A 57,331-nucleotide genomic window follows, 5' to 3' on the forward strand; every position below is an offset into this window, starting at 1 on the left:
TATCACGCGGTTCCAGCGCAGGGCGGCGGTGCGGTTGCCCCAGCCCAGGGCGCTGGTTTGCTTGTAGTATTGGCCCTGTTCGCGCTTGGTTTCGTCGTCGGCATAAAATTCATCGTAGCCGCTGTAGCCGCTCAGGTAGAGGCGGTCGCGGGCACTCACCTTCCAGTTCAGCTTGCCGTTGAGGTCGTAGAAATAGTAGCCGGCAGTTAATCCATCTGTCTGCGCCAGTATGAAAGGCCGGGCTAGAATGTCGATGTAGGTGCGGCGAGCCGAGAAGATGAACGAGGCCGTGTCCTTCTTGATGGGACCTTCCAGCGTGAGGCGCGACGCAATGATGCCAATGGCGCCCTCCCCGTGAAACTTCTGCATGTTGCCCTCCTTCATCGTGATGTCGACCACCGACGACAGCCGCCCGCCATACCGCGCCGGAAAGCCACCCTTAATCAGCTCCACATTCTTGATGGCGTCGGCGTTGAACACCGAGAAAAAGCCGAACAGGTGCGAGGCGTTGTATACCGGCGTGCCGTCGAGCAGCAGCAGGTTCTGGTCGGGCGAGCCGCCGCGCACATACAGGCCGCTTTGCCCCTCCCCGCCGGCTTGCACACCGGGCAGCAGCTGAAGCACCTTCAGCACATCGGTTTCGCCAAACAGCGCGGGCAGCAGCTTTATCTGAGCCACCGGTACGTTGATAGTGCCCATGCGGGTGCTTTCGGCCAGCTTTTCCTCGCGGGTTCCCACCACTTCCACGCCCGCCAGCTCGGCCGACGAGGCCTTCAGGCGGAAGTCGTGCGTGAAGCTGCGCTCGGCTTTTTGGGCCAGGCGCTGCCGCTCGTAGCCCAGCGACGACACCAGCAGGCGCACCGAGTCGGTGCTTACGGGCAGCGTGAGAGAATAAAACCCGAAAGGGTTGGTGGTGGTGCCCTGTCCACTGGCTGGGTGCACCACGGCCACGCCAGGCAGGCTTTCGCCGGTGGCACCATCGCGCACGTACCCGCTGATGGTGAAGCGACCGGTCGGCTGGGCTTGGGCAGCAGCAGGCTGTGCCAGCCACACGCAGCTGAGCAGGGCTATTCGTAAAGGTATTTTCATGCAGAAAGGATAGGCAGTAAAGCCACCGAAGCCGGATAGGCACAGGCATCGCCCCAACGTCAGAAGGGGATTTTATGGAAGAGGTAATTCCCTGGCGTATGGTTGTATGGACAGCATAAAAAAAGAACGTCATGCCGAGTAAAACACAGCATGACGTTCTTTAGACCTGACGTCTTTCTTACCTGGCGCTCAGCGCATCGAGCCCGTTATGGCTGCAAAAACTCCACAGGAGGCTTTGCTAACGGCTACTTCTTATACTCCGAATTCAGGTACGCCAGCACGGGCGTGGTAATATCGAGGTCCTTCTGGCCGTAGGCAATGGTGCCGCTGGGGGCAGCAATCAGAATCAGCTTGTAGCCCTTGGCTTTGCCATAGGCCTCCACCTTCTTGTTCACGCTTTCCAGCACTTTTTGGGTCAGCTTGGCTTCTTCCTCCTGGGCCTGGGCCTGGAGCTGCTGCTGCTTCTGGCCTACCTGCTGCTGCTGCTCCTGCAGCTTCTGCTCGGAGGCAGCGCGCTGCTCCGCCGACAGGGTCGGGGCTTGCTTCTGGTAGGCTTCCACGGCAGATTTGAAGCTGGTCAGCATAGCTTGGTTCTCGCGCTCCCAGCCACGGGCTTTGCTTTCAAACGCCTTGCGGGCGTCCTTCATGCCCTGGTAGCCGTCGAGCATCTTGCTCGACTCCACGTAGGCAATTTTGCCCTCCATGCTGGCCGCGGGGGCAGTGGCAACGGGCGCAGGGCTGGCCGCGGGGGAGGTGGTTACAGTCTCCTCGGTGGGGGCGGCAGTTTCGGCCGTGTTCAGGTCGGGCGAAGCCATAACGGCCATCGATTTATCAGTAGCAATGGCTGGCGCTACGGGCCGGTTGCTGAAATGCAGGAAGTACAGCACAGCCACAGCCAGCAGCAGCACAACATTAAAGGTTAACTGAACGGGGTTTTTCATTGACAAGTGAAGATGAGGAAAGGACAAAAGTAGGGAACGGCGCCGGGCCATGGATAGTACCTGCCATTTACCCTCGCGCAATTATTTATATTAACTACGGGAAGTCCGTCGCAGCCCCCACCTACTCTGGCACCGCAATATGCAGCAGCGCGTCGCCCTGGTTCACCACGGGCATGTGGTTGAGCCCAATAACGTAGCCGCTCACCGGCGACTCCAGCCGCACCGACTGCTGCCCGTAAGGGTCAGCCACTGAGCCGTAGATGTCGCCTTTCTTTAGGTACTGCCCGTTTTCGACCTGGGCCCGGAAGATGCCCGCAAAGCGCGCCCGCAGCCACGTGTGCCGCCGGCACACAATGCCCGGCCGCGACGGCACCGGCGCGGGCGGCCCCATGCCCAGGTGGTGCAGCACCCGCAGCGTGCCAGCCAGCGCGCCCTCTATTCCGGGCTCGTCGAGCCGCAAGCTTTCCCCGGTTTCGTATACAATGATGCGCTTGCCCAAGCTCTGCGCCGCCTCCCGCAGCGAACCCAGCCGCAGGGCCGCATGCAGCGTGAAAGGCGCTGCGAAGGCTTCGGCCATGGCGTCCACTTCCGGGTCCACGCCCAGCAGGCAGCGCACCTGCGGGAAGTTGGCCCGCGCCGCGCCGCCGGTATGAAAATCAATGCCGTAATCAATCAGGGGCATAATTTCGCGCATGAAACGGTGCGCTACCCGGCTGGCCAACGACCCGCGCGGAAACCCCGGAAACGAGCGGTTCACGTCCTTGCCATCGGGCACGTCGCGGCTGAAATTCAGAAATCCGTAAATATTAAGAATGGGAATGGCTATGATGCTGCCCCGCAGCGGCTGCAGCAGCTCGCGCCGTACCAGTCGCCGAATGGTTTCGATGCCGTTCACTTCGTCGCCATGCATACCGCCCATTAGCAGCAGCGTAGGGCCGGGCTCATTAGAGCGCATCACGTGCACCGGCACATCAATCACCGTGCCCGAGGGCAGCCGGGAAATCACAAGCCGCGTAAGCACTTGCTCGCCAGGCTGAATGGTGAGGCCGTTGAGATGAAACGGAGGAATAACTGGCGGCATGGGCCGGCAATGTTACGGGATAGTTATGAAACCGAAGTGGTATCGCCGTGCTCCGCTCAACGAACCATTCCCCTCCTCAGATGAGGAGGGGACGCTGGCGCGAAGCGTCAGCTGGGGTGGTTGAAGTCGTTGAACAATGCCTGAACGATTCTGCTGCGAGTCGTTCGGGTGTCGTGCACGAGTTCAACCACCCCCGTTCGAGCCAATGGCTCGAACATCCCCTCCTCTTCTGAGGAGGGGGAGTTTATCAAGCAGATATTTACTGCACGCCGGGCATATCCGACTGCACGTCGACTTGCTCGTGCTCCTTCTTGGCCTTGGGCTTTCTTTCTTTTTTGACTGCCAAGTGCGCCGTGTACTCGATGATGCGGCCGGCGATGTCCTGTTTGGTGGCTTTTTCGATGCCTTCCAGGCCAGGCGAGGAGTTTACTTCGAGCACCAGCGGGCCGCGCTTGCTTTGCAGCATGTCGACCCCCGCTATGCCCAGGCCCAGGGCTTTGGTGGCCAGCAGGGCCGCGGCTTTTTCGGCGCGGGTGAGCTTCACAAGGGTGCCGCTGCCGCCGCGGTGCAGGTTCGAGCGGAATTCGCCTTCCTTGCCCTGCCGCTTCATGGCGCCCACCACTTCGCCGTCGACCACGAAGGCACGGAGGTCGGCGCCCTTGCTTTCGGCAATAAATTCCTGCACAATGATGCGGGCCTTGAGGTTGTGGAACGCTTCAATCACCGACTGCGCCGCTTTGGCCGACTCGGCCAGTACCACGCCCAGGCCCTGCGTGCCTTCCAGCAGCTTGATGATGACGGGCGCGCCGCCCACCTGGTTTATCATGGCCGGCACGTCTTCGGAGTAGTTGGTGAAGGCAGTTTTGGGCATGCCCACACCGGCGCGGCTCAGAATCTGCATCGAGCGGAGCTTGTCGCGGGAGCGCACAATGGCCTGGCTTTCCACGGCGGTGCGCACCTTCATCATCTCAAACTGCCGCACCACGGCCGTGCCGTAGAAGGTGACCGAAGCCCCGATGCGCGGAATGATGGCGTCGAAGTCCTCAAGCCGTTGGCCCTTGTAAATGATGCCCGGCTTGCCTTTCTCCAGCACTAGGTTGCAGTGCAAATGGTCGACAACCATGGCTTCGTGGCCCCGCGCGGAGGCAGCTTCCACCAGCCGCTGGGTGGAGTACGATTTCGGCTCACGCGAAAGAATGGCCAGTTTCATCTGGTGGAGTAATGGAATGATGGGTAAAGCGGGGAGCGGGGTGTACGAGGATAGGCGGAGATAAGCCGAAGCGACGCGGTATTAAGCGAAAATGGCGGGCGCCCGGGGCACTCACCCTTTGCCTCGTCCCTGTAGCCGCGCCCTCAAAGCACCAAATTTAGTTAGCGGCGCGCACGGCGGGCAGCGGCACGAGCCAAAGTTTTATAAGAAAGATTACGTTTCGCTACGTCTACCACAAAGCGGCCTTGCCGCAACAGGCTGCGCCCCAGCAGCACAGGATACTTCATATCGGACCGGTCGGACAAGGAAAATTCAGCTTCAAAATCTTCCCCGTACAACTGCACCACCGTCCGGATGACGTACCGCTCCTGCACCTCGCCGTTGGACGAACGGATGTCGCGCAGCACAAAATCGGTAAACGTCAGGGGTTGGCCGTCGGTGCCTGCGTGGCCGGGGTCGAGTAGATGAACCACCAGCTTGGGCGGTTGTTCGGCGTTCTGTTGAATGTGGATGTTGCTGCAGTGAATGGCGCTGGTATAAGCCCCGGTGTCCACCTTGGCTTCCACGCTGCCCAGCGCGAAGGCGGGGAAGTCGACTAGTTCGCGGCGTCCGAGCACGCGCTTGGGCAGACGGGGTATGGGCATAGAGCGAAGTAGAGCAGAGCTTGGCCTGAGAAACAAATGTACCCCAAACCGCCGGTTACCTTTGCCCGCCCGATTTGCGCTTATTTTCATGACCCTGACCACTTCTCTGTTTACCGGGCGCCTACCCCGCTGGTTCTGGCCCGTGCTGCTGGGCCTCAACCTGGCCCTGCACGTGCCCTTCTTCCGGCTGCCGCCTAACAGCGCCCACGTGTGGCGGCAGTGCAACACCATGGCCGTGGCCCGCAACCTGTACGAAGAAGGCATGAACCCCCTGCGCCCCAGCGTAGACCGCCGTCTCGACACCAACGGCGTGACCGGCGCCAACTTCCCGTCGTACGAATGGCTGGTGGCCGGCAGCTACCGCCTGCTGGGCTTCGACGAAAGCCTGCCCCGAATAATCAACTGGTTCATTTACATGCTGGGCGTGTGGGCCTTTTATGCGCTGGTGCGGCGCATCAGCGGGGCCGACTGGCTGGGCGGCATTGCCGCTTGGTGCCTGGCCTGGAGCCCCGAAATGTACTTCCACGGCATCAATGCCTTGCCTGATGTGTTGGCCCTCACCGCCTCGCTGCTGGGGCTGTGGGCATTTGTGCGCTGGCGAGACACCCGCCGCCCCCTCCTGCTGGCCCTGAGCATGGTGGCCACGGCCCTGGGCGGCCTCACCAAGCTGCAGTTCCTGATTGTGGGCTTTCCAATGGCCGTGCTGGTGCTGCGCGATGCGCTGGAGCGGCGGCTTAGCCTGCGCGACTGGCTGCTGCTGGCGGGCTACGCCGCCGTCACGGTCACGCTGCCACTAGCTTGGTACGTCTATGCCGATTACCTCATCAAAACCAGCGGGCTCGCCGATTTTGGGCTGCTCATCCGCCCCGAAACCGACCCTGCCGTAGCCTTCCCCATCATCAAGCGCAACCTGATATCGGACTGGCCCGAGGTGCTGCTTGGCTACGGGGCGCTGGTGCTGCTGGTGGTGGGCCTGGTGCGCCTGGTGCGGCAGGCCCCCACCCGCCACCCCTGGTTTTTGCCGGGGCTGGCGTGGGCCGGGGCGCTGCTGGCCTACTACCTGCTGGAACTGCACCAAATGCAGTTTCACCTCTACTATCAGATTCCGCTGCTGCCGGTGCTGCTGCTACTGGCCACCTGGGGCGCCGCCTGGCTGGCCCGGCACCCCAAGGGCCGGCCGTGGCTGCTGCTGTTCCTGCTGGTGCAGCCGGTGTGGGCGTTTGTGCGCATCGGCTGGCTGCGCTGGGCCACCGGCGACCCGGACATCCCCACCGAGTTGTATGCGCCCGCCACCCGGGCGGCCCTCACAGCGGCCACGCCCGCCGGGGCCCTGTGCGTGGTGGGCCCCGATGAGTCAGGGTGCAAGATGTTTTACTTCCTCCACAAAAAAGGCTTTGGCTTTGATACTCCCCAGCAGCTGGCCGGCCCGGCGTCGGACAGTAGCACCCGCCCCTACCTCGACGCCTGCGTGGCCCGCGGCGCCCGCTTTCTCTACACCAACGACACCACCACGCTGAGCAGCCCCACGGTGCGGCCCTACCTCGGGCGGCAGGTAGCCCGCGTGGGCCAGTTCCAGGTGTGGGCGCTGCAGCCCGCCCAGCTGGATTAGCTAGCGGACACGGCGGGCGGGGTGATGTTGGTATCGGCCACGAGGTAGAGCGGCCGCTGGCGCACGTTGGCCGACAAGCGGGCTATGTACTCGCCTATGATGCCCACGGCAATGAGCTGCACGCCTCCCAAAAACAGAATGCTCACCATGAGCGAGGCCCAGCCCGGCTCGTAGTCATGCGACACAAAGCGCGAGTACAGCGTGTATAGCATCACCAAAAAGGCCACGCCCGACACCACAAAGCCACTTAGGGTAGCCGCTTTCAGGGGCGCGTCGGAAAAGCCGGTGATGCCGTCCAGGGCCAAGCGAATCATCTTGCGGTAGGTGTAGCCGGTTTCGCCGCCGGCCCGCTCGGCCCGGTCGTACTCCACGTAGGTCTGCCGGTAGCCTATCCAAGAAATCTGGCCTCGCAAAAACTTGTTTTGCTCCGGCATCATTTTCAATCCCTCCACCACTTTGCGCGAAATGATGCGAAAGTCGCCAGTATCCACCGGAATGGAGATATTGGTGATGCTGGCCAGGATGCGGTAGAACAGCCGGGCCGTAAATTTCTTGGCCGCGCTTTCGCCCTGCCGCGAGCGGCGCTTGGCATACACCACCTCGTAGCCGGTCAGCAGCTTGGCATGCAGGTCGTGAATAAGCTCGGGCGGGTCCTGCAGGTCGGCGTCGATGATGACTACGGCGTCGCCAGTGGCCGCGTCCAGGCCGGCCGTCACGGCAATTTGGTGGCCGAAGTTGCGGCTCAGGTCAATGTAGCGCACGTGCTGGTCGCGGTCGGCCAGGGCCAGCAGCAGGGCCAGCGACTGGTCGCGCGAGCCGTCGTTCACAAAAATCAACTCGTAGCTCACCGGCCGGGGCATGGTTTCCAGCACGTGGCGCAGGCGCTGGTGCAAGGCCCCGATGTTGGCTTCTTCGTTGTAGATGGGAATGACAACCGATATATCCACGGGCGAGACGGGTAGGTAAGAACTCAAAACCAACCGGCTTTGACTAAGCAAAAGTAGGGCGAACCATTCAACGCCAGGGCAGCACACCTACCTTTGCAGCCTCATTTTACTGCCCCTTCTGTGCCCAACTTTGCCCTCCGTCTCCGGACGTACCTGCTCAATCCTTACGTGCTGGGCGCGGTCTATGCCGTGCTCACCGTCATCATCTCGGTGCAGCACTACCTCAAAGGCCCGGGCTCCTACAACAACTACCTGATTTTCGTTAAGCCCTTCTTCAACCTGCTGGCCGAGAAAAACCTCTACCTCGAGTACCCCGATTACTATTACGACACCTACAAATACAGCCCCACCTTTGCCCTGTTCATGGGCCCGCTGGCGCTAATTCCGGCTTGGCTGGGTCTCATGATTTGGAACGTGGTGAACAGCGCGGTGTTCTACTTCGCCGCCCGCCGAATGTTTCCGGACACTCGCCGCCAAGCCATTTTCCTGCTGCTTGTATTCTTCGACGTGCTCACGGCCCTGCACAACTCGCAAGCCAACTGCCTGCTCGCCGGCCTGATGATGTGGACCTACGTGCACCTTAAAGACCAGCGCGCGGCACTGGCGGGCCTGTGCTTAGCTCTGGCGGCGTTCATCAAGGTATACGGCATTGCCGTGGGACTGCTGTTTCTGTTTTACCCTGGCTTTTGGCGCAACACGTTGTGGGCCGCTGCCTGGATGGTGGTGCTGGCCTTCATGCCGCTGCTGGTGGTTTCCTGGCCGGCCTTCCTCATGATTTACAAGGGCTGGTACGACATTGTGCGGGAATCGGCCACGGGCATTCAGCTCTCGGTTATCGGCATTCTGCAGAGCTGGTTTGGTTTCCCGCTGCAGTACAAAGGCATTGTGCAGGCGCTTGGCATGGGCCTGCTGCTGCTGCCTCTTGTGCGGTGGCGCTCCTGGTCCAAGCCCGACTACCAGCGTCTCTACTTGTGCTCGCTGCTCATCTTCGTGGTCATATTCAACCAGATGGCTGAGTCGCCCACGTTCATCATTGCCGTCACGGGCTTTATGCTCTGGTTTATATACTACGGTCGCTACATGCGGCTGGGCTGGCCGCTGTTCTGGTTTGCCTTCATCTTTACCTCAATCTCGTCAACCGACCTGATGCCTTCCTACATCCGGGAAACCTACCTGGACGTGTACAAGATGAAAGCGGTGCCGATGGTGGTGGCCTGGTTGGTTATTCAGGTCCAGTTGCTGCTGCTTGCCTGGCACCGGTCCCAGGTTAGCGAGGAGCTGACGGCATCGGACACGTCTTACTTGGCCAGCGAAGGCACGATGACGCGCTAGTAGCAGCCGCGTTTTGGGCAGTGCTTAAGTACGAGGCTCACTGGCCCCGCCTGCCTGCCCACGCAGCAGCCGCTCGTATTCCCGCTGAGTGCGTTGCTCGTAGTTGAAGCCTCCATAGGCCGCAACTCCGCGTCCTACCAACCCCATTCCCCAGAAAAACGACACAAATACCGGCCAGGGAAAGAACCGGTCGTAATGCGAAGAAATCAGGGCCCAGACGGTCCACAGTCCAGCATTCACCAAGTTGTACGTGAGCAAAGCGGCTTTGAATTTGGTGCGGGATTTTGCTTTCTGCCAAAGGAAGGGGTTGCGGTTCAGGGGTTCTATGAGCGTGGGGGTTAGTGGTTGTTTGAAGTTGATGGTCAAAACTACCTTCCTACCCAGGCGACCACAATTTGCTACTGCCGAAGCGTCATTTGACCAAGCCCGGGCAGCAATTGAGGCCGCTGAAACGTAAGTCTCGGGGCTCGCTTTTCTAGCTAAGCCCGTTCATAGGGGTATTTGCGACCATTTTTGTGGTCGTATCCTTCCCACCTCACACCTGCCATGCACCTTGCTATATCCTCCCGCATTCAAGTCGTTCAAGGCGATATCACCAAGCAGCAGGCCGACGCCATTGTCAACGCAGCCAACTCCAGCCTGCTCGGCGGTGGCGGAGTAGACGGGGCCATTCACCGCGCGGGTGGCCCCGCCATTTTGGAAGACTGCCAAAAAATCCGGGCCCGCCAAGGCGGGTGCAAAACGGGCGAGGCTGTCATCACCACCGGCGGGCGCCTGCTGGCAACCCACGTCATCCACACCGTTGGGCCCGTGTGGAACGGCGGCAACAAGGGCGAGCCCGAACTCTTAGCCGGTTGCTACCGCAATTGCCTAGCCTTAGCGTCCGAGCATCGGTTAGCTACGGTAGCTTTTCCGGGCATCAGCACCGGGATTTATGGCTACCCTAAAAAAAAGAAGCAGCAACTATTGCCATCCGCGAAGTGCAGCAATGGCTTGCGGAGCACGAGTTTCCTAAAAAAGCAGTTTTTGTGGCGTTTGATGGCGAAAGCCAGCGGCTGTACGAGCAGGAATTGTATTCGGAACCGCCGCGGTGACCTGTCAGGGTTTGGCTGTGGCGTTGGCCTGGCCCTCGTTGTAGGCCATCACCAAGGCTACCATGTCGCGGTAGCGAAGCTCCTGGTTGGTTAGGGCCGCCACTACCGCCGGCTCGTCCTTAAAATATTCTGTCAGCTGAGGGATGAAATTATTGCGCGACACCTCCACTAGTTCTCCTTGTCGGCGCAGGTACCAGTGCCGTTTCGGATACACGGTGTAACTGTTAGTGTACATGTTGGGGCCACTTTCCGAAATGCGTTTGGTTTTAGTGTAATTGAACAACTCCACGGGCCCGTTGACCAGCCGGGCGCCCAGAATGTGCTGCCGCTTGCCCTTCAACATCAGGTGTTCAAAGTAATAACCATTGGCTTGAATGGTCTGCACCTTGTCCACGCTGATGTTGAGCGGCACGCTTCCAAACTTATCGATGTCCTCCTTACGTCTAAAAAAGGGCAGCAAATCGGCAAATCCGGGCGAACTCAACGGAACATACACCTCGTGCGTTTTGCCGTCGGGGCCGGTGACGGTGGCTTTCGTAAACTCGAAGGTTTGCGTGAAATCATACCCCACGTTGAAGTCAACATCTTCCCAAACACCCGCTAAGCCGTGTTTGGCTGGTGACACCGTTTGAGCAGCTGCTGGCAGCCAATTACTGCCCAAAACTATCACAATACAAATGCTAATAAAGGTAACTTGGCGCATCTTTTCTGGCTAAATTTTCCAGCAAGATACCGCCTCTAATGACCTACTTAAAAAGGCCTTATTAGGCCACTACCCCCTGCACCCGCTCCGCTACCTGCTGCATCAGCCACAGCGGAGTGCTGGTGGCACCGCAAATCCCCACTGTTTCGGCCCCTACCAACCATTCATCGTCTATCTCTGATTCGTTTTCGATGAAATAGCTGCGCGGATTCACCGCATTTACGACCGAAAACAACGCCTTGCCATTCGAGCTCTTGCGGCCGCTCACAAACAGCACCACGTCGTACTCGGCGGCAAATTTATTGAGGGCCGGCTCGCGGTTGCTTACCTGCCGGCAAATGCTGTCGTTGGCATCGAAGCTGTCAAGCTCGCCGCCGGCCGCCGCGATGCGGGCTTCCATCAGGGCCTTCATCTTGTAAAAGCCGGCCGTGCTTTTGGTGGTTTGGCTAAAAAGCGTGACTGGGCGGGCAAAGTCAATCTGGTCCAGGTCGGCCTCGTTCATCACAATGATGGCGCGGTTGCCGGTCTGCCCGGTGAGGCCGGCTACTTCGGCGTGCCCGGGCTGGCCGTAAATCACAATTTGGCCGTTCTGGCGCTGGCTCAGGTCGAAGGCGTGCTTCACGCGGTTTTGCAGCTTCAGCACCACCGGGCAGCTGGCGTCAATCAGCTCCAGGTTGTTTTGCAAGGCTAGCTGATAAGTTTCCGGCGGCTCGCCGTGAGCCCGAATAAGCACCTTGCAGTCGTGCAGATTGGCCAGCTGTTCCCGGTCAATAATGCGCAGGCCCTGCTGATGCAGGCGCTCAACCTCCATGCGGTTGTGCACGATATCGCCCAGGCAGTAGAGTTGCTGACCCTGGGCCAATTCGTCTTCGGCCATCTGAATGGCGAATTCTACGCCGAAACAGTAGCCGGAATTTTTATCTATCGTGACGTTCATGCTGAGAGTATAACACGGCGCGGCGCCATGGGGTTCGCCGGGACAAAGGTACGGCCTTGCCGCAGCGCACTCAGCAAAAGGAAAGCCAATGTTCCTCTTTTTCGCTTCACGGCAGCAGGACTTTACAAGTCCTCTCCGCTGCCCGAAGTACATTTGCTACTTCGCTTAACTACTTATGAAAACTAAGCACGCGCTTATGCTATTGGCCGCCGGCACCGTGTTTGGTATGGTGGCATTAGTATTTAAAATAGCCCGCTGGGCGGGTGGCGACCAGCTCGTGTTTACGGCCTTAATTTTACTGGGGAGCGGCTTCGTATAGCACTGACAATAAAGCTATTATCTCATTTCCTAAACAAGTAAAAAGCTTAATTTTAAGCGCTTACACGTGCGGCGCAAACAACGCCGCCGACACGCGTTCCAACACAAAATCAACCTGCTCGTCAATCACAAGGTGGGTGGTGTCGAGCAGCACGGCGTCGGAGGCGCGGCGAAGGGGGCTTTCGGCGCGGGTCGAGTCGAGGTGGTCGCGCTTGCGCAGGTTCTCGATGATATCGTCGAGGGCTACTTGTTCGCCGCTGTCGGCCAGTTCAATTTGGCGGCGCTGGGCCCGCACTACTACGTCTGCCGTCATGAACACCTTCACCTCAGCATCCGGAAACACCGTGGTGCCAATATCGCGGCCATCCATCACCACGCCGCGCTTGCGGCCCATGCGCTGCTGCTGAGCCACCATGGCGTGCCGCACCATGGGAATTACCGACACCTCGCTTACGGAGTTAGAAATAACCATCTGGCGGATGTCGTCCTCACGGTTCACGCCATCCAGGAATACTTCGTTGCGCCCCGTGCGCCGGTTGCGGCGGAAGCTAACCTGCAAGGTGTGCAGGGCCTGCTCTACGCGTGCCAAATCATCGAAGGCAATCTGGTGCTCGAGCAGGTACAGCGTCACGGCGCGGTACATGGCCCCAGTGTCGACGTAGGCGTAATGCAGGGCCGAAGCCACAGCTTTCGCAGTAGTGCTTTTCCCGCAGGAAGAGTAACCATCAATGGCGATAACGAGTTGTTTCATAACGACGCGGGCGGCCATTGGCCCCGCAAGATTACGAAATCCAAGCCTTACGAACGGCGGGAGGGGTCTTCAGGCGGGCAGGAACCGAAGCAAAAAAAGCCGCTACCGAGGCGCTTTCTCCCTCATTCAGTTGAGCATCGACCAAATGAAAGGGGTTGAAAAAAAATCTTTCGCCCAAGCCCACGCCCGTTGTGCCGTCGCGGCCGGTGCCCCATTCGCCCCGGTACACCTGCACCAGGCAGTGCCCCAAAAAGCACCCCAGAGCCATAACTACCCCCGGGCGGTCGGCAGCGGGCAACACGCCGCGCTGCGCTTCAATAAAGTTGGCCAGGTGGGCCACGGCTTCGGCGTCGAAGGCTTTCAGGTTTAGCTGCGCACGTACTTGCTCGGCGGCAGCCTCAATGGAATCGAGGGGGGTGGGAATTGCTTTGTTCATCATTTTAAGCGGTATAACTTGGTGCGGCACTTCCTATAGCCACCGGCACTTGTCACTAATTGTTTTTCTAAATTTCACGAGTAGCAACGAGTTGGTCCTTTTTTTCCGGTCGGCGGCCAGCATTTGCTCGCTCAACAGTGGCCTGCTCTTCACGAATGGCCGCTCATCTCTCAATGCGGTTTGGGAGGCCGGCCATGGACTGACGTAGGCCTTTGGGAAAGCATCGTGCCACAGCCGCGGCACGCGGGCTGACTCCCCCGCAGGGTACTTGGCTAGCCAAAGCTTTCAGGAGAAACGAAATTGCAATTTAAAAACCTACCTGAATAAGAATGATAAAGCATCGGCAGCCATAAGCGCTGCAGCTAATGCCCGCAGGGGCATGGCACCGATTTGCCGCCGCTGTGATTTTTGTACCAGCTGGTTTTCTTCTGTTGCGCAGTGCGGCGGGCGCAGCTGCTCAGGGTGCTGGCCCCAAAACTTAGCAGCACCAGCAGCAGCAACAGAAACGACAGGGATTTCCTCATGGCAGGTATTTTACTCAAAGTTAAGGTTCTTTGCCAGCTGGGCCGCCCGGCTCGTCACTACTATTCGCTTCCCGCATGCCCTCCGCTGATTTTTCGCTCCTCGCCAACGTCGTCGACATCTTTGCTCGTTCCATTCAGCCTGCCACCATTGAGGTGGTAGGCGGCCGCATTGCCAGCATCACGCCCACGGGCGCCACCTCGCCCGATGCGGCCCTCCCCTACGCCCTGCCCGGCTTCGTGGATGCCCACGTGCACGTGGAAAGCTCGTTGCTGGTGCCAACGGAGTTTGCCCGCCTGGCGGTAACGCACGGCACGGTAGCTACCGTGTCCGACCCCCACGAAATCGGCAACGTGCTGGGAGTGGCCGGGGTGGAGTTCATGCTGGAAAATGCCAGCCATTCGCCGTTCAAGTTCTGCTTTGGGGCGCCCAGTTGCGTGCCGGCTACGCCATTTGAAACGGCCGGCGCCGAAATCACCGCCACCGACATTGCCCGGCTGTTCGAAAACCCCAAAATTGGCTACCTGGCCGAGATGATGAACTGGCCCGGCGTGTTGCACCGCGACGCCGATGTGATGGCTAAAATTGCCATTGCTCAGGCCGCTGGCCGCCCCGTCGACGGCCACGCCCCCGGCCTGCGCGCCGACGATGCCGCGCACTACGCCAGTGCCGGCATCAGCACGGACCACGAATGCTTTACCGCCGAAGAAGCCCGCGACAAGCTGGCCGTGGGCATGAAAGTCCTCATTCGCGAAGGCTCGGCCGCGCGCAACTTCGATGCCCTCATCGAGCTGCTGCCCGAGCACTACGCCAACCTGATGTTCTGCTCCGACGACAAGCACCCCGACACCCTCGTGCTTGGCCACATCAACCAGCTGGTGCAGCGCGCCGTGGCCCTCGGCCACGACGTGTTTCAGGTCCTGCGCGTGGCCTGCATCAACCCCGTGAAGCATTACAACCTGCCCGTAGGCCTGCTGGAAAAAGGCGACCCTGCCGACTTCATCACGGTAAGCAACTTGCAGGGCTTCGAGGTGCTCCAGACCTATCTGAATGGCGAGCTGGTGGCCGAAAACGGGCAGGCGCGGCTACCGGCCGTGCCCATTGCCGTGGTCAATAATTTCCACGCTCAGCCCGTGCGGGCCGAAGATTTTCAGCTGCCTGCCCCCGGCCCCGGGCAGCCCACGCTGCGCGTCATTCAGTGCTTCGACGGCCAGCTCATCACAGCGCGGGTCGACGTTCCGGCCCGGGTAGCAGGCGGCTTGGTAGTGCCCGAAGTAGCCACTGATGTGCTCAAGCTGGCAGTCATCAACCGCTACCTGCCGCAGGTGGCGCCGGCCCTGGCTTTCATCCGCGGGTTTGGCCTGAAGCACGGTGCCTTGGCCAGCAGCGTAGGCCACGACTCGCACAACATCACGGCCGTGGGCTGCGACGATGCCAGCCTGGCGCGGGCCGTCAACTTGGTGATTGCCGCCAAAGGCGGCTTGGCCGCGGTGGGCGCCGATGGTCAGGAAATTCTGGTGCCGCTGCCCGTGGCCGGCCTCATGTCGGACCAGGACGGCCCCGGCGTGGCCAGTGCCTACGCCGCCGTCGATGCGCTGGCCAAGCAGCTGGGCTCGCCGCTAGGCGCCCCGTTTATGACGCTGTCGTTCATGGCTCTGCTAGTGATTCCCAGCTTAAAGCTAAGCGACAAAGGCCTGTTCGATGGCCAACAATTCGCCTTCGTAGCTGCTGTAGAGTAAGCGTGGCCTTTTTGTTTTTACTGCCAAAAAGCAATTTTTGGTTGCTCTGCTACGTACTAGGTCGCCATGCCCGGCGGGCGGTTCATGCCAGCGCTCGGCCTGGCTTCGCTTAACGTTATCTAACTCTATGCTTTCGCTTTTCTCGTTTCAACGGCTTTGGCGTGCACTACCGAGGCTGGCCCTGCTCCTGGCGCTTGCTGTGGTGCAACCGGCCGTTGCGCAGAAGTACCGCACCGCTGCCGGCCTCCGTGCTGGCGGCGGCAGCTACGGCCTCACCGTGCAGCAGCTGGTGGTGCCCAAAACCACGCTGGAGGGCCTAGCCATGTTCTCGCCCCGCGAACGGAGCGCCACTGTGCTGGCCGAGCGCCACTTCGGCATCCTCGGCCCCAGCCTGAACTACTATTTCGGTGCCGGCGCACACGTGGGCAACCACCGCGACGAAGGCGCTTTTTGGGGTTTCGACGGCATAGTGGGCGCTGAATACAAAATCGCCTTTGTGCCCATTGTGCTTTCTCTTGACTTTAAGCCCACCATCGAGTTTGGGTCTGGCGACTGGAACCGGTTTCCGACTGCCTTCTCGGTGCGCTACATTTTAGTTAAGCAGAAGAATGAAGGAATCAGGGGAGTCTTCGACCGAATTAAGACTAAAATAAAAGGGCGCGACTCCGATTGAGTTGCGCCCTTTTAGCGGGCTCTGCGCAGCGGCAAATCTCCGAAGGGACTGGTTGTTGAAATTCAATTGACCCTGATTTTCAACAGTCCGCGCATTCTTTTCTTGCCTCAGAAAATCGGCTGGGCGTTATGTAGGGAGCACTGGGCCGCACTGTAGCATCGGCTTGGGTGGCTGTAAGCACAGCCTTTACCGTAAGCAAGTAGGCTATGGCCTTGCATTCCTACCAAAGGCGGCCGCTGCTTCTGCCGCTAATCTGGAGCGGGCAAACCGGCTGTTCTTTAGAATTTCGGCTAGGCAAGCGGGCGGATATGCGCTATTGGCAGGCGCCAGTGGCGAGGCATGTCTGCACGGCCGCCTGCGTTTTGACCTCTCACCTTTCACTGTACTGCAACGCATTCGTATGAGCACACCGCTGAATTCCTTCTCCTTAGGCATGATTGGGCTGGGCACCATGGGCCGCAACCTGCTGCTGAACCTCGCCGACCACGATTTTGCCGTGGCTGGCTACGACAAGGACGCCGAAAAAATCCAGCTGCTGGCCGAGGAAGGAGCCGGCAAACCCGTGCAGGGATTCACCGACATTGCTGAATTTGTGCAGCAGCTGCACACACCGCGGTCCATTATGCTGCTGGTGCCCGCGGGCCGGATTGTCGACAGCGTGATTGAGGAATTGCTGCCTTTGCTCACGCCCGGCGACATCCTCATCGATGGCGGCAACTCCTACTTTACCGATACCAACCGCCGCGCGGCCGCGCTGGCCGTTGCCGGCTTCCACTTCTTCGGCATGGGCATTTCGGGCGGCGAAGAAGGCGCCCGCTTCGGGCCCAGCATGATGCCCGGCGGTGACCAGCACGCCTACGCGGTGGTGCAGCCCATGTTCGAAGCCATTGCAGCCCGCGCCGACGACGGCCAGCCCTGCGTAACCTACATCGGGCCGGGCGCGTCCGGACACTTCGTAAAAATGGTGCACAACGGCATCGAATACGGCCTTATGCAGCTCATTGCCGAAACCTACGAGCTAATGAAGCGCGGCCTGGGCCTCGACAATGCCGCCATAGGCCAGGTCTTCGCGCAGTGGAACGCCGGCCGGCTGCAGTCCTTTTTGCTGGACATCACCAAGGACATTTTTGCCTTCCGCGCCCCCGGCACCGACCACTTGCTGCTCGACGACATCAAGGACGAGGCCCGCTCCAAGGGCACGGGCAAATGGACCTCGCAGGTGGCCATGGACCTGGAAGTGCCCCTGCCCACCATCGACACGGCCGTGGCCCTGCGCAACCTTTCGAAGGCCAAAGCCCTGCGCGAGCAGCTGGCCACGCTCTATGGCCCGGCCCCTGCGCCGCTGGCTTCCGACCCGGAAGCTTTCCTGACCAGTCTGGAAGAAGCTTTTTTCTTCAACATGGTCATCACCTATGCCCAGGGCATGCAGATGCTGGCGAAGGCCTCTGAGGAGTACGCCTACAACCTGCAGCTGGCCGATATCGCCAAAATATGGCGGGGCGGCTGCATCATCCGCTCCAGTTTTCTCAACGACATTTTCAATGCTTTTCAACAAGCCCCCGGACTGGAGCACTTGCTGCTCGATGAGCAGGTTTGCCAGCAAGTGAGCCAGGCCGTGCCCGGCGCGCGCACAGTGGTGGCAGCAGCCACGGCGGCCGGACTGGCCGTGCCGGCCTACGCGGCTTCGCTGGGCTATTTTGACAGCTTGCGCAGCGCCCGCATGCCCTCCAACCTGATTCAGGCGCAACGCGACTACTTCGGGGCTCACACCTATGAGCTGATTGGCCACGAGGGCGTGTTTCACTCGCAGTGGACGCCTGCCCACGAGGACGCGGCCAACAAAACAACCACCACGCAGACGGGGCCCGCCGCCACTACCGAGCAGCCCGTTATTCCGAACAAGTAGGCGGCCCGCCGCTTGTTTTCCTTCTGCAAGACCCGCCTTTCCATGAGCACTACTAAAAAGATTCCGCCGACCATTTTCGTGATTTTCGGCGGCACTGGAGATTTGAATGCCCGTAAGCTGGCACCAGCCCTTTATCACCTGTTTCTGGGTGGATGGCTGCCCGAGCAGTTCGCCCTCATCGGCACAGGCCGCACTGAGCTGTCGGATGAAGAATTCCGGGGGCGGATGCTGGACGGCATCAACGAGTTTTCGCGCACCGGCAAAGCCGCCAAATCCGAGTGGAACAAATTTTCGGAGCACATGGTGTATCAGGTGGCTGATGTCAAGAACGCGGCCACTTACAAGGAGTTTGGCAAGCGCATCGCAGCATATGAGCAGGAGTGGCAAGTACAGGCCAACGTCATTTTCTACCTGGCCGTGGCGCCGGAGTTTTTCCCCATCATCGCCTCGAACCTAGCCAAAAGCAACCTGGCCGACGACACGGACCGCACGCGCATTGTGGTGGAGAAGCCCTTTGGCCACGACCTGGATTCGTCGCGCGAACTGAACCGCCTGCTGGCTGAGATTTTCGATGAGTGCCAGATATACCGCATCGACCACTACCTGGGCAAGGAAACGGTGCAGAACATCATGGCCTTCCGCTTTGCCAATGCCTTGCTCGAACCGCTGTGGAATCGCAACTACATAGAGCACGTGCAGATTTCGGTGACCGAGCAGCTCGGCGTGGGCGACCGCAGCGGCTACTACGACGGCGCTGGCGCCATGCGCGACATGATTCAGAACCACCTGCTGCAACTGCTGTGCCTGGTGGCCATGGAACCGCCCGTTAACTTCAACGCCGACGAAGTGCGCAACCGCAAGGTGGACGTGTTGCGCGCCATGCGCCGTTTTTCCGCCGAAGACGTGCGGGAGTCGGCCGTGCGCGGGCAGTACGGCCCGGGCTGGATGGAAGGCCAACAAGTGCCCGGCTACCGCGAGGAAGCGGGCGCCAACCCCCAATCGAACACGGAAACCTTCGCTGCGGTGAAGTTTTTCGTGGACAACTGGCGCTGGCAGGGCGTGCCATTCTACGTGCGCACCGGCAAGCGCATGCACCGCTCGGCGTCCATCATTGCCATTCAGTTCAAGGATGCGCCGCACTACATCTTCCCGCCCGAAACGGCCGAGAGCTGGCAGCAAAACCGCCTCATCATTAGCATTCAGCCCGAAATGAGCATCCGGCTGCAGGTGCAGGCCAAGCGCCCCGGGCTCGACATGATGCTCAACACCGTGGACATGGTGTTTGACTACAAAGGCACCTACACCAACCAGGCCCCCGAAGCCTACGAAACGCTGCTGCTCGACACCATGCTCGGCGACCAGACGCTTTTCATGCGCGGCGACCAGGTAGAGGCGGCCTGGGACCTCATCATGCCCATTCTGAAATCGTGGGAAGGCCGTACCAGCCAAAGTTTCCCCAACTACTCCGCCGACTCGTGGGGTCCGGAACTGGCCGAGGCCCTGATTGCCCGCGACGGCTTCCACTGGTTCACGCTTCCCCTCAACGGTAACAAATAGCCCATGCCGCTCCACATTCACCCCACCGCCGACGAAGTACTGCACCATTTGGCCAATTATTTCTGTGAGCTGGCCGGCCAGGCCATTACGGCCCGGGGCCGGTTTGTGGTAGCGCTCTCGGGCGGCAGCTCTCCCCGCAAGCTGTATGAGCTGCTGGCCTCGGCTGCCTTCCGCGACAGCGTGAGCTGGGGGCAGGTTTATTTCTTCTTCGGCGATGAGCGCTACGTGCCGCCCACCGACGCCGAGAGCAACTACCTGATGGCTAGAACGGCGCTATTGGCTCCACTAGGCATTTTGCCTGAACAGGTATTTGCCGTCGATACTTCGCTGCCCCCGGCGGCGGCAGCACAGGCCTACACCCGCAGCCTGGAGCAGTTCTTTTTCGGCGCCGGCGCCCAATTTGACCTGGTCTTGCTTGGCCTGGGCGATGATGCGCACACGGCTTCGCTTTTTCCGCACACGCCCGTGCTGCAGGAAACACAGGCGGCCGCCAGGGAGGTGTTTCTGGAAGACAAGCAAGTGTACCGAATAACGCTGACCGCACCGCTCCTAAATCAGGCGAGGGCCGTGGCTTTCCTGGTATACGGGGCCGGCAAAGCAAGCGCAGTCGAGCGGGTGCTGAACGGAACTCACGACCCTGCACGCTTCCCTGCCCAGCTAATAACGCCCGTCGGCGAGCTGCATTGGTTCCTGGATGACGCAGCAGCATCTCTCCTCTCCGAAGCCTGATTTTTCGAAGCAGCCAGTCCCTTACAGCGGTATGCTGAAGCTTGCGGCGGCCACGGGCTCCTTTCCGGGCTGCAGCACCAGCACTTCGGCCCCGCGGGCCACCACAGCGGCCTGCGCCAATCCTAGAAACAAGCCGTGCTCCACGATGCCGGGAATGCCCTGCAGGTGAAGGGCGAGCCGTTCGGGTTCCGGCACGGCCTCAAAGTGGCAATCCACCAGAAAGTTATTTTGGTCGGAGCGTGCTGCTTCCATAGAGTCGTTTTTCATTGACCGCAACACCGGAGCGCCGCCCAAAGCCGCCACGGCGTCCAGTACCCAAGGCAGCGCAAAAGGCACCACTTCCAGGGGCAGAGGGAACCGGCCAAGTTGCGTCACCACTTTCGAAGAGTCAGCGACGATGAGCAGGTAATCGGAAGCAGTAGCCAACACCTTTTCGCGGAGCAGCGCCCCGCCTCCGCCTTTCACTAGCCTCAGCTGCGCATCGAGCTCATCGGCGCCATCCACGGTAAGATCGAAACGCAATCCGCGCCGGGGTTCCACAAGGGGAATGCCAGCCTGTTGGGCTAGGGCTTCGCTGGCCAGGGAAGTGGCTGTGGCCTGCACCTGCAAGTCGCTCTGGCGGATGGATTCGCCTAGCGCGGCGATAAAAAAAGCCGCAGTGCTGCCACTGCCCAGCCCCACTAACATGCCGCTGCGCACCCAGCGCAGGGCTGCCCGGGCCGCTAGTCGTTTTTCTTGTTCTGGCTGGGCAGTTTGTTGTGGCGTAATCATATGGCGAGCGGCTGGGAACAATAAAAATAGGGCAATTTGGCTACCGCATAAAAAAAGCCCCGACCACTTGGTCGGGGCTTCTTCTATGACTTGGGAAAACCAGCAACGCAGCTTGGTTTTGATTCAGAAGCTGCTTGGCTTGCGAGATTCCAGCAAGCGTTGCCAGCGCTTACTGAAAGCGCTTCTCCAGCAGTTTGCGCATCTTTTCCTCGGTAAGAGGTTTGGTCAGGTATTCGACATTGGGGTACTTAGCCACGCGGGCCGTATCGGCGCCGTGCATGGAGGTGGTGAGCACGGCCATCACCGTTTTGTCCTGTACAGGCTGAGGAAGAGCATTATACAGCTCCAGGAACTCAAAGCCGGAGATACCGGGCATCTTCAGGTCCACGAACACCAAGTCGGGTGCGGGAGTCGAACTGTCGCCCGTAGTGTCGCCCCACAGCTGCTCGAAGGCCTCATCGGCGCGCGAGAAGGTGCTCACGTGGTCGGCAACTGCCAAACGACCCAACAGGCGATTGTTTAGAAAGCTGGTGGTCTCGTTATCGTCTACCAGTACAATGTGATTCAAATTAGCAGACATGTATAGTGATTGATTTCTAGCTTTTACGAAGATAGCAACCTTGGCGCACTCCCACAATAGTCGGGCCGTTTATAGCCAGCCCTGCGCCCGCATCCAGTCGTCGTTGTAGATTTTTCCAAGGTAGCGAGTGCCGTGGTCGGGCAACACAATAACCATGGTATCGTCTTCCTTCAAGTGCTCACGGGCATACTCCAGGGCGCCGTACACGGCCGAGCCGCACGACCAGCCCACGAACAAGCCTTCCTCTTTGGCCAAGCGGCGCGTCATGACGGCAGCGTCTTGGTCGGTCACTTTTATGAATAAATCAATCAGGTCAAAATTCACATTCTTGGGCAGAATGTCTTCGCCGATGCCTTCAGTTTTGTAAGGATAGATTTCGTTCTCGTCGAAAATCCCGGTTTCCTTGTATTTCTTGAAAACCGAGCCGTAGGTATCGAGGCCAATGGTGACCACGGCGGGGTTCTGCTCTTTCAGGTACTTGCTAGCGCCGCAAATAGTACCGCCCGTGCCCACACCGCAGGCGTAGTGTGTGATTTGGCCCTCGGTGCCGTTCCAAATTTCCGGGCCGGTGCTGTCGTAGTGCGCAGCAGCGTTCGACAGATTGTCGTACTGGTTGGGATAGAAAGAATTGGGCGTTTCCTGACTCAAGCGCTTGGCTACGGAATAATAGCTGCGTGGGTCTTCAGGGGCCACGTCGACGGGGCACACCACTACTTCGGCGCCCACGGCGCGCAGGATGTCCTGCTTTTCCTTGCTCTGCTTGTCGCTCATGACAAACACCGTTTTGTAGCCTTTGGCAATGGCGGCCAAAGCCAGGCCCATGCCGGTGTTGCCGCTGGTGCCCTCGATGATGGTGCCGCCGGGCTGAATGAGGCCAGCCTTTTCGGCATCCTCAATCATGCGGATGGCCATGCGGTCTTTCACCGAGTTGCCGGGGTTGAAATACTCTACTTTGGCTAAAATAGTGCCTTTGATACCGTCGGTTACCTTGTTGAGCTTAACGAGTGGAGTATGGCCAACGGCCTCGATGACGTGGTTAAAATACATTGATTAACTTGGGTGGGGCTAAGTCTTAATTAAGGAGCAAAGGTACAAATTCCGGCGGGGAGGCGCAGGCAAACCACATGCTTATTGGTATTATGCGGCCTGCTGCTTTCTCTCTTCGTGGAAGCAGCAGGCCGCGCCATCCTTGCGGTTTGGCAGCTTTACTAATCCTTAGTAAGCTGAATCAGTTCCCCGGCTCCGACCGACTCAGCTACTCACCCGCCCATATTTGGCAGGGGGCGCAGGGCCTGAGTTTGTTCAATGAAAATGAAGGCGTCGTAGCGGTGCGGCAGGTTGGTGGGCACGTAATTGCCGCTTTCACTCGCGGGGTTGTACACCACACCGATGGCGCGGTTGCCGCGGCGTTGGTTCAGCTGGTCGTTACCGCGCCAAGAGTCCAGCAGGAACAGGTTGTTGCCAGGCCGCTGCTCATGAATGACAGCTTCCCAAGAGCCGCTTTTAGCTGCTGGCACGGGCATGGTCGTCACAGGTCCGCCCCACCGCGGCGCTGCAGTTACAGTGCCGGCATAGGTGCCAAAGCCCACGATATACACACCCGCCGACGCGTGTTGTTCGCGCATGAGCTGACCCACGTTCACTTCGCCGCGGTTGGCCATGTCGGTGTGGCGGGCGTCGCCCACGTGGGTGTTGTGCTCCCACACGGCAATCTTGGCATTTGACCCATGGAAACTCATTAACCGATCAATGGTCTCAGCCATGTGCTGGTCGCGGATGTTCCAGGAGGTGCTGCTGCTGCGCACGGCCGCGCGGTTGTAGCGCTCAGCGTTCACGGCGACCAAGGCATTTTGTTCAGCATTGAAAGCCCCTTCGTGGCCGGGCGGCAGGGTTTTCATGCGGTTGCGCACGGCAGTGAGCACATTGGCTACCGCCTCGGCGCAACTGGCGCCGCCCATGGTGGCGCGGCCGTAGGCCTCGTCGCTTTGGTTGTAGGGGCCAAGGCAGTCCAGAGCGGCATCAACGGCTTGGCGCGTGGCTGGGTCAGCCTCCGGAAAATTAGAGCGAATGCTTTGCAACGACTCCCATAGGCTATAGACGTCGAGGCCGTAGAAGCCCACTTTGCGGGCAGCTGGCTGGGTGCTGTTGTACGTCCGCAGCCATTCGGCTAGGTCGGCAATTTCGGTATTAGCCCACATCCAGGTGGGCCAGCGGGTGAGGCGCTGCAGCACGGCCGTCGCCGACGTGCCGTTGTTAGCCCCTTTCACGTAGCGGTTGAGCTCGTACATATCCGGCCAGTCGCCCTCAACTCCAATAAGGGTGTAGCCTTTCTCCTGAATCAGGCGCTTGGTGATGGCGCTGCGCCAGGCATAAAACTCGGTGGTACCGTGCGAGGCTTCGCCCAGCAGGGCGTAGCGAGCCGTGCCCAGTTGGTTGAGCAGGGGGTCGAGGTCCCGGGGCGTTTCCAGGCGCGACATGCCCTGCTCGGGAATCGTTATCGCGGTGCTCGGAAAGGCGGAGCCGTCTTTATTAGTGCAACTGGTGAAGAACAAGCACCAGCTTAGTAGCAAGGCGAAAGGGAAGTGTTTCACTGCTGATATCTCCTAACAAAATAGATTAGATAAAGCGAATTCGTCTGATACTTTGGCCATATTGCCACCGTAGCACAGCCCTAGTAAAGTCGATGGTCACAGGCATCTGCTTTGCATCTGCACGTCCGTGAGCAAGTCAAAATGGAAGCACAGCGACTAACAGTCGATATAAAAACGATTCCGCTCGCGCCAGGATTCGCAACACCCACCTAATTCCGTAGTAATACCGTTGTTCGGCCATCGTACGCACTCCTCAGTCTTTCAACGTAGACGTGCCTTGCCGCGCCCCTAAAAAGCCCTACTTTTGCAGCACCATTGCCCGTCCGGGCTTTCCTTCTCACTCCATCAATTTCCCAAAAAACACCTACGAATGAGCGTTCTGGTTAATAAAAACTCCAAGGTTATCGTGCAGGGCTTTACGGGCTCCGAAGGTTCGTTCCATGCCCAGCAGATGATGGACTACGGTACCAACGTGGTGGGCGGCGTAACGCCCGGCAAAGGCGGTTCTGAGCACCTGGGCCGTCCCGTATTCAACACCGTGGCCGAAGCCGTGGAGAAAGCCGGCGCCGACACCAGCATTATTTTCGTGCCCCCGGCTTTCGCCGCCGACGCCATCATGGAAGCGGCCGATGCGGGCATCAAGGTCATCATCACCATCACCGAGGGCATTCCCACCAAGGACATGATTGCCGTGAAGCACTACCTGAAAGACCGGGAAGGCATCACGATGATTGGACCGAACTGCCCCGGCGTAATGACCGCCGGCGAGTGCAAAGTGGGCATCATGCCCGGCTTCATCTTCACCAAAGGCAAAATCGGCATCGTTTCCAAGTCAGGTACCCTGACCTACGAAGCCGTTGACCAGCTCACCAAAGCCGGCTTGGGCCAGACCACGGCCATCGGCATCGGCGGCGACCCCATCATCGGCACCACCACCAAGCAGGCGGTTGAATTGCTGATGAATGACCCCGAGACCGAAGGCATCGTGATGATAGGCGAAATCGGTGGCGGCATGGAAGCCGAAGCTGCTCGCTGGATTAAAGAAACTGGCAACAAGAAGCCCGTAGTAGGCTTCATCGCCGGCCAGACGGCCCCTCCCGGCCGCCGCATGGGCCACGCCGGTGCCATCGTAGGCGGTGCCGATGACACGGCTGCTGCTAAAATGGCCATCATGCGCGAGTGCGGCATCCACGTGGTGGATTCGCCCGCTGAGATTGGCGACACCATGCTGCGCGTGCTGGGCGGCAAGTAATACCCGCTTGGTGCAGCGATGCATTCAATTACAAAAAAGCCTCAGCAGAAGCTGAGGCTTTTTTGTTGCTATAACAATCTGGCGCTGGTTAACACTGCAAATTTTTGCTTCACAAAAAGTTAACTACTCGCCCATAAATCCCTTGGGGTCCAGATTAACGACAATTCCTATCTGAAACACCGAGTTAGCGGCCTTGAGAAACTTGTTGTTCCGGAAGCCAAAAATCTGGCCGCTCATTATCTGCAGTTGCACGGGCCCCGCAATCTGGGTGCGGGTGAAAGTGATGGGCTCAAAAAACACGTTGTTCTCACCGGGGGCAACCTGGCCGTCGATGCGAAAGTTATTGAGCTGCATGTAGCTCATGCGCAGGGCAGCGCCGTAGGTCAAGGGGAAATCGCGCTTGAACAGGCGGAGGTTGTCGCTTTTCTTGCGGGCGTAGTTTACCTGAGTGAAAATTTTGGACAGGCTGCCGTCCAGCGTGCGGGAGGTAACTTTCTCAGCGTCGCGCTCGACGCGCTGGGTGCTGCCGCCCCCGGCTCCGACGTACACTTCCAGCACGCGCTTGTCGGGCAGGCGGGTGAAATAGCCTACGCTGAGCTCGCCAAAACCGAGGTTCTCTGTTTTACGAGTCCGGTCGCGATTGAGCGATGAAAACGTGCCAGCAACGCCCAGATGGTCAGTGACTGCGTAGGCGCCTTGCAAGGCGAAATTATTTTGGAGGTTGGTGCTGATAGAACCGTAGGCCTCTCCCTGGTGTGTGAGCAACGGCGCGTGAGGCGGAGGCGGAAAATACAGTGAGGCACAGCTGGTGAGGCCGGTTAGGAAGGGTAAATAGGCAAAGCGCAACAGGTGCTTCATGGGATATGGCAAAGCAGGAAAAAGGCAAAACAACGCCTGATACGGCAATTTCGCGTTTTCGCCGGACTTTCCCGCTTATTTCTGGATGAGCTCAGAGTGCGAAGGTCAAAGAACAGTATTTTGGGATGCTTGTGTTGTAGGCATAATGTGATGCAGGACGCAGCCTCATGTATGAGGTTCCAAGATGGGAGCGAGATGCTTCTACAAGCCTCAACGACTAACTAACTTCTCTTTTTCCGATAAGCTCTCGGTTACATTGGCAAGCGGAACCGTATGTATGGCATATCCCACTGCTTACCATACCTGCTAATGCCTGCTACTGCTTTCGACGCCATCATTATCGGTTCTGGCCAAGCTGGAAATCCCCTGGCCACCTCGCTTGCCAACGCGGGCCGCCAAGTGGCAATGGTTGAGGAAAACCGGCTGGGCGGCTCCTGCATCAACTACGGCTGCTCGCCCACCAAAACCCTCCTGGCTACCGCCGACCGCCTGCACCATATTCGCACCGCCGCCCAGGTAGCGGCCCCTGAAACAACCAGCGCCACCGACCTCCGCGTCGACCTGGCCGCCGCCGTGGCCCGCAAAGACGGTGTGGTTGCTGCTATGCGCGACGGCATCCGTGCCAGCCTCACCAAGAAGCAAGACAACATTACCCTGCTCGAAGGCCATGCGGCCTTCACGGCGGCGCATTCCCTGCACGTAAGCCTAGCCAACGGCCGCACGCAGGACATTATGGCCCCGCTCATCTTCATCAATACCGGCACCCGCGCCGCCATCCCCGACGTGGATGGGCTGGCCGATACCGGCTACCTGACCACCACCCAGCTGCTTGACCTCAAGGAGCTGCCCGAGCACCTCCTCATCCTGGGAGGCGGCTACATCGGCCTGGAGTTTAGTCAGATGTTTCGCCGCTTCGGCAGCCGCGTCACCGTGATAGAAGCTGGCCCCCAACTACTAGAGCGCGAAGACGACGACGTGTGCCAAGGCCTGCAGGAAGCTCTGAGTAAAGAGGGCATTGACTTTGTGATGGGCGCGCGAGCCCACAGCGTAAGTCGCAGTGCCAGTGGCAACATTACGGTAGCAGCCCAAACCAAACAGGGCGAGCGACGCCTGCGCGGCTCTCACTTGCTGGTAGCCACCGGCCGCCGCCCCAACTCCGACAAACTAGGCCTGGAATTAGCCGGCATCAAAACCGACGAAAAAGGCTACATCCTGGTCAATAACAACCTGCAAACCAACGTAAAGGGCGTGTACGCGCTGGGCGACGTTCACCCCGGCCCGCAGTTCACGCACTTGGCCTACGACGACTACCGCATTGTGCGCGACGCCCTGCTGCACGGCCGCAAACGCTCAGCCCGCGAGCGCCCCCTCCCCTACGTGGTTTTCACCGACCCGCCCATGGCCCGCATCGGCCCCAGCGAAGGCCAAGCCCAGGAAGAAAAAATTCCCTACCGCGTGGCCACCATGCCCATCCGCACCATTGGCCGGGCCCAGCACACTAACAAGTCGTTAGGATTCTGGAAGGTGCTCGTCGGCAAAGACGACCGGCTGCTCGGAGCCACCCTACTCGGCCCCGAAGCCGGTGAAATCATGGCCGTCATCCAGGTCGCTATGGCCGGGCGGCTGAAGTACCAGCAGCTTCAGGATATGATTTTCGCGCATCCCATCTGGGCGGAAGGGCTGAATAATGTATTTCGGGATTTGAAGACAGGTGGGAAGTAGTGGCTGCAATGGGATTGCCCTGGCTTTACCTTGGCGCGAGTTAAGCTGCGATGAATTCGCGCCAGGCGCGGGTTTTATTCGATTCGTTGCTATAAAAAAGAGCCAATACGTCAACGCGGAGGATGACGAGCATTATTAAGGTTATTTAAATAAAACTTGGTTTCTCATCCATTCTTGTTGTGATCCCCAGAAAGAAATAGCAGGAAGCATAATAATGAGGAACACGCCGAATCTGACCATGGCATTAGGCCAGATATGCCAACGCAACATCCAAAGCAGTAACGCATACGACATTAGAAGCATTGACAGTAACATAAATGGCATAATAAATTGTCCAGCAAACCCAAAGCTTGCTGGTCCATCATTGTCCCACTCCGTCCCCAAAATCCTTTTCCTGTTTACCCCTATAACCAACAAGCTTAAAACAGAAATGGAGGAGAGAAGCGAGGCGCTAGTTATCAGGAGCAAGTTCTTGCTTACCGCATTCATAGTTTCCAAAAACTAAACCCCCGCGCCAGCCAAAGCCGACGCGGGGGTTTCTGTTGTTGCTTAGGCAGCAGCCAAGCTACTACATATTGTTCACAATCTCTTGACCGAATTCGCTCGTTTTCAGCAGGGTGGCGCCTTCCATCTGGCGTTCGAAGTCGTAGGTGACGCGCTTGCTGGCGATGGCGGCTTCGAGGCCTTTGTTGATGAGGGCAGCGGCTTCTTTCCAGCCCAGGTGCTCCAGCATCATCACGCCGGACAGGATAACCGAACCGGGGTTCACCTTGTCCTGGTTGGCGTACTTGGGCGCGGTGCCGTGGGTCGCTTCGAAGATGGCGTGGCCGGTCAGGTAGTTGATGTTGGCGCCGGGCGCGATGCCGATGCCGCCCACGATGGCTGCCAAGGCGTCGGAGATGTAGTCACCGTTCAGGTTCAGGGTGGCCACTACCGAGTACTCGGCGGGGCGCAACAGAATCTGCTGCAGGAAAGCATCGGCGATGCTGTCCTTGATGATGAGCTTGCCTTGCTCCTGGGCCTGCTTCTGCAGGGCGTCGGCCACGGCCACACCTTGCTTGGCCACGATTTTGTCGTACTGCGCCCAGGTAAACACCTTGCTGCCGAATTCCTTCTCGGCCAACTCGTAGCCCCAGGTCTTGAAGGCACCCTCGGTGAACTTCATGATGTTGCCCTTGTGCACGATGGTCACCGAAGGCTTCTTGTGCAGCAGCGCGTAGTTGATGGCCGCGCGCACGAGGCGCTCGGTACCTTCCTTGCTCACCGGCTTGATGCCGAACGAGGACGACTCGGGGAAACGAATCTTCTTCACGCCCATCTCATCCTGGAGGAATTCCAGCATTTTCTGAGCCTGAGGCGTGCCGTTCATGTACTCGATGCCGGCGTAGATGTCTTCGGTGTTTTCGCGGAAGATGACCATATCGGTCAGCTCGGGCTGGCGCACGGGCGAGGGCACGCCGTCGTAGTAGCGCACGGGGCGCACGCAGGCGTACAGGTCCAGCTCCTGGCGCAGGGCGACGTTCAGCGAGCGGATTCCTCCCCCCACGGGCGTAGTCAGGGGGCCTTTGATGCCCACCAAGTATTCGCGGAATGCGTCGAGGGTTTCGTTGGGCAGCCAGTTATTGGTTTGCTTGTAGGCTTTCTCACCGGCCAGCACTTCCTTCCACATCAACTGCTTTTTGCCCCCATAGGCCTTCTCAACGGCTGCATCGAATACAAGCTTGGAAGCCGCCCAAATGTCTGGACCCGTACCATCGCCCTCAATGAAGGGAATGGTTGGCTTGTCTGGTACATTCAGTTTGCCGTTTTTGATGGTGATTTTTTGCTCTGCCATGTGGGGTCGTGTGTTATTTAAATCGGGGTCATCCTGAGCGCAGCGAAGGGCCTTATCGCGCTAGGCTTTCGTAGTAAAATTCAACTGAGCGCATGCGGGATAAGGTGCTTCGCTGCGCTCAGCATGACAATTGTGGGCTAGTACCCGAAAATCTCCTTCAGAGTGAGCTGTTGCACCGTCCCGTACTTGGCTAGCTCCTTAAAATTCAGCCGGTCTTTCGAGCCAATAACCAGAATCACCTGGTTTTGTCCTTTAATCTTGGCTTCCTGAAACTTCTTCAACTCTTCGAAAGTCATGTTCTGCGTGCCGGTATACACGTCGCGGCGCAGGTCATAGTCGAGGCCGAGGCGGCGGGCGCGCTCATAGCTCAACAGTACGTTGCCTTTGGTAATGCGCTCGGTGCTGATGCTGTTGCGAATGGAGTTCTTGGCGATTTCCAGGTTGGCCTCAGCCACGGGCATGTCCGTTAGCAACGCCTCCATACCAGCCATGGCCTCGGGCAGCTTGTCGCTCTGCGTGCCGATGTAGCTCATGTTATAGTTGGAGCGGCCCACCTTGTCGGCGTTGGCGTATCGCGACGACGCGGAGTAAGCCAGGGCCTTGCTCTCGCGCAAGTCCTGGAATACAATGCTGCCCATGCCCCCACCGAAGTATTCGTTGTAGAGGGCCACAGTGGGTACCATTCCCTTGTTGTACACATCGCCCTTGGTCAGGAAGATGATTTCGGCCTGTACCATGTTGTAGTCAACCCAATAGACTTTTTTGTCTTTCAAGGGTTGCTCAACAAAATCTTTAGCGGCCGGCACAGAGGCGAGCTTGGCGGGGGTGCGGTGCTCGGCTTTCAGCAGCGCTACGGTCCCTTCCTGGGGGCGCGGACCATAGTACAGCACGCGGTGCTGATACGTCGGCAGCTTCTTAATAAGGGCCGTGAGCTGCTCGGGCTTCACTGCCTTCAGCTCCTTCTCGCTCATCACATTGGTAAAGGGGTTTTTCGGCCCGTACTTCACGTAATTCACCATGGCCGCATTCAGAATCACGCCCTTGTTGAGCTTGGCATCCTGACGGGCTTTGAGCGTGCCAGCCACCATGTTTTTCAGGGCTGCGGCGTCGGGCTTGGGCGCGTTCAACAGTTGTTCAAACAGTTTGAGGGCGGGCTCCAAATTGGTATCGAGACCGTTCAGGGTCACAAAAATCCGGTCGGTGCCGCTGCTCACGTTAAAAGAGCAGCCCAGCTTGTAGAACTCCTGCTGCAGCTGTGCGGCGGAATAGTTGCCAGCACCGAGGTACTGCAGGTAATCGGTGGCTAAGCCCCAGCGTGGGTCATTGTTCGTGCCCAGGTCCAGAATGTAATACAGGTTGAACAAGCCATTTTCGCTGTTCTTGGTGTAGTACAGCGGCAGGCCCGGCTTGATGGCTATTTCCTGAATGTCCTTCTTGTAATCGACAAATACGGGCTGCAGCTCCGAGCTGGGCATGGCCGTCAGCTGCTTGTAGTAAGCTGAAGCCACCTCGCGGTTGGCGGGCACGGGCGTGATGGCGGGCTTCACCACCTTCACCTTGTTGGGGTCGGTGCCGGTGCGCTTGTATACGGTCACGAAGTTTTCGCCGTAGTTGTCGTTGGCGAATTTCACGATTTCCTCTTTCGTGATGGAAGCAAATGTCTCGTGCTGCTCCAGGTAGTCTTTCCAGTCGACGCGCTGAATAAACGCCTCGTACATGGCGCTGGCGCGGGCCTGATTACTCTCGTAGCTCTTGGTGCGCTCCAGCTTGTCGTTGTTGATGATGGCCGGAATCAGCCAATCGGGGAAATTGCCGGCTTTCACCTTAGCCAGTTCGCCCAGCATCAGGCTCTTCACCTCGTCCAGCTTTTGGCCTTGGCGCGGGTTGCCGTAGATGACGTGGGTGGAATAATCGGCATTGAGGTCAGTGAACGACGTGGCCTGCAACACTTTCTGCTGTTGGTTCAGGTTGAGGTCAATCAGACCGGCTTGGCCGTTAGTCAGGATTTTATCCAGCATCCGGAGGCGAACGCCGTCGCGGGTAGCTTTGCCGGGCAGGCGGAAGCCCAGCATCACATTTTCAGCTTGCGGACCTACCACTTCGCGCACCATCGGCGCGGTCAGCGGCTTCTCTACCGGCGGGTTGAAAGCAGGAACCGACTTGGCTGGCAATGCGCCAAAGTATTTGTCGATAAGCCGAATGGTGGCGTCGTAGTCCAGGTCGCCACTCAGGCACAGGGCCACGTTGCCCGGCACGTAGTATTGACCGAAGTACTTTTTGATTTCGGTGATGGACGGGTTCTGCAGGTGCTCAATCGTGCCAATGGTCGTCTGCGTGCCGTAGGGGTGCGTCGGATAGAGCGCGGCATTCAGAGCCTCGTACTGCTTGCGGAAGTCGCTGTCCAGGCCCCGGTTCTTCTCTTCATACACCGCTTCTAGCTCTGTATGGAACAGGCGCGGCACCATCTCCTGCATCCGTTCGGCCTGAATGGCCGTCCACTTTTCCAGCTGGTTGCTGGGGATGTCTTCTTGATACACCGTCTCCTCGCTCGAAGTGTGCGCGTTAGAGCCTTTGGCTCCGATGGCGCCCATCACCTTGTCGTACTCGTTCGGCACGGCGTACTTGGCAGCTACTCCCGAGATAGAGTCAATCTGATGGTAAGTACGCTTGCGAGCGGCAGGGTCGTTGCGCTGGCTGCGGTACACTTCGTAGAGCGCTTCAATCTTGTCGAGCTCTACTTTTTCCTTGGCCCAGTCCTGCGTTCCCAGCTTCGACGTGCCTTTGAACACCATGTGCTCAAGGTAATGCGCCAGGCCGGTGGCGTCGGCTGGGTCGTTCTTCGAACCGGCCCGCACGGCCACGTACGTTTGGATGCGCGGAGCATCTTTGTAGTCCGACAGGTAAACGGTCAGCCCGTTGTCTAATTTATAGATACGAACCTGCAGTGGGTCGCCGGGCACGGTTTCGTAGCGGTATTCCTTTTGGGCAGCAGGCGTAGTGGCAGGCGCAGCAGCAGTTGTCGAAGCACTAGTAACTGGCTTGCTCGATTGGCACTGTGTGGCAAGACCTAGCGCTACCAGGGCGGGAAACAGCAGCAAAAAGTTTTTTTTCACGAAAGGCGCGGAAGGATAGCCGAAAGGATTCAAAAAACAAAGGTAGCTGGCTGATAGGGGAATAAAAAACGAATTTTGCAGCTACCTTGCCGGTTTGTTCGGCGCTGAAGAATCCGGGTACTGGTGAGGTTGGTAGCAACCCAAACGTTTGCGGGAAAACCTCACCCCCGGCCCCCCTCTCTCGTGGAGAGGAGGAGCCACGGCACAAGGACAATCAATTTTTAAGAAGCAGAAAGCCGCATTGCTCTTCAGCAATGCGGCTTTCTGCTTCTCGTTCTATCGTCAGGTCCCCCATCTCCACGGGAGAGGGGGGCCGGGGGTGAGGTTCCCGTAAGGCTGGTATTGGGTCCACCTCGCAAAACTGTGCGCTTAAAACTCCGCTTCCAGCCCGAGCCGTTGCTTGGCCTCGCGCAGAGCTGGGAACCGCTCGGCGAGGTACTCGAACTTATCGGTGGCGGTGTACAGCTTGCGACCAGTAGGTGCAGCCGTGGTTACCACAACCTGCACCGAGAGGCGCGGGTGGCCGGTGCGGCGGCGCAAGTCTGCCAGAAACTCCACCCGCATGTCGTTGAACTGGTCCACCTGAATGGGGTTGTCGACAGCCAGCTCAATCATGTGCTCGTCGTTGGCGGCTACCGGCCGGTTCAGCACCCAAAATTCGCTCATGCGGTCTTGAGCGCGGCGCTCCTCGGCAAGCTCTTTCCACACGCGTTGCAGTAAAGCCGGGTCGATGGGTGCGACTGGACCACTGGTGAACTGGGGCTCGGCTACCACAGATGCAGCAGCAGGACCAGCGGCGAGCTTGCTGCTTAGGTCCTTCAAGCTCGGAATTTTATTACCCAAGCTGGGAATCTTGGCAAAAGCGGCAGCCGGCGTAGGCCTTGGGGTGGGCTCAATGCCCTCGAAGCTGGGCACGCCGATTTCGACGTGCGGCAGGGTGTCGCGCATCTGGTGGCGCTCAGTGATGGCCGCTTCCGGCTCCGGCTCGATGCTCGGGGTGTCGTGCAGCTCCTCTACCCCGCTTTCTACCGGCAGTGGTTCGGGGCCGTCGGCAGGGGGCGCCACCCGGCCAGTGGGCAGAGGCTCAAATTCGGGTAAAGCGGCGGCGGGCACCGTGGGTGCTACCGGTACTGGGGCTGGAACAGCCGACACGGTAGCGGCTGGGGTTATAGCGGCTGGCGAGGCAATGGGAGCATACTGCGCGTGGCCATTGCCGTTACTGCTCGGTGCAGGCACTGCTGGAGCGTCAGCGGCGTTGTTTAGGCCACTAGTTTTTTTTTTAGCCTCGCCATTTCCGGCAGGGCTCAACTCGCGAACAAACTGAACGGCCCCGTTCAGATAAGCCAGCTTCATGAGGGCCAGCTCGACGTGAAGGCGCTGGTTTTTGGCTTGCTTGAACTCGCGGTCGCACTGGCTGATGAGGTTGAGGGCAGAAAGCAGGAAGGCCAACGGCGCGGCCTGGGCCTGCTGCACGTACTTCTGTTTGATGCCTTCGGACACCTCCAGCAGCTGCACGGTCACGGCATCTTTGCACACGAGCAGGCCGCGCAGGTGCTCGGCGGTGCCCACCACGAAGTTGTGGAGGTCGAAACCGTTCTGCATCACCTCATCGAGCAAGAGTAGCGCGGCGGAGAGGTTTTCGGTCAGCAGGCTGTCAATCAGCCGGAAATAATAGTCGTAGTCGAGGATGTGCAGGTTCTGCACCACCTCTTTGTAGGTGAGGTTGTTGCCGCCGAAGGTGACCATTTGGTCGAACATCGACAGAGCGTCGCGCAGGCCGCCGTCGGCCTTTTGGGCCAGCAGGTGCAGGGCGTCGTCTTCAGCTGAGATGCCTTCCTGGGTGGCCACGTAGCGCAGGTGGCTGCGCATGTCCTCCACTTTGATACGGCTGAAGTCGAAAATCTGGCAGCGCGACAGGATGGTGGGGATAATCTTGTGCCGCTCGGTGGTGGCGAGGATGAAAATGGCGTAGCTCGGCGGCTCCTCCAGCGTCTTCAGGAAGGCGTTGAAAGCCGCGTTCGAGAGCATGTGCACCTCGTCGATGATGTAGATTTTGTACTTGCCGGCCTGCGGGGCGTAGCGTACCTGCTCCACCAGCGAGCGTATATCTTCGACAGAGTTATTGGAAGCGGCGTCCAGCTCGTGCACGTTGAACGAGGCATTATCCTGGAAGGCCACGCACGACGGGCAGGTGCCGCACGCCTCGGTCTCGGCCGAAAGGTTGGTGCAGTTGATGGTTTTGGCCAGAATGCGGGCGCAAGTGGTTTTGCCTACCCCACGGGGGCCGCAAAACAGGAACGCCTGGGCCAGGTGCTGGCTCTGAATGGCATTCTGCAGCGTGGTGGTGACGTGCTGCTGCCCCACCACGCTGCGAAAGGTGGAAGGACGGTACTTGCGGGCCGAAACGACGAAATTATCCATAAGTTCTGTCTACAAAGTTACCCAAAAAAGGGCGGCTTTGGAAGGGGAAATCAGGTCGCGTTTGGCTTATCAAACTGTTACCAGCCCGTCATGCTGAGCTTGTCGAAGCATCTCTACCGCGTAACTAACTCAATTGCTGCAACGAAGCGGTAGAGATGCTTCGACAAGCTAAGCATGACGTTCTTTTTGTCCTTTAGACCACGGTTTACTCTTTCCACAAACCTCCATCTTGCAGGAAACCTTCCCTCCTCCCCCGGCGTTTCTATTTCAGCGCGTACCTTCGCGGCCCGCTTACCCTTTCGAGGCGACTGCGGGAATCGTTCTTTACCATTTGGGGATGACCGGAATTGACAGCTTGCGCAAATTGCGGGTAAGCGTGCCAGGAGTTGATGGAAGCTCTCCTGTAAAAAAATCTATCGAAAAACAACCGGCGACTATTCGTACGCCATGGCTGCCTAATTTAGAATTAGGTAATGTCATCGTTCCGCCTGGGTAAGTTTCTACACCTGGGAGTTCGGAGCGTCGTAAGTAGAAAATAGTCTTCGAGGAGCTGTGACTCGGAGGCGAAACTCAATTGCAGCTAGGGGAATTTCAAGGGCCTGACTGACGCCTGAAATTCCATGAAAATTCAAGTCTGGATACGCACGTAGAAAGCACGTTGATTTCCTTGTCTGGACCAGGGTTCGAATCCCTGCATCTCCACAGAAAAGCCCGCCTGCAAATTGCAGGCGGGCTTTTTTCGTTTTCAACAGTTCTGTTTGCTTTAATTGGCCCTCAGGTTATTTACAGGGTTGGCGGTGGCGGCCCGCACCGCCTGGTACCCCACCGTGAGGAAGGCTACCACCGCCGCCGTTAAGCCAGCGGCCAAGAAAGCCCACAGCGGCATGTCGATGCGGTAGGCGAAGTCCTGCAGCCATCGGCTCATGGCCAGCCAGGCGGCGGGAAAAGCGATGACGGCCGCCACCAGCACCAGCACGAGGAATTCCTTCGACAAGAGCGACACGATGTTGCCCACGCTTGCCCCGAGCACTTTCCGAATGCCGATTTCCTTCTTGCGGCGCTCGGCTGCGTAGGTGGCCAGGCCAAACAGCCCAAGGCAGCCCACAAAAATGGCAATGCCGGTAAATATCCAGAGCAAGGACTTGAGCTTGTCTTCGGCCTTGTACATCTCGTCAAAGTTCTGGTCGAGAAACTTGTACTCAATGGGGCTCTCGGGGCTGAATTTGTCCCAGACTTGCTTCACGCCATCCACGGAGCTGCTGATGTTGTCGCCCTTGAGCTTGACGGCCACTTTCCAATATGCACCGGGGAATATTTGCAGCACGGCTGGCTCCAGCTTGTCGTACAGGCTTTTGTAATGAAAGTCCTTTACGACGCCGATAATCTTTCCGATTTTCAGGGAATCGGGATTTTTGTCGCTCCATACCTGCCAGTGCACGGTCTGCCCCAGGGCTTTCTCCGGCGTGCCGAAGCCGTATTCTTTCACGGCCGTTTCGTTGATGATAAAGGCCTGGTCTATGTCGGTTTTTCGGTCTTTGGAAAAGTCGCGGCCCGCCACCAGCTCCAGGCCCAGGGTTTTGATGTAGTCGTAGTCCACCATCAGCTGCGTGGCGCCGTAGCGCTTCTGTTCGCCGTTGGTGGGCACAATGATGCCGTCGCCGGCCACTTGGTCGCCGGGAAAGCCGTAGCCAACGCTGGCCGACACCACGCCGGGCACCTGCGCCAGCTCGTTTTTGAAGGTATCGTAGTGCTTGGTCATGTTTTGGCCCCGCATGGGGAAGAACATGATTTGGTCGCGGTTGAAGCCCAGGTCCTTGTTGTGTAGGTAGCTCACCTGCCGAAACACCACAATGGCACAAATGATGAGGAACACCGAGAGCGCAAACTGCACCACAATCAGCCCGTGGCGCAGCCATTGCACCCGGCCAACAATGCCGTCGGTGACCACGGCGCTTTTCAGCACTTTCACCGGTTGGAAGCTCGACAGCACCAGAGCTGGGTAGAAGCCCGCTACCAAGCCCACCACCACCGTCAGGGCCGCCAGCAGGCCCAGCAGTGCAGGGCTGCGGAGCAGGTCAAAGGCCATGGTTTTGCCCGTGAAGGCATTGAGCGACGGCAGTAGCAACGCTGTTAGCACCACGGCCAGCACCACGCTCACCAGCGTGAGCAGCACCGTTTCGCTCAAGAACTGCAGCATGAGCTGCTCGCGGCTGGCGCCAATGGTTTTGCGGATGCCCACTTCCTTGGCTCGCTGCATGGACTTGGCCGTGGCCAGATTCACGAAGTTGAAGCCGGCAATCAGCAGAATGAACGCCGCGATAAAGCTCAGCGCCTTCACGTAGGTGATGTTGCCCTTGACAGATAAATCGTATTTGAAGCTGGACGAATACAAGTGAATGGCCTGCAGGGGCTGCAAAAACGGCCTGTCCGTTATCTTCTCCTCCAGCTGCGTCGGCGCCACCTTCTGCAGGATATAGTTCTGCAGCTTGGCTTCGGCTTCTTTGTAATCGGTGCCGGGCTTCAACTTCACGTAGGTGAAAAATTGGTGCCAGCCCCACCGTTTCATGCGCGCAGGTGGTAATTGTGCTGCCGATAGCGGGATGAGGAAATTGACTTTCAAGTGAAATTTCGACAAGTCGTTGTGCAGCACGCCTTTCACTACGAAAGGCGATTTATTCATTTTTATCTCCTTGCCCACAGGATTTTCGTCGCCGAAAAAGCTCTTGGCTACGTCCTCGGTCAACACAATTGACGTGGGCGCGTCCAGTGCTTGGATTGGCGAGCCGTATTTAAAGGGCAGCGGGAAAACGCTAAAAAAGGTAGAATCTGTAATCAGGCCGTCTTCGACGTAGATTTTCTTATCGCCTACTTCCAGCAAGTTGGTGGTCGCTTGCATTAGAATGCGCATGGTTTGCTCCACTTCCGGAAACTCCTGTTTCAGGGTGGTCGCGTACATGGGCGACACGGGGCTGTAGGTTTCCGGCGTTTCTTTTTCCATTTGCTCGGTGTAGAGCCGGTACACCCGCTCGCCCTGCGGGAGGAATTTGTCGAATTGCAGTTCGTCGTACACGAACAGGCCAATCAGTAGGCAGGCCGTGAGGCCCAGGGCCAGGCCAGCAATGTTGAGAAAGGAAAAGCCTTTGTGCCGGATGAGATTGCGGTAGGCAACGAAAAAATAGTTCTTAAACATGGCGAAAAGCGGCTAGGCAGCGCAGAAAAAGGCGAGAAGGTGACTTAGGCCGTGAAGGCTTGGTGCATGTTTTCGAGCACTACCTGCCCGTCCAGCAGGCGCACCACGCGGTGGGCGTAGCGGGCATCGTGCTCGGAATGGGTGACCATGATGATGGTGGTGCCGGCTTCGTTCAGCTCCGTGAGCAGCTCCATTACCTCGTTGCCGTTGCTGGAGTCAAGGTTGCCGGTGGGTTCGTCGGCCAGTATCAGGCTCGGGCTGTTGACCACAGCGCGGGCCACGGCTACGCGCTGCTGCTGCCCGCCCGAGAGCTGCTGTGGAAAGTGGTTGCGGCGGTGCATAATCTGCATTTTCTCCAGCACTCTGGATACTTTTTCCTTGCGCTGGGCCGCTCCTACGCCCAGGTAGATGAGAGGCAACTCCACGTTTTCGGCCACCGTCAGCTCCTCAATCAGGTTGAAGCTCTGGAACACGAAGCCGATGTGCTTTTTGCGCAGTTCGGCGCGGCGGCGCTCCGGCGCGTGGGTCACTTCGGTACCGGCGAAGGTGAAACAGCCGCCATCAGGCTCGTCGAGCAGGCCCAGGATGTTGAGCAGGGTGGACTTGCCGCAGCCCGACGGCCCCATGATGGCCACAAACTCGCCTTCGTTCACGGCCAGCGACACGTTGTTGAGGGCTTTGGTCTGCACTTCTTCGGTGCGGTAAATCTTCTCGAGGTTTTCGATTTTAATCATGGGAGTGGGCTGGTTAGAAGGGCTGGTACTTTTTTGCAGAAGGTGAGAAAAGCAGTGTGGTGCGGTGTGTAGTTAGGAGAAAAAGGCTGTCATGCTGGGCGCAGCCGAAGCATCTCTACTGCTTCGTTGCAGCGAATCGAGCACATTCACCATTGATTTTACTCTCATGGTAGAGATGCTTCGGCTGCGCTCAGCATGACAGCCTTTTTTCATTTCAGGCGTAAGCGTTATTGAGACTTTGCTTTGAGCTCCAGCTCGCCCATCTTCTCGTAGCCTTCGTAACTGGAGGTGATGACCCGGTCGCCGGGCTTGAGGCCGTCGAGCACTTCGTAGTATTCCGGGTTTTGGCGGCCCAGGCGGATGTCGCTTTTGTAGGCTTTAGTGCCGTCGGCGCTCACCTTGAAAATCCAGTTGCCGCCGGTTTTCTGATTAAAGCCGCCTTTGGGCACGCGCAGAGCCGTGGTTTGGTCGCTCAGGGCCAGGCGCACAGGCACAGTCTGGCCGCGGCGGAGGTCAGGCGGCGGGGAGCCGGCAAACTCCAGGTCGACCTGCACGCCCTGGGTCACCTGCGTGAAAATTTTCTTCACGCTTAGTTCGTAGGGCTTGTCGTTCACGGTTATCATGCCTTTCTGGCCCGGAAAAATGCGCGAGATGTAGTACTGGTCCAGCGTGGCGCGCACCTTGAGGCCGGTGAGCATGTCGAGCTGGCCGATGCGCTGGCCCCTGGTTTTCAGTTCCCCGATTTCGGCGTTGAGCGAGGTGATGCGACCGGCCGTCGGTGCCTTGATGGTGAGGTCGTCGAGCTTGCGGCGCATCAGCGCAAGGTTGTTTTGCATGCGGCCCACCGACTGCTGCATCTGGTTGATTTGCTCGCGCATGGCCGTGGAATCCTGCCGCAGGGCTTGGCGGCTCAGCTGCTTGCGGCGCAGCTGGTAATCGTAGGCATTTTTGGTTTGTTGGTATTCCTGGCGGGCAATTACCTTTTGGTCATACAAGCTCTTGTTGAGGTCGAACAGGCGCTTGGCTTCGCGCAGCTGGTTCTCGATTTCGGCCTGCTGGTTGAGCTGCTGGATACGGTTTTGCTGGAGCAGGTTGCGCGTGTGCTGCAGGTTGTTCATCAGGTCAAACACGGCCGTTTCGCGGTTCACCATTTCCAGCTGCAAATCGGTGTTGGCCAGCTCAATAATGGGCTGACCAGCGGCGAGCGTGGCTCCGTCTTCCACCAGAATGCGCTGCACCGTGCCACCCTCGGGCGCGTCGAGGTAAATGGTTTTGATGGGCATCACGATGCCATCCACGGGCACAAACTCCTGGAACGGCCCGCGGGTGACCGGGCTGATGGTCAGCCGCTCGGGGTCAACGTTGAGCTTGGCTGGGCCGGCTGATGTGAGCAGCATGGCCGCTACGGCCACCACCAGCAGCACCAGCGCGCCCAACAGCATCAGTCGAGCCGGGGTCCAGGTTTTCTTTTTGATAATGACATCCATGTCCTTGGCAGCGTTTGATTTGCCTTCCGAAGAGGCAGTTGTGGACAGCAGACGAAGAACGATGCCAACTTAATAAAATATTGATTTACAATAGATTGCATAGAATTCGCACCTCGTTAGCCTGAAAACCGTTCGATTTTGATACACCTGTCGTTCGGTTGTGATACACTGCCTGGACCCGACGCTGTATAAAAGGGCCCGCGGAAGCTCAGAAGAAGGTTTTTAGAAACTAGTACAATTGTGGCTAGTATTTCGGTGCTTAGCACCCAAGATGGGACGCGGGCTCCTGTTTTGATTTGTTTGGTACGCACCATGGTCTTGAAGAAAGCGCGTGTTTTGGTGGTTGACGACGACACAGACGTACTGTTCGCCGTGCGCATGCTCCTCAAGCCCGAAGTGCAGGAAGTAGTGACCGAGAAGAACCCCGAGCTGCTGCTCTCGCTGCTGAGCAAGCAGCGCTTCGACGTCATTTTCCTGGACATGAACTACAAAAGCACCCTCGGCACCGGCAACGAAGGGCTGTACTGGCTGGGCCGCATCCGCGAAAAAGACCCCACTGCTACGGTCATTATGATTACCGCCCACGGGGAAATCAGCACCGCCGTGCGCTCGCTCAAGGCCGGGGCTACCGATTTTATTGTAAAGCCCTGGCACAACGCCCAGCTGCTGGAAACCCTGGCCGCGGCCGTCGAGACTAAGGAAGCGGGCCGCGCGTCAGGTGTGCCCGTGGCTCCCCGGCGGGCAGCTTCGTTTGCCGAGTTTGCGCTGCTGGGCGAGTCGGAAGCTATGCAGGAGGTGTTTCACAAGGTCGAGAAAGTGGCGCCGACTGAGGCGAACATCCTCCTACTGGGCGAGAACGGCACTGGCAAAGAATTGGTGGCCAAGGCCCTCCACCAAAAGTCCTTCCGGGCAGCCGAGCCGTTTGTGACGGCTGACCTGGCGGCCATGAGCGAAGGCATCTTTGAGAGCGAACTGTTTGGGCACAAGAAGGGCGCGTTTACCGATGCCCGGGAGGACCGCATCGGGCGCTTTGCCGCAGCTTCGGGCGGCACGTTGTTTTTAGATGAAATCGGCAACATTTCCCTGGCTCAGCAGGCCAAGCTGCTCACTGCGCTGCAAAATCGGCAAATTATCCCGGTGGGCAGCAACGCACCGGTGCCCATTGATATTCGGCTGATTTCGGCCACCAACGCGCCGCTGTATGCGCTGGCGGCCCAGCAGCAGTTTCGCAAAGACTTGATTTACCGCCTCAACACCGTCGAAATCACGCTCCCGCCCCTGCGGGCTCGTGGCGACGACGTGCTGCTGCTGGCCCGCCACTTTGCCGGCATCTACGCCGCCCGCAACCGCAAGACCACCCCAGGCTTTGAGCCTGCCACCCTGCAGAAGATGCAGCAGCACAGCTGGCCCGGCAACGTGCGTGAGCTGCAGCACACCGTGGAGCGAGCCGTGATTCTGGCTGAGGGCGACACACTGCGGCCACAGGATTTTCACTTCTCGGCCATGGAAACGGTAGCTCCCCGCACCGCTGGGCCACAGCCCGCCGATGGCCCCTTGCAGTTGAGTGAGATAGAGAAAAGCACCATCCTGCGCGTGATAGAGCGCCATAATGGCAACATCACCAAGGCCGCCAAGGAGCTTGGCATTACCCGCACCGCCCTCTACCGCCGCCTCGAAAAACATGACCTTTAAGCGGCTGAAATTTGGCATAGTGCTGCGGCTGCTTGTGCTGCTCGGGCTGCTATATGCGGCCGAGCGGGCCTGGGAGCACGGCAAATACGCGCTGCTGGGCTTGGCGGCGCTGCTGCTGGGCTTAGCGGTGTGGGAACTGGGCCGGCACGTCACACGCGGTAACCAAGCCCTGGCCGATTTCCTTGCGGCGGTGCAGTACCGCGACTTTTCGCAACACTTCAACGAGGCCCACCCCAACCGTGCCCTGCGGCCGCTGCATGCGGCGTTCAATCAGCTCAGTGTTACGTTCCGACAGCTTAGCGCCGAGCGTGAGGCGCAGTTCACTTACCTGCAAACGGTGCTGCAGCTCATCGATACGGGCATTATTTCCTACGATGCATCCGGCACGGTGGAGTCCATCAACGAGTCATTTAAGCAAACGCTGGAACTGCCTTACCTCAAGAGCATGGCCACGCTGCAAAAGCGGCTGCCGGTGCTGCACGAGGTCATTGGTCAGTTGCAGCCGGGGGCTTCCACGGTTGTAAAGCTCACGGTGGGCAGCAAAACCATGCAGCTGCTGCTTTCGGCTACGACGTTCCGGCTGCAGGGCCGCGAGTTTACGCTGGTAGCCTTCAAAAACGTGAGCCATGCCCTCGACGAAACCGAAACCGAAGCCTGGCAAAAGCTGCTGCGTGTGATGACCCACGAAATCATGAATTCGGTGGCGCCCATTGCCTCACTGGCCGACACGCTACGGCGCGACCTGCGCCGGGAACTGGATGCCGCGGCTCCGCCCGTGCAGGCCCTGCTGGGCGATGTGGTGGAAGGCATCGGCATCATTCAAAACCGCAGCGAAGGACTACTGCGGTTTTCGCAGGTCTACCGCGACTTTAGCACCATCAGCACGCCGCAGCTGACCACCGTGTATTTGCAGGAATTGTTCCGCAGCATCCGTGGCCTAATGACTCCGCAACTGGCCGAAACCAGTATCGAGCTGTTGACCTCGGTGGAACCAGTTGACCTGTGCATGCAAGCCGATTCGCGCCTCATGGAGCAGGTGCTCATCAACTTGGTGCTAAATGCCGCTTACGCTGTGCGCGAACGGCCACAGCCGCGCATCGAGCTTCGGGCGCAGCAGCAAGAAGATGGTCGCGTTGTCCTCGATGTGGGTGACAACGGGACGGGCATCACGCCCGACGTGCTGGATAGCATTTTCATCCCTTTTTTCACAACCCGAAGAGGCGGCACTGGCATTGGGCTTAGCCTGGCCAAGCAAATCATGCACTTGCACAAAGGCAGCATCAAGGTGCAGTCAGTGCCGGGTCAAGGGACTGATTTCCGATTGGAATTCTAATAAACGATGTAGAGACGCCACACTTCGCGTCTCGGCGTCCGCGCCGTAAGAAGTTTATCGTTCGCGCATCGTTCAACGACGAGAGACGAAGTGTCGCGTCTCTACATCGTTTTGTTATACAGCATAGTATTTTATTCGACCAGCTGAGTGTAAAGGCGGGCTAGCGTTTCGCTGGCATCGGCGCAGAGGCCGGGGTGCACGGGCGAGGTTTGGACCACAGTGCTACGCGTGGCGGTGAGCCAGCGGAACCGCTCGGCAATGGGCAGCTGGCCGATGGTGCCGCCGGTAGCGCGTCCCTGGCAAATGCGCGCAAAGGCTTGTAGGCGGGCGGTTATCTCTTCCAAGTCGAGGCCGGGTGCGAAGGCTAGTAGCCGGGCTTCGGGCAGCTCGAAACGGGTTTCGAGGAAGCCTTGCGAACGGCAGTACACGATAACGCCCACGTTGAGGAATTCTTCGCGCTCGACGCGGGGCACCACGCGGAGCACGGCGTATTCAAATAATAGCATTGCGGGCATCCTGGGCTTCCTGAACAAAGGTTTCTGATGCCGCTAAGCGGGTTTCCAGGAAGCGGACGTAGTCGTCGCGCTGCTCCTGAGGCGGGGCGTCGCCGTTGGTCAGCCATTCGTCGGGCACCAGGGCCACAATGGCGCGAATGCGCTCGGGCGTGAGCTGGGCGCGGCTTTCGGTGTCGACTTCGGTTAGCTCGCTGGCGCGGGGCAGCAGCACGTGGTCTTTCACCTGGGGGAAGGGGCGCGGGCGCGGCTTGGCCCACTCGGGGCCGGCGTGGTGGGCGTAGAGAGCGGCGCCGTGGTCGATGAGCCACAATTCCTTATGCCACATGAGCAGGTTGGTATTGCGGGCGGTACGGTCTACGTTCAGCGTGAGGCAGTCGAGCCACACGATTTGAGAGGCCAGCCGTGGCTCGATGTTCGTGACCAGGGCATCAAAGGTGATGGCGCCGGAGAGGTAGTGCAGCGCCAGGTTGCGGCCGGTGCTGGCGCGCAGCAAATCCTGGATTTCCTCGTCGGGCTCGGTGCGCCCAAAGGCTTCGTCGAGCTCACAAAACACCAATTCCGGCACGCGCAGGCCAAGCGTGCGGGCCATTTCGCCCACGATGAGCTCGGCGATGAGGGCCTTCACGCCCTGGCCTGCACCGCGGAATTTCAGGACGTAGAGGAAGTTGTCATCGGCTTCGACCAAGGCGGGGAGGGAGCCGCCTTCCCGTAGGGGGGTCACGTAGCGGGTTACGGCTACGGTTCGAAGTTCTGGAGCACTGGTTGCCGGCATGCTGCGGGGTATGGTGGAAAAGGCCGTGCAAAGGACGGATAAACGTGGTTAACCTCACCCCCTACCGGGCACGGCCCCTCTCCCGCTGAGAGGGGGAGCCAGAGTGGCGCGCCTGTCATTGCGGGGGCGCAGCCCGTGGCAATGACAGGCGCGCCACTCTGGCTCTCTACCTTTTCGGCCGCAACGCCAGATAATCCAGGAAATAAAGCACCTTCACCGACACCGAGTTATTGTGCGGGGTGTTGATGGTATTATTGAAATTGTTGAAGTACTGCGGCGTGGCTTCTTCGGCCTGCAGGTAGGTGGTGCCGGCGTTTTTCCAAACCACGCTAATCTGCGAGCCGGGAGCGAACCACCAGGAATACACCGCGTCCACGTTGAAGGCGTTGTAGGTATTGTCGCGGTTGCGGCGGTAGTCGACCAGCTGCTCCTCCCCATTTTTGCCGAGGGCAGAGAAGCCGTTGTAGTGCACGTTGCTGGTGTAGTGGCGCACGCGCAACGTGAAAGCCATGCGGTTGGTGAAGGTGTAGGCCGCGGACACGACATTGGACACCGTCGATACATCACGCAGGCCGAGCATGATTTGGCCCATGAAAGGACGGTCGAGGAGTTCATTGCTATCCATCCCGCCGTTAACGTAGCCGATTTGATTCGCGCGCAGGCTCCAGTCGATGCTGTAGCGGAGGGTGAAGTGGTCGTTGAAGCGGAAGCGCGGGTAGGCGCCGAAGCTGTAGCCTGTGCGGCGGGGCCGGGGCAGGCGCTCGTCGCGGTTGTAGTGCTGCAAGCCAGCGTTCAGGCCATAGGCGAATTTCTTGCGCGAGTCCGAATTGAGGAAACATTCGATGCGGGCATTGCCGGGCACCCGCACGTAATGGCTGCCCAGGGGATAAGTGCGGGGCTCAAAATAATCGTGCGTAACAGGGTCGTAGTTGAAGTCGAATCCGATTTGGTTGAAGCTTTTGGTGAAGGTGGTGTTTGAGCCCAGGTAAAAGTTGACCGCCCGATACAGCGTGGGCTTGTAGAGTAGCGTGTGGCTGGCTACCCCAAAGATGGCGAAGTTGTTGACCTTCCAGAACGGCTTGAACTTGCGGTACACCAGCTGAGCCGACTGCGAGATGTTGTTATTGCCGAACAGGATTCCCAGGTCGTTGGGGTTGTAGGTGTTGGACTCAATGCCGTGGTCGACCTGCCACGTGAAGTTGCCGCTCACCTTACCAAAGTTGACGTAGTACTTGTAGCCGTCGCGGTCACTGATTTGTTGTTCGGAGTTGAAGCCCGTGCCCCGGCGCCGCGAGTACACCACGCGGCCTTCGGTGGCGTAGGAGTTCTGCTTGTTCGCGAAGCGGAACAGGCCGCCGGTCACGTTGGCGTCGTAGGTGCTGCCGGCCCGCGTCACGTTGGTATTGATGAGGCTGACGTAGGAGTTGTTTTTCAGGCTTTGGTCAAGCACCGCAATATTGTAGTTGCTGAAGGGCTGCGTGAGCACCTCCCGCTCCTGCCCGGTTTCCTTGTTGCGAATGATGGCATACACATTGTTGCTCAAAGCATTGAAAATACCGACCCCCAGCCCTTTGCTCGTACGGCCCGATATTTTGGTGGCGTTCAGGAGCGGCGTTTCGGACGGGTTACGCACGATGCGCTCGTTGGGGCCGGCCAAGGTGCTGTAGAAGCCGATGGGCGTGGCGCCCACCCGGCGCGAGTAAAACAAGTTGCCTTTGTTGAACAGCTCGGTGCCTTCGGTGAAGAACTGGCGGTTCTCGTTGAACTGCACTTCGAAGGGCGAGAGGTTAAGCACCTGGTTGTCGCTCTGCACCTGCCCGAAGTCGGGCACGAGCGTGGCGTCGAGCGTGAAGCTTTCGTTGATGCCCCACTTCACGTCGGCCCCGCCGTTGAAGCTGGTGGCGGTGCGGCGCGTGCCCTCAGCGTTCAGGGGGTTGTGGTTGAGGTAGCTCGACACGTAAGGCGTGAGCGAGAGGCGCAGCGGCGGCTTGAGGTCGCGCAGGCCTGTAAGCACACCCCATTGGTTCACAAAGCCATCGACACCGGGCTTTACCTCATTCCAGAAAAACATCTGGTTGTCGCGTTTGCGCTGCCGCATAAAGTTCAGGCCCCATTGCTGCACGGCGGCCGTGCTGAAGCGCAGGGCCGAGTAAGGAATGCGCATTTCGGCTACCCAGTCGGTGCCTTGCAGCGACGTGCGGCTTTCCCAAACGGCGTTCCAGTTGAAATCTTCGCCACTGGCCGGCGAGTAGCGGGCGTCCATCTGCACGCCGCCGGTGGTCACGAAGAAGGCATACCCGTTGAGTTTGTCCTCGTAGGTATCGAGGAAAATTGCGATAAAGTCGGTGTTGCCGAACCGGTCGCGGTCAGTGAGCTCGCGCGGAATGGAATCCGGCGACACGTCGTGCATGATGGCGCCCACATAAATGGCCGCATCATCGTACAGAATACGCACCTCGGTGGGATGCTTTTCGTGCGGGCCGGGGTTGGGCCGGTTCTGAATAAAATCGGTGGCGATGGCCGCCTCGCGCCACACGGCCTCGTCGAGAATGCCGTCGAGCTTCACCGGCTGACTAATGCGCAGGGCGGCCAACTGGCGCTTGGGCGCCACGGTAGCATCGGTAGTTGCTTGGGCGTCGGCCACCGGTGCCTGAGCCAACGCCCTTAATAAGCAACTATGTATTAGACAAGCAATAAAAAAAACAGCGCGCAGAGAAAAGGTGGAGGCCATTGTGGAGACTAGTTTGCAGAAGGTGAGGAGAGCAGAAGGTGCGGAAAGACGAATCCGAAGAGGCTTGGCTGCATACTTATCGACCAAAAACTCTATCTAACAAGGCGGAGCCGAACGACCGATGGCGTGTCACTCACCATGCGTCAGCCAGCGTCCTTACCATCGGAGGCCGGGTTGCAGCCCTTGCTCGGCGTGGCGCCCCAACCCCGTTGTTTAGTATCCCTTGGCCACCCACGTGGCCGGGGCAATGCGTTACTGAAAAGCTACTTTTGAGGCAGCGGCAAGCCCAATGACAGCTATGTAAAGCCTCATTTCGCGTGGAAACTCCCGTTGTTTTGAATGGTTACTTCCGTTTGCGGAAATACACATCGTTGCTGATAGACTCGAGCTTCACGATGGGGCCGCTGCCCTGCAGGGTGCCCTTGAGCAGGTAGCCCACGATGGGATTACTCTTGCGATTACTGAAGGCAATGTCCTGGTCGGTATATACTTCCCCCGTTATGGTTTTGAGGGAAAGCTCGGCGCCTTTGTTGGCTGGCCAGGCCACGTCCACGAAGCCGCTCAGCGACTTGGCCTCAATGGCCCCGCTCAGGCCCGCAATGTCGATGTTGCCGCTAAGGGTGCTCACGCGCAAGGCTACGTTGGCGGGCACGGTGATTTCGTAGTCGATGAGGGCGCACACCTGGTTCACGGTACGGCCTTCGCGGTCATGCCCGCCGATGACTTTGCCATTCACGATGGTGGTGTTGTAAGTATCGCCGTAGTAAGAGCCGCCGTTGGGGCAGTCGCCGGGCTGGGCATTGCGTAGCATTTCCTTGTCGAACTCAGAGCTCAATTTGACTTCTTCGCCGGTCTGCTCTATCTTGAGGAGCAAGGCGTCGTTGAGCTTGTTTTGGTTGATGCTCACGGCAGCCTTCACCGTCATTTTGCCACTGGCGCCGCTCCGTATACGGATATTGCTGGCCTGCTTCAGGTTGAGGTAAACGCGCTGTCCGGCACGCAGGTCTGCGCTTTTTTCGATGATTTTCTGGGCCGAGGCCGACTGGATGCCACTTGCAGCAAGAACCAGCATAAGGAGAAACAGGCAGTAGCGCATGATTGCAGAGAAATAAGGTGAAAGGCTGAATTGGAAGTGTCATTGAGCTAAAAAAGAACGTCATGCTTCGGCTGCGCTCAGCATGACGTTCTTTTTAAGGATATCCTCTTAAGGGTATCCTTTTTACTTAGCCATCCTACTTGGCTTTGCGAACGAAAATGTCACCGCTCACCGTTTTGAGCGACAGAGTGTTGCCACCGCCACCGTTGATGCTACCGTCGACCACTTGGCCGCCGATGTGCCGCATGCTGTTGTCGTCTTTGCCCAGGTTCATGTCGAAATCGGTGTAGACCTCGCCCGACACAGAGCGGAGCTTGAGGGTGGCTTTGGTATTGGCGGGCATGCTCACGTCGACGTCGCCGCTCACGGTGGAGATGGAGGTAGGCCCCTGGCGCAGGGGCGCAAACCGCACCTGAATGTCGCCGCTCACGGTGTTGGCCACTACGGGGCCGGTCACGTTGGTGAGCTTAATGTCGCCGTTCTTCACGTTAATTTCCAGGTCGCCGCTCACGTTGGTAAGCTGGATGTCGCCGCCGTTCCAGTTCGTTTGGTTGTACTGCACGGCCGAATTGCGCGGCACCCGAATGGTGTATTTGGTGTCTTTGCGCGAAGCCTTCGCAATGCGCACCGTATTATCCTGCTGCGTTACCGAAAGGCCGATTTTGGTATTGTCGACCGCCGCGTTGTAGACGGGCCGCAGGCCTTCGGCGCGCTTGTTGGGCTCTTCGTAGCCGTTGCCGGTTATCACGAGGTCGTTGCCGTCGATGCCTTCCACCGTCACGTCGCTGCCTTGCATGTCGATGAGGATTTTGCGGTCTTTGCCGCCGAGTTTGGTCTTGTATTCCTGCGCCTGCCCGGTGTGGGCGGCCAGCACTCCCGCCAAAGCGAGTAAAATGAGCTTATTCATATTGAAAAAATTTGACAAGTGAGGTCCTAGTGCGGCGCCGGTGGGTGCCAGCGCCGCGTGCAGAAAAGAGGTGAGAAAAGGGTGAAAAATGGGTGGGTTAAATCAGTTTGCCAATGCCGGCCTCGGCCTGGGCCCGCACCACGGGCAAGGCATCAGCGCGCTTAGACAGGCGTTCGAGCTGAGGCACGGCGCGGCGCACGCGCATCGCCACAACCATGTCAATCAGGGTGATTTGCACGTTGGGGTCGGTTTGGATGGCGAGCGAATTCACCAAGCCTTCCCGCACTCGTTGGTCGTCGCGCAGGCGGTAGAGGGCCTCGCAGGCGGCCAAGCGCACGTTGGGGCTGGGGTCAAAGTTGAGGGTGTTGAGGAGCACCTGCACGGTGGGGTCGCCGGGTTCGGTTTCCCTGGCCGAATTGGTCACCAGCTTGATGCGGTCGCTGGCCGACACCCGGTTCCGACCGGCGTTCAGGGCCTCGTTCAACGAATTGCGGGAGGAAGCATCAGCCGTGGTGGCGGCCAGGCTGTCGTTGGCCCGGTTGCCCCAGGGCAGCTGGCGACCCAGGAATACGCCAGCGGCAATGAGGACAATGCTAGCGGCGATGCGCATCCAGTTGTTGGCTACTGCGGTGGGCCACATCGATACCACTTTGGCCTCGGGCGCGGCGGCAACGGGCGCCTGGGGTTGCAGGAGGGCCTTTTGCTGCTCCAGCATGGCCATGAAGTTGGCGCGGAGCGCGGTGCGGGGCACCTCGGGCAGGGCCGCGTCGAGGTCGTCGGTGAGGGCGCGGAGCTGGATTACCTGGAGCTGGCAGCTGGAGCAGGTGGCCAAGTGGACGGCCACGCGCTCGGCCTCGGCGGCAGGCAGGCTGCGCTCGGCATAGGCCGGGAGCAGCGCTTCCATCTCGTGGCAGGCAGAAAGGTCAGGCGTTTTCATTGGCTTAGTTGGCGAAATAGATTTTGCGCAGCGCTTGCAGGGCGCGGTGGGCCTTCACGCGGGCCGCTTCGGCGGTGCAGCCCAGCAGCTTCCCAATTTCCTCATAGCCGAAGCCCTGGAAGCGGTTCAGCACCAGAATTTCGCGCTGCGGGGTCGGCAGCAGGGCGAGGGCTTCGTGGAGGTCGTCGTGGTGGCTGCTGACGCGCATTTGGGAGAATGCCGCGCCGCGCAGGCCGCCGGTGCGCTCCACTTCCTCTACATCGGCGGCACGCAGCTTTTCCTTGCGCTGCCAGTAGTCGGCGTGCACGTTGCGGGCCATCTGGTACACCCAGGCTTTGAAGGGCTGGGTGGGCTGGTAGCTGCTACGGTATTTGAGGATGCGCTCGAACACGGTTTGGGTGAGGTCTTCGCTAGTCTCGCGGTCGTTGGTGAGGCGGGTGAGGTAGTTAAACAAGGGCCCGTGGTAGCGCTCGAACAAGGGCACGAGCTGGTCGAGGTCATCGGCCTTCACGGCGGCCATTAGTTCTTCGTCGCTCGTACTCGTGGTGGTCACGGGTGGGAATTTGGGGGTGAATTGAAAGGAGTACCGGACTTTGGTCTAATCGTTACAGCGGGTCGAAAATAATTTTTCAGTTTCTGCTAACTGCAAGTAAAGGTCCTGTTGTCGGGCGTGCCTGAGGGCAGTTGTAACCTACCATAGTACTGGCGCAGCTTCCTGTTAGGGAAATTGCCAACGCAATTCGATAACAAGCTTGTAATGTTGGGCTAATGGCCTCCCGATAGCTTTGGCCCGTTGTTTCACCAGGCCATTTTCTATGCTCCTATACTCTTACTTTTCCCATTTTTCTTGTGTATTGATAGTAGTCCTGGCCGCGGCTGGCACGGCGGCTCACGCCCAGGCCGTACCTGACCTGGGCTTCACCGGCACCACCAGCATCGTGGCTGAAAACGCTGGCACGGTGGTGCTGCCGCTCAGCATTCGCAACGCTAATGCCACGGCCAGCACCGTGCAGGCCGTAGTGGTGCCGCTGGGCACGGCCACGGCCGGGGCCGACTTCACCTTTGCTACTACCCAAACCATCACCTTCGCGCCGGGCAGCACTACGGCCACGCTCACGCTGCCCATTGTTGACGATGCCACTGCCGAACCGGCCGAATACTTCACCGTGCGCCTCCAAAACCCCACCAATGCCACGCTCACAGTGGGCTCCACGGAGTTCTTGGTGTTCATCAAAGACAACGACACCCATGCCCCAGCGCGCGACCGCAACCTGCGCCTGAACCTGCTAGGCAGCTACCAAAACGGCGTGAGTGGCACCAACTCGGCCGAAATTGTGGCCCACGACCCCAGCACGCAGCGCCTGTACGTGGCTAATTCCATTGGAAACAAGCTCGACATTCTCAACTTCGCCACGCCCGGCATGCTTACCTCAGTAGCATCCATCAACATTGCCACTTACGGAGGCATCAATTCGGTGAGCGTACGCAACGGACTGGTGGCCTGTGCCATGGAGAATGCGAACCCGCAGCAAAACGGCAGCATCGTGTTTTTCGACCAAAACGGCACGTTCATTAAGCAGGTAACGGCCGGCGCCCTGCCTGACATGATAACCTTCTCGCCCGATGGCCGCTACGTCATCACCGCCAACGAAGGCGAGCCCAGCACCACCTATACCAACGACCCGCTCGGCTCCGTGACCGTGGTGGACCTGACCGGCGGCATCGCGGCCCTCACCCAGGCCAATGTGACGACCGTCGATTTCAGCACCTATAACGCCCAGGCAGCGGCATTGCGCACGGCTGGCATCCGCCTCTATGGTGGGGCGGCCGGAACGCCCAGCACCGTGGCCCAGGACCTGGAACCGGAATACGTGACCGTCTCGGCCGATTCGCGCACGGCCTACGTGGCCATGCAGGAAAACAACGCCATGGCCACGCTCGACCTCGCCACCCTGCAGTTCACCGCCCTACGGCCCATTGGCTACCAAGACCATAGCCAGCCCGGTTTCAGCTTCGATGCCTCGGACCAGGCCGCCGATATCCTGATGGCCAACTGGCCCGTGCGCGGCATGCGCCAGCCTGATGCCATTGCTGCCTTTGACCTGCCTGCCACGCTCGGCGGGGGCCGCTACATTCTCACAGCCAACGAGGGCGACGCCCGCGAATACAATGCCCTGGAGGAAGTAGTGCGCGTGGGCGCCGCCAGCTACGTGCTCGACCCCACGGCCTTCCCCCAGGCCGCGCTGCTGAAAAACAATAGCGCCCTGGGACGCCTCAATGTGACGAACCGCCTCGGTGACACCGACGGCGACGGCGACTTTGATGAGATTTATGCCTTTGGCGGCCGCTCGTTCAGCATTCTCAACGCCAACACCGGCGCGCTGGTGCACGACAGCGGCGACCTTATGGAGCGCATGACCAGCACCGACGCCAGCTTCGGCGCCATTTTCAATGCCAGCAACACCACGGGCGTCCCCACCCGTAAAAACCGCTCCGACGACAAAGGCCCCGAGCCCGAAGGTGCCGCCATCGGCATGATTCGCGACACCACCTACGCCTTCGTGAGCCTGGAGCGCACCGGCGGGGTGATGATACTGAACGTGAACGACCCCGCCAACCCGCGCTTGGTAGACTACGTGAACAACCGCAGCCTAACGGCCGGCAACGGCGACCTGGGCCCCGAAGGCCTCGTGTTCGTATCGGCCGCCGACAGCCCCACGGGCCTGCCCCTACTATTGCTGGCCAACGAAGTGAGCAGCACCGTATCGGTGTACCAAATTGGCCTGCGCGGCGTGGTCACCAGCGCCAAAAACGGCCGGCCAGCGCCGGTTGCCCTGTACTGCTACCCCAACCCCGCGGCCTCCGGCGCTTCTGTGCGCCTGAGCCGCCCCGTGGCCGGCACCCTGCTCGATGGCTTGGGCCGCGCCGTACGCACCCTGCCCACCGCTACCGACCTGCTTGACGTGCGCGGGCTGCCGGCCGGCTTGTATCTGCTGCACGCTACTGATGGCGCTACTAGCCGCCTGGTGGTGAAGTAAGCACCGGCAAGGCTTTATCTGATAGTCACCAAAAGGAGTTGTGCCGCATTTAGCGACACAACTCCTTTTGGTGTTCAAGTAAGAACGTCATGCTTCGGCAAGCTCAGCATGACGTTCTTTTAGAAAGTTGACGGTCAATCAGGGTACTATAAAACCTTATTTAGCTTTTCGCAGGTAGATGTTGCCGTTGAAGGTTTTCATCATCACTTCGGCGCCGCCGCCGTTCACTTTGCCGTAGGTCCAATCATCGGTGCTGATGCGGTAGAGGCCATCTTGGTTGGTGCGGGTCACTTTGGGCCTGTTTTTATCTACCTCTACGTCGAAATCACTGTAGACCTCGCCGCGCTCCGATTTCATTTTGAGGGCCGCTTTGGCGTTGTTGGGAAAGGTCACGTCGACCTTGCCGTTGAGGGTAGAGAAGGCCATCGGCACACCGGACTTCACACTCTTGAAGGTGGCCAGCAAGTTTCCATTCACGGTATTGGCCAGGGCCGAGCCCGATACTTGGTTGAGAGTAATGGAACCGTTTACGTTGGTCACTTCAATCTCTCCCGCTACGTTTTCGACCGTGATGTTGCCGTTGTTGACGGTGCTAATCTTAAGCGAAAAGTTCTGAGGCACTTTGATGTTCAGGTCGATGGCCCGGGCGTGCGACTCGGTGGAAATCTCGACGCGGTTGTTTTTCTCCTCCGCCGTCAGGTTGAGGCTGGTGCCAGCCGAGAGGCGGCGCATGCCATTAGGGGCTGGCTGGTCGGCGTGGCGGCCGCTTTTCCGCGGGCGGGCGGTGGCGTCAATCACCACGTCCTTGCCGTTGTAGCCGGTCACTTGGATGGAGCCGTTCACCAAGCCCACTTCGAGCGAACCGGGTTTGTTGGGAGAGCTAAGGGCCACTACCAGCTGTTCTTTCACTTCTTTGGTGTCGTCCTGGGCGAAAGCGGGCAGCGTGCTGCTGAGTAACAAAAGGGCGAGGGCAGCCAGGCGCACGGGGTGCGCATGGGCCATTTGAATGGAATTGCTCATTGTAACGGGTTGATATCTAAAGTTTGCTCACGGTCACGTTGCCGTTGAGAGTTTCGAAGCGGAAGTCAGGTCCGCCTTTGCCAATGCGGACGGCGGTTTCCTTGGTGATTTTATACACGGTGCCACCGCCCCGGCCCTCCTTGTTTTTGGTGACTTGCGTAGGCAGCATTTCGGCGTTGGCAAAGTCGGTATAGAATGCGCCGTTCATGCTCTTGAAGTGCATGTCGGCGCCCAGGCTGGAGGGGTATTTCACCCGAATCTGGCCGTTGATGGTGTTGTAAGTAGAGGCACCGGCCGGATTGGCCGCGTAGGTCGCCTCCACGTTGCCGTTCACGGTGCGGGCTTTGGTGGTGCCTTTCACGTTGTTGAGGGTAATGGAGCCGTTCACGTTGTAGACCTGCAAGGGGCCCGTCACGTTCTCCACCAGCACACTTCCTTTATTCACTGTTGAGAGGTGGAGGTTGAGCTCGTAGGGCACCTTCACCACGAATTCGAACTGGTAGCGATAATCAATTTCCCTTTGGTTGCAGCAGTCGTTGTTATTGCGGTAGTTGCGGCGGGGCCGCGAGTCGTAGGGAGCAGCCATGTACACCAGCACCGTATCGTTGCGCTGCACGAAGTCGAGCTTCGCCTCGCTCTTGCCCACTTCCAGGATTTTGTCGTTGCTGGCCCAAATGGTTTTAGTGGCTTCAACTACCACCTTGTTGCCAGCGTAGCCTTGCACCGTGATGGAGCCGTGGACGTTGTACAAGGCCAGCGTGCTGCGGCTGGCATCGGCCGTGAGCGAAAACTCCTTGTTTATCTGCTCTTTTGATACCTTGGTCTGGGCCCAGCAAGTACTGCTAGACAGCAACAAAAGCAGCGCGCTGAGGCTGGGGAGAAACGAGAGTCTGGTCATTGGATTGAAGAGTTGAGGGCGCGGCGGGCCGGCCGTTAGACAAGGTTTGAATGCTTTGTTCGATTTTGCTTTTCACCGATTCGTCGAGGTTGTCCTGCTTCAGCAGCTCGCGCAGCGGCTTCACCGACCGGGGGTCTTGCAGCTGCACCATGGCATCGGCCAGGGCCGTTTGCACCAGCGGCGAATCCTGATACCGGAGGGCCCGCACCAGACCGAGGCGAACGGTGGGGTCCTGAGCCAGCGGCGTGAGGGCTTCCAGAGTGGCCAGACGCACGTTCACGTTGGGGTCGTTGTTCAGGGTGTTCAACAGAGCCTCCACCACCCGGGTCGTGGGAGCCTCTAGCTCCTTGGTGTAGTTCACGGCCTTTAGGCGCTTGGTGGCCGAGGGGTTTTCTATGAGGGCCAGCATCATCACCTGGCGCATCTGGTTGACCTGGGCCGCCAGGGCAGCCACTTCCTGTTGGTCAGCAGATTGGGTAGTAGTGCGTTGGCCGCTTAGCCAATACCCGCCAATCAGGCCCACGCCCACCAGGCAGGCGCTGTACACCAGCCGCAGCACCGGCAGCGGAATCTGCAGCTCCAGCCACCACTGCCACAGGCCCTTGAGCGAGTAGTCGGGCGCGGGCTTGGCCGATTCACGGAAGGTGCCGAGCATGGCGTAGAAGTCGGTGCGGATGTGCTCGCTGGGCTCGGGCACGCGCACTTTGCCCAGCGTTTGCCACACGCCCTGCACGGCTTGCAACTCTTCGCGGCAGTTGGCGCACTCAGCCAGGTGGGCCTGCAGGGCCGCCTGCTCCACGTCCGAGAGTTGACTGCTCAGGTAGTCTACTAATTGTTCTTTGGTGCGTTCACAGTTCATAGCGTAGCTTAATTTTCGATGCGTAGGTAGGCAGTCTTCAATTCGTTCATGGCGCGGTGCACGCGCACCTTCACGGCGCCTTCTGTGGTGTTGAGCACCTGGGCAATCCGGGCGTATTTCATCTCCTGAAACCGGCTCAGCACCAGCACTTCGCGGTTCTCGGGACTCAGCTTGGCGAGGGCCTGGTGTAGCAGGGCCACGTCCTGGGCTTGTTCGAGGCCAGCATCAGCGGGGCTGCCGCCGCCGAGGTGGTCGGCCATGGCGGCCACGTCGGTGTGGTGGGCGGCGTGGCGGTTCTTCTTGATGTAATCTGCCAGTACGTTGCGGGCCAGGTGGTACATCCAGGTGCGGAACTCGCCGTCGCCCGTGAAGGTGTGGCGGTACTTCAGCATGCGGTAGAACACGTTTTGCACGAGGTCCTCGCTGGCGTCGGCCCGGCCCAGCATGTGGTAGAGAAAGCCAAAGAGCTGCCGATGGTAGCGCTCAAAGAGCAGTCCCATGCGGTCCACGTCGCCGGCTTTCACCCGCAGCATTAATGCATTATCCGATAGCGAGTCCAACCTGATGCGATGGTTTTAGGATATTTGATTGTGGACACCGTGCTAATTCGGGAAGGTTACAGAAATATGGCATTTTCTTCGAAGAAGCCACCAAGCAGCCCAACAATTTTGCTGACTTCGGCCTGTAGTAGAGTTATATCAATCGTTACAAACACTTGATTTAATAGATATTACAAAGGACTCTCATCCTTCTTTTGCCAAC

General features: G+C 58.9%; 48 protein-coding genes, 1 other RNA gene and 1 pseudogene (1 of these 50 only partly in view). 15 read left to right on the plus strand and 35 right to left on the minus strand.

Annotated elements, in window-relative coordinates; translation table 11 throughout:
- From ACP7AJ_RS14810 to ACP7AJ_RS14830, 5 genes are all read right to left on the minus strand, one after another.
- Window positions 1–1,089 carry the 5' end (the start) of a TonB-dependent receptor gene (locus ACP7AJ_RS14810; protein ID WP_426060989.1) on the minus strand. The gene continues 1,275 nt to the left of window position 1, outside the view, so only the first 1,089 of its 2,364 coding nucleotides appear in the window; it begins with the start codon at window positions 1,087–1,089; the stop codon falls past the left edge of the window.
- Between the two features lie 245 nt (window positions 1,090–1,334).
- Window positions 1,335–2,030, minus strand: a complete 696-nt coding sequence (locus tag ACP7AJ_RS14815; RefSeq protein WP_426060990.1) for an OmpH family outer membrane protein — start codon at window positions 2,028–2,030, stop codon at window positions 1,335–1,337.
- Between the two features lie 121 nt (window positions 2,031–2,151).
- Complete coding sequence (locus ACP7AJ_RS14820; RefSeq protein WP_426060991.1) at window positions 2,152–3,111, minus strand: succinylglutamate desuccinylase/aspartoacylase family protein; 960 nt, start codon at window positions 3,109–3,111, stop codon at window positions 2,152–2,154.
- 259 nt (window positions 3,112–3,370) lie between these two features.
- Entirely contained in the window at window positions 3,371–4,321 is a 951-nt protein-coding gene (rimK, locus tag ACP7AJ_RS14825; protein WP_426060992.1) for a 30S ribosomal protein S6--L-glutamate ligase, read from the minus strand.
- Window positions 4,322–4,482: 161 nt separating this feature from the next.
- A complete protein-coding gene (locus tag ACP7AJ_RS14830; protein WP_426060993.1) occupies window positions 4,483–4,965 on the minus strand; it encodes an ATP-dependent zinc protease in 483 nt (160 codons plus the stop codon).
- Between the two features lie 88 nt (window positions 4,966–5,053).
- Between ACP7AJ_RS14830 and ACP7AJ_RS14835 the strand changes: the two genes are divergently transcribed.
- Window positions 5,054–6,574, plus strand: a complete 1,521-nt coding sequence (locus ACP7AJ_RS14835; protein ID WP_426060994.1) for an ArnT family glycosyltransferase — start codon at window positions 5,054–5,056, stop codon at window positions 6,572–6,574.
- Here ACP7AJ_RS14835 and ACP7AJ_RS14840 read toward each other — a convergent pair.
- Window positions 6,571–7,548 carry a glycosyltransferase family 2 protein gene (locus ACP7AJ_RS14840; RefSeq protein WP_426060995.1) on the minus strand — a complete coding sequence of 326 codons (978 nt, stop codon included), beginning with the start codon at window positions 7,546–7,548 and terminating at the stop codon, window positions 6,571–6,573. The genes ACP7AJ_RS14835 and ACP7AJ_RS14840 overlap by 4 nt on opposite strands.
- A gap of 93 nt (window positions 7,549–7,641) precedes the next feature.
- Between ACP7AJ_RS14840 and ACP7AJ_RS14845 the strand changes: the two genes are divergently transcribed.
- The gene (locus tag ACP7AJ_RS14845; RefSeq protein WP_426060996.1) at window positions 7,642–8,853 is read left to right on the plus strand and encodes a glycosyltransferase family 87 protein; all 1,212 of its coding nucleotides are present in this window, start codon (window positions 7,642–7,644) and stop codon (window positions 8,851–8,853) included.
- A 24-nt stretch (window positions 8,854–8,877) separates the two neighbouring features.
- Here the strand turns inward: ACP7AJ_RS14845 and ACP7AJ_RS14850 are convergent, their stop codons facing one another.
- Window positions 8,878–9,219 carry a 2TM domain-containing protein gene (locus ACP7AJ_RS14850; RefSeq protein ID WP_426060997.1) on the minus strand — a complete coding sequence of 114 codons (342 nt, stop codon included), beginning with the start codon at window positions 9,217–9,219 and terminating at the stop codon, window positions 8,878–8,880.
- Between the two features lie 180 nt (window positions 9,220–9,399).
- Here ACP7AJ_RS14850 and ACP7AJ_RS14855 point away from each other — a divergent pair, with 180 nt between their 5' ends.
- Entirely contained in the window at window positions 9,400–10,041 is a 642-nt protein-coding gene (locus ACP7AJ_RS14855) for an O-acetyl-ADP-ribose deacetylase (protein ID WP_426060998.1), read from the plus strand.
- Here the strand turns inward: ACP7AJ_RS14855 and ACP7AJ_RS14860 are convergent.
- Together ACP7AJ_RS14860 and ACP7AJ_RS14865 are read right to left on the minus strand one after the other, a co-directional pair.
- On the minus strand, window positions 9,952–10,572 hold the full coding sequence (locus ACP7AJ_RS14860; protein ID WP_426060999.1) for a hypothetical protein: 621 nt from the start codon (window positions 10,570–10,572) through the stop codon (window positions 9,952–9,954). The genes ACP7AJ_RS14855 and ACP7AJ_RS14860 overlap by 90 nt on opposite strands.
- A gap of 139 nt (window positions 10,573–10,711) precedes the next feature.
- Window positions 10,712–11,587 (minus strand): 4-hydroxy-3-methylbut-2-enyl diphosphate reductase, encoded by an 876-nt coding sequence (locus ACP7AJ_RS14865; RefSeq protein ID WP_426061000.1) that lies wholly within the window; start codon window positions 11,585–11,587, stop codon window positions 10,712–10,714.
- Between the two features lie 175 nt (window positions 11,588–11,762).
- On the opposite strand from ACP7AJ_RS14865, the gene ACP7AJ_RS14870 reads away from it, so the two are divergent.
- Window positions 11,763–11,906, plus strand: coding sequence for a hypothetical protein (locus ACP7AJ_RS14870; RefSeq protein WP_426061001.1), 144 nt, complete (start codon window positions 11,763–11,765; stop codon window positions 11,904–11,906).
- Window positions 11,907–11,966: 60 nt separating this feature from the next.
- Here the strand turns inward: ACP7AJ_RS14870 and cmk are convergent, their stop codons facing one another.
- The 3 genes from cmk to ACP7AJ_RS14885 form a co-directional block, all read right to left on the minus strand.
- Window positions 11,967–12,656, minus strand: coding sequence for a (d)CMP kinase (cmk, locus tag ACP7AJ_RS14875; protein ID WP_426061002.1), 690 nt, complete (start codon window positions 12,654–12,656; stop codon window positions 11,967–11,969).
- A gap of 31 nt (window positions 12,657–12,687) precedes the next feature.
- On the minus strand, window positions 12,688–13,095 hold the full coding sequence (locus ACP7AJ_RS14880) for a hypothetical protein (RefSeq protein WP_426061003.1): 408 nt from the start codon (window positions 13,093–13,095) through the stop codon (window positions 12,688–12,690).
- A gap of 359 nt (window positions 13,096–13,454) precedes the next feature.
- Window positions 13,455–13,616, minus strand: a complete 162-nt coding sequence (locus ACP7AJ_RS14885; protein ID WP_426061004.1) for a hypothetical protein — start codon at window positions 13,614–13,616, stop codon at window positions 13,455–13,457.
- 75 nt (window positions 13,617–13,691) lie between these two features.
- Here ACP7AJ_RS14885 and ade point away from each other — a divergent pair, with 75 nt between their 5' ends.
- The 5 genes from ade to pgl all read left to right on the plus strand — a co-directional run bounded on the left by ade (window position 13,692) and on the right by pgl (window position 20,218).
- Window positions 13,692–15,353, plus strand: coding sequence for an adenine deaminase (ade, locus tag ACP7AJ_RS14890; protein WP_426061005.1), 1,662 nt, complete (start codon window positions 13,692–13,694; stop codon window positions 15,351–15,353).
- 127 nt (window positions 15,354–15,480) lie between these two features.
- Window positions 15,481–16,026: a hypothetical protein gene (locus ACP7AJ_RS14895; RefSeq protein ID WP_426061006.1), complete on the plus strand. Its 546-nt coding sequence runs from the start codon at window positions 15,481–15,483 to the stop codon at window positions 16,024–16,026.
- A gap of 400 nt (window positions 16,027–16,426) precedes the next feature.
- Window positions 16,427–17,932: an NADP-dependent phosphogluconate dehydrogenase gene (gene gndA, locus ACP7AJ_RS14900; protein ID WP_426061007.1), complete on the plus strand. Its 1,506-nt coding sequence runs from the start codon at window positions 16,427–16,429 to the stop codon at window positions 17,930–17,932.
- 42 nt (window positions 17,933–17,974) lie between these two features.
- The gene (gene zwf / locus ACP7AJ_RS14905) at window positions 17,975–19,489 is read left to right on the plus strand and encodes a glucose-6-phosphate dehydrogenase (protein ID WP_426061008.1); all 1,515 of its coding nucleotides are present in this window, start codon (window positions 17,975–17,977) and stop codon (window positions 19,487–19,489) included.
- A gap of 3 nt (window positions 19,490–19,492) precedes the next feature.
- Entirely contained in the window at window positions 19,493–20,218 is a 726-nt protein-coding gene (pgl, locus tag ACP7AJ_RS14910) for a 6-phosphogluconolactonase (protein ID WP_426061009.1), read from the plus strand.
- A gap of 21 nt (window positions 20,219–20,239) precedes the next feature.
- Here the strand turns inward: pgl and rpiA are convergent, their stop codons facing one another.
- From rpiA to ACP7AJ_RS14930, 4 genes and pseudogenes are all read right to left on the minus strand, one after another.
- Window positions 20,240–20,989 (minus strand): ribose-5-phosphate isomerase RpiA, encoded by a 750-nt coding sequence (rpiA, locus tag ACP7AJ_RS14915; protein ID WP_426061010.1) that lies wholly within the window; start codon window positions 20,987–20,989, stop codon window positions 20,240–20,242.
- A 169-nt stretch (window positions 20,990–21,158) separates the two neighbouring features.
- Window positions 21,159–21,569 (minus strand): response regulator, encoded by a 411-nt coding sequence (locus ACP7AJ_RS14920; protein WP_426061011.1) that lies wholly within the window; start codon window positions 21,567–21,569, stop codon window positions 21,159–21,161.
- 72 nt (window positions 21,570–21,641) lie between these two features.
- Window positions 21,642–22,616 (minus strand): annotated as a pseudogene (locus ACP7AJ_RS14925) (PLP-dependent cysteine synthase family protein); the annotation flags it as partial.
- A gap of 212 nt (window positions 22,617–22,828) precedes the next feature.
- Window positions 22,829–24,160 carry an erythromycin esterase family protein gene (locus ACP7AJ_RS14930; protein WP_426061012.1) on the minus strand — a complete coding sequence of 444 codons (1,332 nt, stop codon included), beginning with the start codon at window positions 24,158–24,160 and terminating at the stop codon, window positions 22,829–22,831.
- Window positions 24,161–24,530: 370 nt separating this feature from the next.
- Between ACP7AJ_RS14930 and sucD the strand changes: the two genes are divergently transcribed.
- Window positions 24,531–25,412 carry a succinate--CoA ligase subunit alpha gene (sucD, locus tag ACP7AJ_RS14935; RefSeq protein WP_426061013.1) on the plus strand — a complete coding sequence of 294 codons (882 nt, stop codon included), beginning with the start codon at window positions 24,531–24,533 and terminating at the stop codon, window positions 25,410–25,412.
- 123 nt (window positions 25,413–25,535) lie between these two features.
- On the opposite strand, the gene ACP7AJ_RS14940 is transcribed toward sucD, so the two are convergent.
- Entirely contained in the window at window positions 25,536–26,270 is a 735-nt protein-coding gene (locus ACP7AJ_RS14940; RefSeq protein WP_426061014.1) for a hypothetical protein, read from the minus strand.
- Between the two features lie 309 nt (window positions 26,271–26,579).
- On the opposite strand from ACP7AJ_RS14940, the gene ACP7AJ_RS14945 reads away from it, so the two are divergent.
- Complete coding sequence (locus ACP7AJ_RS14945) at window positions 26,580–27,992, plus strand: mercuric reductase (protein WP_426061015.1); 1,413 nt, start codon at window positions 26,580–26,582, stop codon at window positions 27,990–27,992.
- A 141-nt stretch (window positions 27,993–28,133) separates the two neighbouring features.
- On the opposite strand, the gene ACP7AJ_RS14950 is transcribed toward ACP7AJ_RS14945, so the two are convergent.
- The 4 genes from ACP7AJ_RS14950 to ACP7AJ_RS14965 form a co-directional block, all read right to left on the minus strand.
- Window positions 28,134–28,481, minus strand: coding sequence for a hypothetical protein (locus ACP7AJ_RS14950; RefSeq protein WP_426061016.1), 348 nt, complete (start codon window positions 28,479–28,481; stop codon window positions 28,134–28,136).
- Window positions 28,482–28,560: 79 nt separating this feature from the next.
- Entirely contained in the window at window positions 28,561–29,826 is a 1,266-nt protein-coding gene (icd, locus tag ACP7AJ_RS14955; RefSeq protein WP_426061017.1) for an NADP-dependent isocitrate dehydrogenase, read from the minus strand.
- Between the two features lie 137 nt (window positions 29,827–29,963).
- Complete coding sequence (locus tag ACP7AJ_RS14960) at window positions 29,964–32,939, minus strand: M16 family metallopeptidase (protein WP_426061018.1); 2,976 nt, start codon at window positions 32,937–32,939, stop codon at window positions 29,964–29,966.
- A 369-nt stretch (window positions 32,940–33,308) separates the two neighbouring features.
- Complete coding sequence (locus tag ACP7AJ_RS14965) at window positions 33,309–35,360, minus strand: DNA polymerase III subunit gamma/tau (RefSeq protein WP_426061019.1); 2,052 nt, start codon at window positions 35,358–35,360, stop codon at window positions 33,309–33,311.
- A gap of 333 nt (window positions 35,361–35,693) precedes the next feature.
- On the opposite strand from ACP7AJ_RS14965, the gene ssrA reads away from it, so the two are divergent.
- Window positions 35,694–36,065: a transfer-messenger RNA gene (ssrA, locus tag ACP7AJ_RS14970) on the plus strand.
- 58 nt (window positions 36,066–36,123) lie between these two features.
- Here ssrA and ACP7AJ_RS14975 read toward each other — a convergent pair.
- From ACP7AJ_RS14975 to ACP7AJ_RS14985, 3 genes are all read right to left on the minus strand, one after another.
- The gene (locus ACP7AJ_RS14975; RefSeq protein WP_426061020.1) at window positions 36,124–38,550 is read right to left on the minus strand and encodes an ABC transporter permease; all 2,427 of its coding nucleotides are present in this window, start codon (window positions 38,548–38,550) and stop codon (window positions 36,124–36,126) included.
- A 44-nt stretch (window positions 38,551–38,594) separates the two neighbouring features.
- On the minus strand, window positions 38,595–39,284 hold the full coding sequence (locus ACP7AJ_RS14980) for an ABC transporter ATP-binding protein (RefSeq protein ID WP_426061021.1): 690 nt from the start codon (window positions 39,282–39,284) through the stop codon (window positions 38,595–38,597).
- A 227-nt stretch (window positions 39,285–39,511) separates the two neighbouring features.
- Window positions 39,512–40,771: an efflux RND transporter periplasmic adaptor subunit gene (locus ACP7AJ_RS14985; RefSeq protein ID WP_426061022.1), complete on the minus strand. Its 1,260-nt coding sequence runs from the start codon at window positions 40,769–40,771 to the stop codon at window positions 39,512–39,514.
- 312 nt (window positions 40,772–41,083) lie between these two features.
- Here ACP7AJ_RS14985 and ACP7AJ_RS14990 point away from each other — a divergent pair, with 312 nt between their 5' ends.
- A complete protein-coding gene (locus ACP7AJ_RS14990; protein ID WP_426061023.1) occupies window positions 41,084–42,463 on the plus strand; it encodes a sigma-54-dependent transcriptional regulator in 1,380 nt (459 codons plus the stop codon).
- Window positions 42,453–43,796 (plus strand): sensor histidine kinase, encoded by a 1,344-nt coding sequence (locus ACP7AJ_RS14995; protein WP_426061024.1) that lies wholly within the window; start codon window positions 42,453–42,455, stop codon window positions 43,794–43,796. The genes ACP7AJ_RS14990 and ACP7AJ_RS14995 overlap by 11 nt, the downstream gene beginning before the upstream one ends.
- Window positions 43,797–43,927: 131 nt before the next feature.
- On the opposite strand, the gene ACP7AJ_RS15000 is transcribed toward ACP7AJ_RS14995, so the two are convergent.
- The 7 genes from ACP7AJ_RS15000 to ACP7AJ_RS15030 all read right to left on the minus strand — a co-directional run bounded on the left by ACP7AJ_RS15000 (window position 43,928) and on the right by ACP7AJ_RS15030 (window position 51,307).
- Window positions 43,928–44,311: a DUF3037 domain-containing protein gene (locus ACP7AJ_RS15000; protein ID WP_426061025.1), complete on the minus strand. Its 384-nt coding sequence runs from the start codon at window positions 44,309–44,311 to the stop codon at window positions 43,928–43,930.
- A complete protein-coding gene (locus ACP7AJ_RS15005) occupies window positions 44,289–45,083 on the minus strand; it encodes a HipA family kinase (protein ID WP_426061026.1) in 795 nt (264 codons plus the stop codon). The genes ACP7AJ_RS15000 and ACP7AJ_RS15005 overlap by 23 nt, the downstream gene beginning before the upstream one ends.
- 166 nt (window positions 45,084–45,249) lie before the next feature.
- The gene (locus ACP7AJ_RS15010) at window positions 45,250–47,742 is read right to left on the minus strand and encodes a DUF5916 domain-containing protein (RefSeq protein ID WP_426061027.1); all 2,493 of its coding nucleotides are present in this window, start codon (window positions 47,740–47,742) and stop codon (window positions 45,250–45,252) included.
- Between the two features lie 415 nt (window positions 47,743–48,157).
- Window positions 48,158–48,886, minus strand: a complete 729-nt coding sequence (locus ACP7AJ_RS15015) for a hypothetical protein (protein WP_426061028.1) — start codon at window positions 48,884–48,886, stop codon at window positions 48,158–48,160.
- A 160-nt stretch (window positions 48,887–49,046) separates the two neighbouring features.
- Window positions 49,047–49,817, minus strand: coding sequence for a DUF4097 family beta strand repeat-containing protein (locus ACP7AJ_RS15020; RefSeq protein WP_426061029.1), 771 nt, complete (start codon window positions 49,815–49,817; stop codon window positions 49,047–49,049).
- Between the two features lie 97 nt (window positions 49,818–49,914).
- A complete protein-coding gene (locus ACP7AJ_RS15025; protein ID WP_426061030.1) occupies window positions 49,915–50,754 on the minus strand; it encodes a zf-HC2 domain-containing protein in 840 nt (279 codons plus the stop codon).
- Window positions 50,755–50,758: 4 nt separating this feature from the next.
- The gene (locus ACP7AJ_RS15030) at window positions 50,759–51,307 is read right to left on the minus strand and encodes an RNA polymerase sigma factor (protein ID WP_426061031.1); all 549 of its coding nucleotides are present in this window, start codon (window positions 51,305–51,307) and stop codon (window positions 50,759–50,761) included.
- 301 nt (window positions 51,308–51,608) lie between these two features.
- Here ACP7AJ_RS15030 and ACP7AJ_RS15035 point away from each other — a divergent pair, with 301 nt between their 5' ends.
- Window positions 51,609–53,792 carry a choice-of-anchor I family protein gene (locus ACP7AJ_RS15035; RefSeq protein ID WP_426061032.1) on the plus strand — a complete coding sequence of 728 codons (2,184 nt, stop codon included), beginning with the start codon at window positions 51,609–51,611 and terminating at the stop codon, window positions 53,790–53,792.
- A 156-nt stretch (window positions 53,793–53,948) separates the two neighbouring features.
- On the opposite strand, the gene ACP7AJ_RS15040 is transcribed toward ACP7AJ_RS15035, so the two are convergent.
- Genes ACP7AJ_RS15040 through ACP7AJ_RS15055 form a run of 4 tightly spaced genes read right to left on the minus strand, consistent with a single transcriptional unit; the run spans window position 53,949 to window position 57,102 of the window.
- Window positions 53,949–54,812: a DUF4097 family beta strand repeat-containing protein gene (locus tag ACP7AJ_RS15040; RefSeq protein WP_426061033.1), complete on the minus strand. Its 864-nt coding sequence runs from the start codon at window positions 54,810–54,812 to the stop codon at window positions 53,949–53,951.
- Window positions 54,813–54,828: 16 nt separating this feature from the next.
- On the minus strand, window positions 54,829–55,710 hold the full coding sequence (locus ACP7AJ_RS15045) for a hypothetical protein (protein WP_426061034.1): 882 nt from the start codon (window positions 55,708–55,710) through the stop codon (window positions 54,829–54,831).
- Window positions 55,655–56,569 carry a HEAT repeat domain-containing protein gene (locus tag ACP7AJ_RS15050; protein ID WP_426061035.1) on the minus strand — a complete coding sequence of 305 codons (915 nt, stop codon included), beginning with the start codon at window positions 56,567–56,569 and terminating at the stop codon, window positions 55,655–55,657. Before ACP7AJ_RS15050 ends, ACP7AJ_RS15045 begins: the two co-directional genes overlap by 56 nt.
- 8 nt (window positions 56,570–56,577) lie before the next feature.
- On the minus strand, window positions 56,578–57,102 hold the full coding sequence (locus ACP7AJ_RS15055; protein WP_426061195.1) for an RNA polymerase sigma factor: 525 nt from the start codon (window positions 57,100–57,102) through the stop codon (window positions 56,578–56,580).
- Window positions 57,103–57,331 lie beyond the last annotated feature (229 nt).

It is taken from the genome of Hymenobacter sp. B1770 (genome assembly GCF_049896385.1).
GTDB lineage: Bacteria > Bacteroidota > Bacteroidia > Cytophagales > Hymenobacteraceae > Hymenobacter.

Coding starts and splice junctions, on each gene's coding strand:
- ACP7AJ_RS14815 (WP_426060990.1), bottom strand. CDS start 2,030: ATGAAAAACCCCGTTCAGTTAACCTTTAATGTTGTGCTGCTGCTGGCT.
- ACP7AJ_RS14820 (WP_426060991.1), bottom strand. CDS start 3,111: ATGCCGCCAGTTATTCCTCCGTTTCATCTCAACGGCCTCACCATTCAG.
- rimK (WP_426060992.1), bottom strand. CDS start 4,321: ATGAAACTGGCCATTCTTTCGCGTGAGCCGAAATCGTACTCCACCCAG.
- ACP7AJ_RS14830 (WP_426060993.1), bottom strand. CDS start 4,965: ATGCCCATACCCCGTCTGCCCAAGCGCGTGCTCGGACGCCGCGAACTA.
- ACP7AJ_RS14835 (WP_426060994.1), top strand. CDS start 5,054: ATGACCCTGACCACTTCTCTGTTTACCGGGCGCCTACCCCGCTGGTTC.
- ACP7AJ_RS14855 (WP_426060998.1), top strand. CDS start 9,400: ATGCACCTTGCTATATCCTCCCGCATTCAAGTCGTTCAAGGCGATATC.
- ACP7AJ_RS14865 (WP_426061000.1), bottom strand. CDS start 11,587: ATGAACGTCACGATAGATAAAAATTCCGGCTACTGTTTCGGCGTAGAA.
- ACP7AJ_RS14870 (WP_426061001.1), top strand. CDS start 11,763: ATGAAAACTAAGCACGCGCTTATGCTATTGGCCGCCGGCACCGTGTTT.
- cmk (WP_426061002.1), bottom strand. CDS start 12,656: ATGAAACAACTCGTTATCGCCATTGATGGTTACTCTTCCTGCGGGAAA.
- ACP7AJ_RS14880 (WP_426061003.1), bottom strand. CDS start 13,095: ATGATGAACAAAGCAATTCCCACCCCCCTCGATTCCATTGAGGCTGCC.
- ACP7AJ_RS14885 (WP_426061004.1), bottom strand. CDS start 13,616: ATGAGGAAATCCCTGTCGTTTCTGTTGCTGCTGCTGGTGCTGCTAAGT.
- ade (WP_426061005.1), top strand. CDS start 13,692: ATGCCCTCCGCTGATTTTTCGCTCCTCGCCAACGTCGTCGACATCTTT.
- ACP7AJ_RS14895 (WP_426061006.1), top strand. CDS start 15,481: ATGCTTTCGCTTTTCTCGTTTCAACGGCTTTGGCGTGCACTACCGAGG.
- gndA (WP_426061007.1), top strand. CDS start 16,427: ATGAGCACACCGCTGAATTCCTTCTCCTTAGGCATGATTGGGCTGGGC.
- zwf (WP_426061008.1), top strand. CDS start 17,975: ATGAGCACTACTAAAAAGATTCCGCCGACCATTTTCGTGATTTTCGGC.
- pgl (WP_426061009.1), top strand. CDS start 19,493: ATGCCGCTCCACATTCACCCCACCGCCGACGAAGTACTGCACCATTTG.
- rpiA (WP_426061010.1), bottom strand. CDS start 20,989: ATGATTACGCCACAACAAACTGCCCAGCCAGAACAAGAAAAACGACTA.
- ACP7AJ_RS14920 (WP_426061011.1), bottom strand. CDS start 21,569: ATGTCTGCTAATTTGAATCACATTGTACTGGTAGACGATAACGAGACC.
- sucD (WP_426061013.1), top strand. CDS start 24,531: ATGAGCGTTCTGGTTAATAAAAACTCCAAGGTTATCGTGCAGGGCTTT.
- ACP7AJ_RS14940 (WP_426061014.1), bottom strand. CDS start 26,270: ATGAAGCACCTGTTGCGCTTTGCCTATTTACCCTTCCTAACCGGCCTC.
- ACP7AJ_RS14945 (WP_426061015.1), top strand. CDS start 26,580: ATGCCTGCTACTGCTTTCGACGCCATCATTATCGGTTCTGGCCAAGCT.
- ACP7AJ_RS14950 (WP_426061016.1), bottom strand. CDS start 28,481: ATGAATGCGGTAAGCAAGAACTTGCTCCTGATAACTAGCGCCTCGCTT.
- icd (WP_426061017.1), bottom strand. CDS start 29,826: ATGGCAGAGCAAAAAATCACCATCAAAAACGGCAAACTGAATGTACCA.
- ACP7AJ_RS14965 (WP_426061019.1), bottom strand. CDS start 35,360: ATGGATAATTTCGTCGTTTCGGCCCGCAAGTACCGTCCTTCCACCTTT.
- ACP7AJ_RS14975 (WP_426061020.1), bottom strand. CDS start 38,550: ATGTTTAAGAACTATTTTTTCGTTGCCTACCGCAATCTCATCCGGCAC.
- ACP7AJ_RS14980 (WP_426061021.1), bottom strand. CDS start 39,284: ATGATTAAAATCGAAAACCTCGAGAAGATTTACCGCACCGAAGAAGTG.
- ACP7AJ_RS14985 (WP_426061022.1), bottom strand. CDS start 40,771: ATGGATGTCATTATCAAAAAGAAAACCTGGACCCCGGCTCGACTGATG.
- ACP7AJ_RS14990 (WP_426061023.1), top strand. CDS start 41,084: ATGGTCTTGAAGAAAGCGCGTGTTTTGGTGGTTGACGACGACACAGAC.
- ACP7AJ_RS14995 (WP_426061024.1), top strand. CDS start 42,453: ATGACCTTTAAGCGGCTGAAATTTGGCATAGTGCTGCGGCTGCTTGTG.
- ACP7AJ_RS15000 (WP_426061025.1), bottom strand. CDS start 44,311: ATGCCCGCAATGCTATTATTTGAATACGCCGTGCTCCGCGTGGTGCCC.
- ACP7AJ_RS15005 (WP_426061026.1), bottom strand. CDS start 45,083: ATGCCGGCAACCAGTGCTCCAGAACTTCGAACCGTAGCCGTAACCCGC.
- ACP7AJ_RS15015 (WP_426061028.1), bottom strand. CDS start 48,886: ATGCTGGTTCTTGCTGCAAGTGGCATCCAGTCGGCCTCGGCCCAGAAA.
- ACP7AJ_RS15020 (WP_426061029.1), bottom strand. CDS start 49,817: ATGAATAAGCTCATTTTACTCGCTTTGGCGGGAGTGCTGGCCGCCCAC.
- ACP7AJ_RS15025 (WP_426061030.1), bottom strand. CDS start 50,754: ATGAAAACGCCTGACCTTTCTGCCTGCCACGAGATGGAAGCGCTGCTC.
- ACP7AJ_RS15040 (WP_426061033.1), bottom strand. CDS start 54,812: ATGAGCAATTCCATTCAAATGGCCCATGCGCACCCCGTGCGCCTGGCT.
- ACP7AJ_RS15045 (WP_426061034.1), bottom strand. CDS start 55,710: ATGACCAGACTCTCGTTTCTCCCCAGCCTCAGCGCGCTGCTTTTGTTG.
- ACP7AJ_RS15050 (WP_426061035.1), bottom strand. CDS start 56,569: ATGAACTGTGAACGCACCAAAGAACAATTAGTAGACTACCTGAGCAGT.
- ACP7AJ_RS15055 (WP_426061195.1), bottom strand. CDS start 57,102: ATGCTGCGGGTGAAAGCCGGCGACGTGGACCGCATGGGACTGCTCTTT.